The sequence below is a fragment of the Pseudomonas sp. HN8-3 genome, assembly GCF_020790195.1.
GTDB lineage: Bacteria > Pseudomonadota > Gammaproteobacteria > Pseudomonadales > Pseudomonadaceae > Aquipseudomonas > Aquipseudomonas synxantha_A.
In genome coordinates, this window is record NZ_CP086206.1 from 3,595,629 (window position 1) to 3,653,169 (window position 57,541).

Sequence of the window (57,541 nt, forward strand, 5' to 3'; positions counted from 1 at the left end):
CGCCTTCGCCCGCCTTGGCATCCAGCGCTTCTGGACCCCGGAAGAGCGCCCATCACCGCTGTTGCGACGCTACGAGTGCGTGCCGATCTTCGTGCTGCTGGGCTTGAGCATCGCCTTGACGTTCAAGGCCGAACCCTTGATGCGCTACACCCTGGCCACCGCCAAGAGCCTGAACAACCCGGAAAGCTATGTGATGGCGGTAATGGCCACACGTCCGGTGCCGAGCCCTGAAGCCAAGGCCGCCGCGCTGGAGGTGCAACCATGAAGCGCCTGTTTCCTGCACCCTGGTTGTCGCTGGCCCTGTGGGTGTTGTGGCTGCTGCTGAACCTGTCGATCAGCCCCGGCAACCTGCTGCTGGGCGCGCTGCTGGGCTTTCTCGCGCCTTTGCTGATGGCGCCGCTGCGCCCGCAGCCGATCAGCCTGCGTCGCCCTGGCGTGATCCTGCGCCTGTTCCTGTTGGTGGGCCGCGACGTGATCGTCTCCAACCTGCAAGTGGCGTGGGGTGTACTGACCTGCGGCACACGCCCGCCGCGCTCGCGCTTCATCAAGATCCCCCTGGACCTGCACAGCCCCAACGGCCTTGCCGCGCTGTCGATGATCACCACGGTGATCCCCGGCACCATTTGGTCGGAACTGGCGCTGGACCGTAGCATCTTGCTGCTGCACGTATTCGACCTTGACGATGAAGCCCTGTTTATCCAGCACTTCAAAGCCACCTACGAGCGGCCCCTGATGGAGATCTTCGAATGAGCGCCCTGCTCTCCAATGCGATCCTGGCCAGCCTGTTCCTGTTCTCGCTGGCGATGGTGCTGACCCTGATCCGCCTGTTCAAAGGCCCGTCCGCCCAGGACCGAGTCCTGGCGCTGGACTACCTGTACATCCTGGCCATGCTGATGATGCTGGTGCTCGGTATTCGCTATGCCAGTGATACCTACTTTGAAGCGGCGCTGTTGATTGCGCTGTTCGGCTTCGTCGGCTCGTTTGCCCTGGCGAAATTCCTGCTGCGTGGGGAGGTGATTGAATGATGCCGTTATGGGTTGAAGTGATAGTGGGGGTGCTGCTGGTGCTCAGCAGTGTGTTTGCGTTGATTGGCGCGATTGGCTTGCTGCGGATGAAGGAGTTTTTCCAACGCATGCACCCGCCGGCACTCGCCTCGACATTGGGCGCATGGTGCGTGGCATTGGCGTCGATTATCTATTTTTCGGTGCTCAAGTCCGGGCCGGTGTTGCATGGTTGGTTGATTCCGGTTTTGCTCGCGATCACCGTGCCGGTCACCACACTGCTGTTGGCGCGAACCGCCCTATTCCGCAAACGCATGGCCGGTGACGATGTGCCGGCTGAAGTCAGCAGCCGCCGCTGACCTCTCAGGCAGGCACATAAAAATGTGGGAGCTGGCTTGCCTGCGATGAGGTCGGATCAGTCACTGAAGAGGTTGGCTGGCCCACCGCTATCGCAGGCAAGCCAGCTCCCACAGTTGGATGGGTGCTAGGCGAAGGATCGGATTCTTGCCGCCAATTCCGCCAATTCGGCATCATCCGCCCGCACAAAATCGTGGGAAGAGATATAGCCGTCATAAGCCTCAAAAAACTTATCCACCTGCGAGCTCAACGGCTTGAACGTGCTGTCCTGCCCGGTCCCATGCATGGGAAACAACTTCGCATGCAGGTGGTCCACCCCATACCCTTCCAGAATCATCCCCGTACGCGCCACATCGGGAAATGCGCGGTCGATCTGTTGTGCGGTTTTCTTTGCTGCGACCGCGAGCGCTGCCAACACTTCATCCGACTGCGCAAACGCATAGCTGCCGTAATGCTGCTTTGGAATCACCACGCTGAAACCCGGTGTGTTAGGGAAGATCGACAGGAACGCCATATGCTGATCATCCTCCCACAGGATATGGGCCGGGGAGGTTTTGCGGACAATGCTGCAGAAAATACAATCCATTTGAATCACCGCCAGTTTCGTCTTGGGTTTGGTCGTGGCAACCATCTAAAGCTAGGATGGAATGAGCGTCAAACCCTACGGGCATTTTGGGAAATGTCCTAAGACCTGGGTATGCCCGCTGTGCTGAGACAGGAGTTCACCATGGATAAAAACATCATTGTCATCGGCGGCGAGTCCAGCGAAGACATGACGCGCATGACCCGCATCGACGAATATATCGTCGCTTCGTCGGGCAAAACCCAGCCCACGGTGCTCTATATCTCCACCGCCAATGGCGATGACCGTACGAAGATTGCCGACTTCACGCTCAAATACCAAAGCGCCGGCTGCACCGTTGTGCCATTGACGTTTTTCATTCCGCCTTTTCCAACCCCAGCTCATGTTGCCGCGCTGTTTGAACAGGCTGACATCATCTACGTGGCCGGCGGCAACACCCGAGCCTTACTGGCAATCTGGCGTGAATTTGACGTGACCACCCTTTTGAAGCAAGCCCAGGAACACGGCAAAGTGCTTTGCGGCGTCAGTGCCGGCGCCATCTGCTGGTTCGACCACGGGCATTCCGACTCAGGGGGCGTATATGCGCTGGTCGACGGACTGGGTTTTCTCCCTGGCGCGCTGTGCCCGCACTTCAGCTCAGAGGTGGGGAGAGAATCTTCGTTTGTTGAACTGGTTCGACTTAAAAACATACACCCCGCCTACGCGCTGGATGACGGAGTTGCCCTGCATTTCAAGAACGGTGAATACCATGCGACTGTTCATAACTACACGACTGGTAGTGCATATAAACTCAGCAGCACTTCGGAGCCCATTGCAAGGAAACGCCCTACAGCTCTTTAGGGTTGCCGCTCAGAAAATGGCCGCCTAATCTTTGGCGGTCGCTGCAAATTCAGCGACCGGGTTTCGCAGCTCGGTTAAACTCTAGACGCACAGTGTCCACCTCAGATAGCGGGCGCTTTTTAATGCCTGATGTTATGGCGGCTGTGCGCGGGATACCTTCGGGTATGCCGGGTGCTAGAGTCCCGGTCTGCGAACCTGCGTACAGCTGCCACCCAAATATCGTTTCGCAGCGATGGGTGGTGACTCCAATACTCTAGGAGCTACGCCATGATTAAAGACAGTCCGAATCCACCGTCAGATTCAACCGCATTTCACACTGCCGCTCATCGAGCGATAAATCACTACCTGAACCCGTCTGAAAAATCAGAGCCATCTGCTGAGGATCATGGTTTGTTTACCGTACGTGAAGGATTAGACGTCGAGACGCTGCTGGTCAACGCGTCGGAGGATCTTGCGTCGGTTCAAGCGCTGGCAAGCCATTTGGCTTTTGAGATCGAAGGCACCCCGCGTAGCGTAGCTCTGGGAATTTGCCGGATGCTGGAAGGGATTCAGCTGATGGTGGATAAAACGCTAAAACTCAAAGACAAACCAATTCACGGATAGATCTGATCCGAAGACCGAGCAAAGTGAGCACGGTCAAAAGTGGGAGGGGGCTTGCTCCCGATGGCAGTGGGCCAGTTGCAGACGAGCTGACTGACCTACCGCCATCGGGAGCAAGCCCCCTCCCACATCTGGATCAGGCCTGATCAGCCAACCGCCACGTCGTCCCACCCTTCCCGTCTTCCAACACCACACCCATCGCGGTCAGTTGGTCACGGATACGGTCGGATTCCGCCCAGTCCTTGTTAGCCCGAGCAGCCAGACGCGCCTGAATCAACGCATCCACCTGCGCCGCATCCACACGCCCTTCAGCGCCGGCCTGCAGGAAGTCATCGGCTTCCATCTGCAACACACCCAGTACGCTGGCCAGTTCTTTGAGGCGCGCCGCCAGGCCCGCTGCCGCGTCGAGATCAGTCTCACGCAAGCGGTTGATCTCACGCACCATCTCGAACAGCACCGCGCAGGCTTCCGGCGTGCCGAAGTCGTCGTTCATGACTTCGGTAAAGCGTGCCACGAACGTTTCGCCACCAGCAGGTGCCACCGCTGGCAAGCCTTTCAACGCGTGGTAGAAACGCTCAAGGGCGCCCTTGGCGTCCTTGAGGTTGTCTTCCGAGTAGTTGATGGCGCTGCGGTAGTGGCTGGACACCAGCAGGTAACGCACCACTTCCGGGTGGTACTTTTCCAGCACGTCGCGGATGGTGAAGAAGTTGTTCAAGGACTTGGACATCTTCTCGCCATTGATGCGGATCATGCCGCAGTGCATCCAGGCGTTGGCGTAGGTCTTGCCAGTGGCGGCTTCGCTCTGGGCGATTTCGTTTTCGTGGTGCGGGAACTCCAGGTCGCTGCCGCCGCCATGAATATCGAAGGTCTCGCCCAGGCAGCAGGTGGACATTACCGAGCATTCGATGTGCCAGCCCGGACGCCCAGGGCCCCACGGCGATTCCCAGCTTGGCTCGCCGGGCTTGGTACCTTTCCACAGTACGAAGTCGAGCGGGTCCTGCTTGGCTTCGTCGACTTCGATGCGCGCGCCGATGCGCAGGTCTTCGATCTTCTTGCGCGAGAGCTTGCCGTAGCCCATGAACTTGGCGACGCGGTAGTACACGTCACCATTGCCTGGGGCGTAGGCGTAACCCTTGTCGATCAGGGTCTGGATCATCGTGTGCATGCCAGGGATGTGGTCCGTGGCACGCGGTTCCATGTCCGGCTTGAGGATGTTGAGGCGCGCCTCGTCCTCGTGCATGGCAGCGATCATGCGCTCGGTCAGCGCGTCGAACGACTCGCCGTTTTCGTTGGCGCGGTTGATGATCTTGTCGTCGATGTCGGTGATGTTGCGCACATAGGTCAAGTCATAGCCGCTGAAACGCAGCCAGCGGGTCACCAGGTCGAAGGCAACCATGCTGCGACCGTGGCCGATGTGGCAGTAGTCGTACACGGTCATGCCGCACACGTACATGCGCACCTTGTTGCCATCCAGCGGCTTGAAGACTTCTTTGGTCTTGCTGAGTGTGTTGTAGATCGTTAGCACGACAGTTCCTTAAACAGAATCACTGGCCCCACGAATCTCGCAAGGTCACGGTACGGTTGAATACCGGAGCACCAGGTTTGGAGTCCTTGATATCTGCGCAGAAGTAACCTTCGCGCTCGAACTGGAAACGGTCTTCCGGCTGTGCGTCGCCAAGCGATGGCTCGGCACGACAACCAGTGAGCACTTGCAGGGAGTCAGGGTTGATGTTGTCGAGGAAACTCGCGCTGTCTTCGGCCTTCTCGGGGTTCGGCGAGCGGAACAGACGATCGTAAAGGCGCACTTCGCATTCGATGCTGGCAGCGGCCGGCACCCAGTGGACCACACCCTTGACCTTGCGGCCTTCAGGGTTCTTGCCCAGGGTGTCCGGATCGTACGAGCAGCGCAGCTCGACGATGTTGCCATCGGCGTCCTTGATCGCTTCGTCCGCACGGATCACGTAGCTGCCGCGCAGGCGCACTTCGCCGTTCGGCTCCAGGCGCTTGTAGCCCTTGGGCGGCTCTTCCATGAAGTCGTCGCGGTCGATGTAGATTTCGCGGGCGAATGGCAATTTGCGCACGCCCAGCTCTTCTTTCTGTGGGTGACGCGGCAGTTCGAGGTTCTCGACCTGGCCTTCCGGGTAGTTGGTGATCACCACCTTCAACGGCCGCAGCACGCACATGGCGCGGGGGGCGTTGGCGTCGAGGTCCTGGCGGATGCTGAATTCCAGCATCCCGAAGTCGACCACACCGTCGGAACGGTTGGTGCCGACCATGTCGCAGAAGTTGCGGATCGACGCCGGGGTGTAGCCACGGCGACGGAAGCCCGACAGCGTGGACATGCGCGGGTCATCCCAGCCATGTACGTGCTTTTCATCCACCAGTTGCTTGAGCTTGCGCTTGCTGGTGATAGTGTAGTTCAGGTTCAGGCGGCTGAATTCGTACTGACGCGGGTGCGCCGGTACCGGCAGGCTGTCCAGGAACCACTCGTACAGTGGGCGATGGCTTTCGAACTCCAGGGTGCAGATGGAGTGGGTGATGCCTTCGATGGCGTCCGACTGACCGTGGGTGAAGTCGTAGTTGGGGTAGATGCACCACTTGTCACCGGTCTGGTGGTGGTGGGCATGGCGGATGCGATACATGATCGGGTCGCGCAGGTTCATGTTCGGCGAGGCCATGTCGATCTTGGCACGCAGCACGCGGGCGCCGTCCGGGAACTCGCCGGCGCGCATACGGTTGAACCAGTCCAGGTTCTCTTCCACCGAACGGTCGCGGAACGGGCTGTTCTTGCCCGGCTCGGTCAGCGTGCCACGGTACTCCTTGGCCTGCTCCGGGGTCAGGTCGTCCACATAGGCCTTGCCGGCCTTGATCAGCTCGACAGCCCAGTCGAACAACTGGTCGAAATACTTGGAGGCATAGCGCACTTCACCGGACCATTCGAAGCCCAGCCATTTGATGTCGCTTTCAATGGCGTCGATGTATTCCTGGTCTTCCTTGGCCGGGTTGGTGTCGTCGAAACGCAGGTGCGTGACGCCACCGAACTCCTGGGCCAGGCCGAAGTTCACACAGATCGACTTGGCGTGACCGATGTGCAGGTAGCCGTTGGGCTCTGGCGGGAAGCGGGTGACGATCTGCGTATGCTTGCCCGAATCCAGGTCCGCCTGGATGATCGGGCGCAGGAAATTGACCGGGACGGCAGGTCCGGCCTTGGCATTCGAGGTAGGGTCGACAGTGGGCTTGCTCATAGGATCCTTGAACAGACAGGTTCGTGGCCGGGTCAGGCCAGATAAAACAAAGGGCTTATCATAGCCGAAGCTGTCAACCACCTGACAGAGCGCGGTCGAAAACTGCTGCTTTAATTGCTGCTTTAATGACAGGCGCGGTAAAAAACCACCTCGAAATTCCTGCAAGGCACGCTAAACTGCGCGTCTTGGCCCAAGCTTCGCCAAACCGGTCGTGGCGCCCAGGCGCCCAAACCCACGAATTCCCTGAAAAGAGTAGTGAACATGACTCAAGTCAAACTGACCACCAACCACGGTGACATCGTCATCGAGCTGAACGCCGACAAGGCGCCGATCACCGTCGCCAACTTCATCGAATACGTGAAAGCCGGCCACTACGAAAACACCGTTTTCCACCGTGTCATCGGCAACTTCATGATCCAGGGCGGCGGTTTCGAGCCTGGCATGAAAGAAAAGAAAGACAAGCGCCCAAGCATCCAGAACGAAGCGGACAACGGCCTTTCCAACGACAAGTACACCGTCGCCATGGCCCGTACCATGGAGCCGCATTCGGCCTCCGCGCAGTTCTTCATCAACGTCGCCGACAACGCCTTCCTCAACCACAGCGGCAAGAACGTGCAGGGTTGGGGCTACGCGGTGTTCGGTAAAGTCACCGAAGGCCAGGACGTTGTCGACAAGATCAAAGGCGTGTCCACCACCTCCAAGGCCGGTCACCAGGACGTTCCAGCCGAAGACGTGATCGTCGAGAAAGCCGAGATCGTTGGGTGATATTACTGATTTCAGATTTGCATCTGGAAGAGGAGCGCCCGGACATTACCCGGGCGTTTATGGATCTGCTCCACGGCCGCGCCCGTGGCGCCCAGGCGTTGTACATTCTGGGGGACTTCTTCGAAGCCTGGATTGGCGATGATGGCATGACTGCCTTCCAGCGTTCCATCTGTACGGCGTTGCGTGAACTGAGCGACAGCGGCACCCCGATTTTCATCATGCATGGCAACCGCGATTTCCTGATCGGCAAGGCGTTCTGCAAAGCGGCAGGCGCCACCTTGCTCAAGGACCCGAGTGTTGTGCAATTGTATGGCGAGCCTGTGCTGCTGATGCACGGCGACAGCCTCTGCACCCGCGACCTTGGCTATATGAAGCTGCGGCGCATCCTGCGTAACCCGATTGTGTTGTTTATCCTGCGCCATCTGCCCCTGGGCACGCGCCACAAACTGGCACGCAAACTACGTAGCGAAAGCTCTGCCCAAGTGCGCATGAAGGCCAACGATATTGTCGATGTCACGCCCGAAGAAGTGCCGCGGGTGATGCAGCAGTTCGGCGTGCACACCCTGGTCCACGGCCATACGCACCGCCCTGCGATCCATAAGTTGCAGATCGGCGACCAGGCGGCCAAGCGCATTGTGCTGGGGGACTGGGACAAGCAAGGGTGGGCATTGCAGGTGGATGAGCAAGGGTTTCAACTGGCGGCGTTTGACTTCGTCAACCCGCAGTTGGCACTGCCTGGCGCCTAAACCTCTGACACAACACCGATCAACCTGTGGGAGCTGGCTTGCCTGCGATAGCATCACCTCGGTGCATCTGATACACCGAGGTGTCGGCATCGCAGGCAAGCCAGCTCCCACAGGGACCGCGCTGACCTTATGATCAGTGCCCCGCAGCCGCCGGCCCTGCCTTCGCCGTAAACGGCGGCTTGGCCAGCCACACCAGCAACATCAAGCCCATGAACATCCACCCCAGCAACGTGAAGTAATCCACGGTGGACATCATGTACGCCTGGCTGGTGAGAATCTGGTCCAGCTGCGTGTACGCCTTCTGCCCTGCCCCGCCCAGCGCCTGCAAGGCATCACGGGTGGCCGAGTCGTAGGTGGTCATGTTCTCGCTCATGTAGGCATGGTGCTGGTCCGCCCGGCGAATCCAGATCCAGGTGGTCAGCGACGCCGCAAAACTGCCGCCCAAGGTGCGCAGGAACGTCGCCAGCCCTGCGCCGTCGGCAATCTGGTGCGGCGGCAGGTCGGACATCAGGATGCTCAAGGTCGGCATGAAGAACAGCGCCACGCCGATACCCATGAACAGCTGCACCATGGCGATATGGGTAAAGTCCACTTCGTTGGTGAAACCGGCGCGCATAAAGCAGCTCAGGCCAATCGCCAGGAACGCCAGGCCTGCCAGCAAGCGCAGGTCGAACTTGTGCGCGTACTTGCCTACGAACGGCGACATCAGCACCGGCAGGATACCGATCGGTGCCACCGCCAGCCCGGCCCAGGTGGCGGTGTAGCCCATCTGGGTCTGCAGCCACTGCGGCAGGATCAGGTTGATGCCGAAAAAGCCCGCATACCCCAGGATCAACACGATGGTGCCAATGCGAAAGTTACGGTGCGCGAACAACCGCAGGTTTACCACGGGGTGCTTGTCGGTCATTTCCCAGATGACGAACACCGCCAGGGCGATCACCGAAATGGCCGCACCAATGATGATGAAATTGGATTCGAACCAGTCCAGGTCATTGCCCTTGTCGAGGATGATCTGCAAGGCGCCGACCCCGACGATCAGGCTCAACAAACCAACGTAATCCATCGGCTGGTAGCTGGTAACCACCGGACGCTTCTTCAATTGCGAGCGCACCACCATCACCGCGAAGATACCGATGGGCACGTTGATGAAAAAGATCCACGGCCAGCTGTAGCTGTCAGTGATCCAGCCGCCAAGGATAGGGCCTGCAATCGGTGCCACCACCGTGACCATTGCCAGTAACGCCAGGGCCATCCCGCGCCTGGCGGGTGGGTAGACCGCGATCAACAGCGTCTGCGTCATCGGGTACAACGGCCCGGCGACCAAACCTTGCAGCACCCGAAAGCCGATCAACTCGGGCATCGAGGTGGAAATCCCGCACAGGAACGAAGCCAGCACAAACAGGATGGTCGCCCACAGAAACAGCTTCACCTCGCCAAAGCGCCGGCTCAACCAGCCGGTGAGCGGCAACGCGATGGCGTTGCTCACCGCAAACGAGGTGATCACCCAGGTGCCCTGCTCCGAACTCACGCCCAGGTTGCCGGAAATGGTCGGCAACGCCACGTTGGCGATGGTGGTGTCGAGCACCTGCATAAAGGTCGCCAGCGACAGGCCAATAGTGGCCATCAACAGGCTGGGTGGCGTGAACGAGGCGTTATTGCTCATCAGCGTTGCGCAGCCTTGGGAGCGGCGACGCTGTTGTCATGAATCAACTGATTGATCATGGCATCCGCTTCGGCCAATTGACGGTCATACACGCTGGTGGTGAACGAGGCCTTTTGCGGCGCCTGTTGCGCCAGCACCGGGCCGCTCTGGTCGTGCAGGTCTACGTTGACCACGGTACTCAAACCCACCCGCAGCGGGTGCTTGGCCAACTCTTCAGCGTTGATATGGATGCGCACCGGTACCCGCTGCACGATCTTGATCCAGTTGCCGGTGGCGTTCTGTGCGGGCAGCAAGGCGAACGCGCTGCCGGTGCCGGCGCCGAGGCTGTCGACGGTGCCGCTGTACTTCACGTCGCTGCCGTAGATGTCCGACTCGATATCCACCGGCTGGCCGATGCGCATATCCCGCAGTTGGGTTTCCTTGAAGTTGGCGTCAATCCACAGCTGGTCCAGCGGAATCACGGCCATCAGCGCGGTGCCCGGTTGAACACGCTGACCCAGTTGTACGGTGCGCTTGGCTACATAGCCGGTGACCGGCGCAATCAGGGTGCTGCGCGCATTGGTCAGGTAGGCCTGACGCAGTTGTGCAGCGGCGGCTTGCACGTCGGGGTGGGACGAAATCACCGTGTCATCCACCAGGGCATTGGTGGTTTTGAGTTGTTGCTCAAGGTTGGTCAAGGCGTTCTTGGCCGCGGTCAGGCTGTCGCGGGCGTGGGACAGTTCTTCCTGGGAGATCGCTCCGCCCTGGGCCAGGGTCTTACGGCGGTTGTAGTTGTCCTGGGCCGTTTGCACATCGGCCTTCTGCGCATTGACCTGGGCTTTCATGCCGTCGACATTGCTGTACAAGCCGCGCACCTGGCGCACAGTGCGCGCCAGGTTGGCCTGGGCACTTTGCAGGCCGACGGCAGCATCGTTGGGGTCGAAATTGATCAGCACCTGGCCTTCATGCACCAGGTCGCCATCGTCGGCGCCGATGCTGACCACGGTGCCGGTGACCAGTGGGGTGATTTCCACCACGTTGCCGTTCACGTAGGCATCATCGGTGCTCTCGTTGAAGCGCCCGTAGAACTGATACCAGGCCCACACGCCGACCACACCGAGGATGACGATCAGCGCCAGGCCGATGAGCATGACTTTGCGTTTGCGTGGGTTGTTGTCTTTGGGTTGTTCAGTTGCGTTGTTACTGTCGGCAGTGGCCATGACAAATACCTCAAATTATTCCGTGCGTGTGGCGGGGGTGGTCGCGGCCACGTTGCTGGCGTTGTATCCGCCGCCCAGGGCCTGCATCAGTTGAATCGACAGATCGATCTGCGCCGCCTTCAGGGTCGCCAGCTGACGCTGGGCCTGCAGCAGTTGCTGCTCGATGCTGAGCACATCCAGGTAGTTACCGATGCCCGAGCTGTAGCGTTGCACCCCGGTGTCGTAGGACTGCTGGGCGATGTCGGCGGCATGTTGCTGGGCCTGGATCTGGCGGCCGGTGTCGCGCAGCTGCGAAAGGCTGTTGCCGATATCACCCAGGGCTTGCACCAGGGTTTTGTTGTATTGGGCCACGGCTAGGTCGTAGTCGGCGTCGCGGGCGTCAAGGTCGGCGCGCAGGCGGCCGCCATCAAAAATCGGCAGCGAAATCGTCGGCGCAATATTGAAGAAACGGCTGGACGAACCGAACATCGCATCGCCCAGCAACGACTCGGCGCCTGCGCTCGCGCTCAGGTTGAGGTTGGGGTAGAAGCGGGTTTTGCTGGCGTCGATGTTCTTGCTCGCCGCCTCCACTCGCCAGCGTGCGGCGACCAGGTCCGGGCGACGACCGAGCAGCTCGGCAGGCAACACCGCGGGCACCGCGACGGCGCTGGGTTTGAGCACCGCCGGGCGGGCCAACTCGTCGCCACGGTCCGGGCCTTTGCCGAGCAATACGGCGAGGGCGATCTTGGCGCTTTGCAGTTGTTTTTCCGCGTCGATCAGTTGCGACTGGGAGCTGGCTTCCAGGCTCTCGGTCTGCTGGTACTGGTATTCGCTGTCTATGCCGGAACTCAGGCGGCGCTTGCTCAGGTCGAGCATCTGGCGGGTGCGCTTGAGGTCATCGACGGCCAGGTCACGCACGATATGCGCCTGGCCCAGGTCGCTGTAGGCCTTGGCCACGTTGGCCGCCAGGGTCAGGCGCGCGGCCTGCTGGTCGACTTCGGCGGCGCGGGCCTGGCCCAACGCGGCTTCCCAGGCTGCGCGCTGGCCGCCCCAGAGGTCGAAGTTGTAGTTGAAGCTGGCGCCGATGTTGCGCACCGTCGAATAGGCATCGCCCTGACCACGCGGGTCCTGGTCTTTGGCCAAGCGCGAGCGGCTTACACCGGCGCTGGCATCCACGGTCGGCATACGGGCGGCGTTGGCGGCATAGGCGGCGGCTTCGGCCTGGTGGGCACGGGCGTCGGCGACTTGCATGTCGGGGCTGCTTTGCAGGGCCTCCTGGATCAGGCCGTCAAGCTGTGGGTCGCCGAGGCTTTTCCACCAGTCGGCGGCCGGCCAGGCGGCGCTCGACAGCGTCACGCCGCTTAGGGATTTGCCGGTTTGCAGGGTGTTGGCGTCGAGGCGCTGACCCTGGGTGTCGAGGCCGCTGTAATTGGCGCAACCGGCCAACGTCATCGCCGCCAGCACCAGGCTGAGTGCGCGTGTGTTCATGATCTACCTACCCGCTGGATCGTGATGGGGTCACCCGCAGCGATCAGTATCTTCTTCAGGATCCGCTCCAGGGTTTCCAACTCGCCCGGTTCAAGCGCGCCGGCCAGTTGGTTGAGGGCCTGGGCGCCGATGTGCGGGAGCATGTCCGCCAGGCGCTGGCCCTCGGCAGTCAGCACCAACTGCACCTGGCGGCGATCCAGCTCGGAGCGCTTGCGGCTGAGCAGGTCTTTTTGCTCCAGCCGGTCGAGCATCCGCGTCATCGAACCGCTGTCCAGGGACAGGTTGCGGCACAGCTCGGCCGGGGTGTCGACGCCGAACTGGGCCATGATGATCAACACCTTGAACTGCGCGGCGGTGATGCCGTGGGGTTCCATATGGGTGTCGATGATGCGGTCCTTGAGAATCGCGGCGCGGCCCAGCAACAGGCCGAGGTGGCAGTTGTGGAAGTTATCGGGGGTGAAGTGAGGCATCGAAAGTCACCTTATTACTGCCTAGGCAGTGAATGTGTGACGAGATGTTACTGCTTAGGCAGCGAATGTCAAATGGAATAATTAGGTTGCTTGGTAGTTGACCGAAGGCTGGAGTGAAATGAAAACCAATGTGGGAGGAGCAAGTCGAATCGTCGCACCGCCCCTCCCACATTTTTTACCGCGTACCGATCAGAAATCGCGTTTGTAAAAGATATCCAGGGAACTGGCTACGCCCGTAGCGACTTCCAGGTACACCTTCTTGCTCAGCAGGTAGCGCAACGCAATGGTGTTAGCCGGTTCAAACACCCCGACCCCATAACGCAGGCTGAGCTTCTCGTTGATCTTGCCGCTGGCCACCACCGCGGTGCTGTTACCGGTGCCCTGGGTGTCGAGGTCGAAATCCTGGATACCCAGCTTATTGGCGATATCCGAGGTCACACCGGCGCTGCCCATCAAGCCCAGGCCCAGGGCGGCTTCGGCGAGCATGTTGTTGTCTTCGCCGGTGTTGGTGCGCGAACGGCCCAACACCAGGTACGACAGCGCATCCTCTTGAGCCATGGCCGGCTCGGAGAAAATCTGCGTGGCCGGCTGTTCGGCGCTGCCGCTCAGGCGAATACCGGCAGTCACGGTGCGGGACGATTCAACCACTACGCGCACCGCTTCGATATCCAGGAACGGCTGGTCCAGCGGCCCGGCGAACAACAGCCGCGCACGGCGCACATTGAGGCGCTGGCCGTAGGCACGGTAGCGGCCGTCGTTGAGCCACAGCTCGCCACGGGTGTCCATGTTGTCGCCGATATGCACATGGCCCTGGACCTTGGCGGTCAGGCCGAAGCCGGCGAAGTTGAGCTGGTCTTCACCCACCTCCACGTCGATATCCATGGCCATGGCCATTGGCGCTTTGCCCTCTTCGGTCTGGCTGCCGATGATTACCGTGTCGTCAGAGACCTTGACCGTCGAAGGCGGCAGCTCGCGCACGGTGATATCGCCACGGGGGATATGCACTTTGCCGGCAATCGCCAGTTTGTCGTCCTTGAGACTGATCTTCAGGTCGGGTGCCACTTCCAGCTTGGCATAGGGTTCTACGGTGACCGGCAGTTGCGAGCCCTTGAGGCTGAGGTCGACCACCAGGGCGCGGCCCCAGTCGATCTGGCCCGTGAGGCTACCCTGCCCGGCCTTGCCGCTACGCCAGCCACCGTTGAGCTGCACGCTTTCGCCGGCGATCTGCGCCTGCAGATTCAAGCCCTCAAGGCTGATGGGCAACTCGGGCCCGGAGACTTCACCGTCCACCAGGTTCAGGTTGCCGTTGACCAGCGGCGCGAGTAAACCGCCGGAGATGCGGCCACTGCCGTTGAGCTTGCCGGTGAGCTTTTCCACCATCGGCACAAACGGCCGCGCCACGGCGAGGTCCAGGCCGGTGAGGCTGAAATTGCCGGTGATCGGCTTATTGTTCGGCAGCGGATTTATCTGCGCCTGCAACAACAACTCGCCAAGCTTGCCGCCACGAAAATTCAGCTGGGTGTCGATACGCTTGGGGTTGAGGGTGGTTTCCAGCTTCAGGGTGTCGTAGGGGAAATCCAGCCACTGGCCCTTGTCACGCACGCGCAAGGTGCCGCCGCTGGCATCTACCGCCACTACGCCCTTGGGTCCGCTTTCGGGCAAATCGAGCTGTACGTCAGCATTGAGCTTGCCCTGCCAGGCGAAGTCTTTGGGCAAAAATGCCGCAAGGCTGTCGATGGGGAATTGCTTGAGGTGGTAACGCAGCTTCGGTTCGGGCATCAGGCGCTGGTCTTCGCCACACAGGCTGGCGGGCCCGGAGACCCAGCAGTGCGCACCGAAGGTCAGCTTGCCATCGGCCAGGCGCTCGATTTTCGCCGGGGCTTGCAGCCGCCAGTCCTGGCCGCCGGCTTGTACATCACCGCTGGCCAGGCGCCCGCGCCAGTTGTTTTTATCGAGGTTGCCATCCAATGCCAGGGCCAGCTTGACCAGGGGGCCGGCCAGGTCCAGTTGGACCTTTTGGTTCTTGATATCGCCCTGGGCGCTGGCGGTCAGGTTGCCGACCTGGGTTTCGCCGGCGTAGATGCCGCTGGCCTTGAGGTCGAGCTTGGCGCGTTGGGCGCTATCGAGGCTGGCGTCGAGGTTGAGGGCTTGCAGGCGATTGTCGGCAAATGCGAGTTGCTGGCCCTTGAGGTCGAGTTTGCCTTGCGGCGCCTTCAAGGTGCCGGCCACATCGACACGCCCATTGATTTGCCCGCGCAGTTGCGGCCAAAGCTGGGCCAGGCGCGTCAGCTTGATGTCGATCTGCCCGGCCAGGCGTTGTTGCAGGCTGCCACTGCCGTTGATGCGGTTGTCACCCAAGCGGATGTCCAGGTTGGCGAGGGTCCATTGTTCGCCTGCACCTTCGGCCTTGGCCGCCAGCACAGCGGTTTGCCCGCGCAGGCGGCCCTTGAGGTCGAGGTCGGCGTTGAGCTTGAGTTGTTCATTTTTGAACTCGCCTTTGCTGCGCAGCGGTCCGGCCAGGGTGCCAGGTAACTCGGCCACCCAGTACGCCGGGTTCAGTGCCGACAGGTCCAGCGCGGTGTCCCAGGCAATACCGTCGGCAAATTGCAGGTTCAGGTGGCCTTCGGCCTTGCCCTGACCGGCCGTCAGTTTCAACTCGGGCAGGAAGACTTGCTTGAGGTCGCCACTGAAGGGGGTGACCACATTGAACTTACCCGCCGGGCCGTCGAGGTCGGCCTTGAGGTTGCCCAGGTAATTGCCGTCCTTATAGGAGATTTCACCATTGAAGGTACGCAATGCCACTTGCGGCTCGTCGATGACGGGATAGAGGCGATGCCAGGGGAAGTCCAGCCAGTCGATTTTGGCGTCAGCACTGAAGCCTTGTTGCCAATCCAGGTTGGCACTGAGCTTGAGGCTTTGCTGGTCACCGGCATTCAGGTCCAGCCCGGCGATCTGCGCGCCCTTGGCGTCGACCTTGCCTTGCAGGAGTAAATCCACCGGGCCTTGTTCCGCTGGCAGCACGGCCTTGCCCAGCAACTGGTAGCCATCTTTCAGGTTGCCCTTGGCGCTCAAGTCCAACTGGTTGAGTTGCAAGGTGTCAGGCAGGTCGGCGCTGGGTTTGAACGCCTCGGAGGTGATGTGCAACTGCGCCGGCAGGTTTTCGGCCAGGGGTTGCAGCTCGCCTTTGAGCTTGGCCGGCAGGTAGCCGCTGCTGTCGGCGTCGAGCTTGAGGGTCTTGAGCAGGTCGCCGTCGAGCTTGAGCGCGACGCTCCAGAGTGCACCGCCTGGGGCGTAGGGCAGGCTCAGGTTGCCGGTGGCATTCAGCGGCCAATCGCCGGTAGGTTGCAGCAGGCCGGCAAGGTCGAGCACCAGGTCATCGCGCTGCAAATGTACCGAGTCAATCTGCATACCAGCGGTGGTCCAGTGCGCCGCCAGTTGCAGGCCCTTGAGTTCTTCGCTGCCGTTGAACAGCAGGCTACCGATGCGAACGTCGCCCAGTTGGATGGCAACCGGCAGTTTCAGGTCGGGGAGCTGAATCGGCCCGCTGCTGCTCTCTTCGGCACTGGGGGCAAATTCCAGGCTGACCTGTTCCACGTCCAGTCGGTTGATACACAGGGTCATGCGCAACAGACAGCCGGGCGACCAGTCAAACGTCGGCGCATTCAGCTCGACGCGGCTGCCGTCCTGCTGCCACAGCAGATGATCGGCACTCCACTGCCCGCCCAGGCGGCCCTGGAAATTCTCCACGCTCAACCCTGGCACCTGGCGCAAGGCCCAGCGACTGCCCGCCTGGGTACCAAGCACTGACCACAGCGCCAACAAAAGCAAAACGAGGATGGCGACCAGCACCAGCCCCGCTATTTTCAAACCACGCATCACAGCTCAGGCCCCATTGAAAAGTGCAAGCGAACGCCGCCCGGATCTTCGAGGGCATGGGCCAGGTCGAGGCGGATCGGCCCCACCGGCGACACCCAGCGCACGCCGACGCCGACGCCGGTTTTCAGGGTCGGCAGGTCCAGGTTGTTGAACGAGTTACCCTGGTCGATGAAGGTCGCGATCCGCCATTTATCGGTGATGGAGTATTGATACTCGGCACTCAAGGCCACCATGTAGCGGCCACCGATGCGGTCGCCGCGGTCGTTCTCCGGCGACAGGGTCTGGTACTCGTAGCCGCGCACGCTCTGGTCGCCACCGGCAAAGAAGCGCAACGACGGCGGCACGGATTTGTAGCCGTTGGTGGCACTGCCGCCAAATTGTGCGCGCCCCAGAAAACGGTGGTTGTCCCACAAGGTGGTCAGGCCCTTGATCGTGGCCGTGCCGTAAAGCAGGTTGGTGTCAGACCCCAGGCCCTCTTTGGCGACCTTGGTGTCGAACATCAGGCGATAGCCATGGTGCGGGTCGATACGGTTGTCGCTGCGCAGGTAGGAATAACTCACCCCCGGCATCAACAGGTTACTCAGCCCCGAGTCATTGCCCAGGCGGTATTCCTCACGCTGGTACTTGAGGGAAATCACCCGCGTCCAGCCGCTGGGCAACTTGCTGTGCCATTCGGGGCCAATGGTGAGCAGCTTGCTCAAGGTGTCGGTGTTGGCGATCTCTTCATTCTGATAGCCGCCGGCAAAACGCAATTTGTCGGTGAGCGGCGGGTCCAGCGGGATGTCATACCACAGGCCGACGTTCTGCCGCGGTGCCGACAATTCGGCTTCCCAACCGTAGCTGTGGCCCTGGGGGTTGACCCAATGCCGCGTCCAGTTGGCTTTGCCCCGTGGGCCGACGTCGGTGGAGTAACCCAGGCCGAGGCCCATGGTGCGGGGCTTGCGGGTTTCCAATTGTACAGCGACCGGGATCACGTCATCAGTCGCGGCGGTGGGGCTGGCGTCCACGCGCACGCCTTCGAAGAAGCCGCTGGCTTGCAGGTTCTGGTTGAGTTCGGCGACCAGCTCGGAGTCGTACGGCGTGCCACTGTCAAAGGGCACCATGCGTTGCAACAGTTCTTCATCAAACGGCGTGTCGCCGCTGAAGCTGACCTTGCCCATGCTGTAGCGCGGGCCGCTGTCGTAAATGAGTTCGATGTCGGCCACGCCCGCTTGAGGATCAACCGCGAGCTTCTGGCTAGTGAAGCGCCCGCTGAAAAAGCCGTAGCGTGACGCCTGGTTCTGGATCAGGCGCTTGGCGTCTTCGTAATGACCGTGATTGAGCACGGCACCGGGCTTGAGGTCGTCGCTGGCGGGTACGCGAAAGGCCTTGAGGCTCGCGGCCTGGCCATCGACCCGAATGGTCACGTCGCGCAAATGCACCGGTTCGCCGGGGTCGATGGTGAGGGTCAGGCGCGGATTCTTGCCGCCCTTCACCTCGCTGGCGATCTGTGGCTGATAGAAGCCCAGTGCCTGCGCGGCTTTGCGCGCCTGCTCCTCGGCGCCACGGCTGAACCGCAGCAAGGCTTCTTCGTCACGATCGCCAACCCCGCCGATATAGCCTTCGATGTTGGCTTTCAGCGCGTCGTTTGAGGGTTTGATCCGCACGTCCAGTTCACTTTGCGCCAATGCGCCGCAGCTTGTGAACAGCAGAATCAAGCCGCTGGTAAATCTTCCTGGATACTTCATAGGCGCGGATGCTACACGAGCTAGGGAGGGACTTTGAACTCGGATTTGTCTGAATAATTCTGTCCTAAGACGTTGCAGGATGTAACGCCTGGGGATTGGGATGGAAAAACACATGCTCCAGCACCGGCCCTACGGCGACTTCACCGATCTCCTCATAGCCTTGGCGCTTGTAGAAATCCAGGTAACGGGAGTTGCCGGTGTCGAGCACCACGCCTGAAGAGTGCGGATCGTCGGCGCACCAGTTGTGCACGGCTTCAAGCAGCTGCTCACCATGACGCTGGCCCTGGAACTGCGGGTGAATGCCCAGCAACGGCAGCACATGCACGGCCTCGCTGGGCAGGCACGCCAGGACTGCCTGATGGTATTCCAGGTAACGCCGGGTACCGCGCACGCCGGTACTCAGCCACATGCGGATCTGCCAGGCCCAGCTCTCGGTGATGCCCAGGCGTCGTTGCGGCGGCGCAATCAGGGCGATACCGATCAGCCGGTCGTTGACGAACAGGCCGATGGCGGGAAGCTTCTGAAAAAAGTGCTGTTTGACCAATTCGCGCACGGTGGCGCGCACCCGTTGTTCATAACCCGGCCGTTCGGCTTCGAAGATATAGGCGAAGGTCGGTTCATGGCGATACGCCTGGTAAAGCAGGGATCGCGCTTCACGGGAATAACCGCTATTGAGCAGGCGGATTTCGGCAGTGGCCGTCGAAGTGTCTGGCATAACAGTCAATCTCCCTGGGCGCCACTCAAACATGGCGTTCTTATGGGTACGAACCTGTGCAGCTCCAGTCGTTCCCAGACATTAGCAGCGCATTCACCCTGCCGCCACGCTGGCCCCCGTCCGACTTGTCGGCTAGCATCGCCCTTTTGCCAGACTGGACTGCCGACCATGAAAATCGTCTCCTTCAATATCAACGGGCTGCGTGCTCGCCCTCATCAGCTGGCGGCGCTGATTGAAAAGCATCAACCTGACGTGATCGGCCTGCAGGAAACCAAGGTTCACGATGATCAGTTCCCGCTGGCCGAAGTGCAGGCTTTGGGTTATCACGTGTACTACCACGGGCAGAAAGGCCATTACGGCGTGGCCCTGCTCTCGCGCCAGCCGGCCTTGAGCCTGCACAAAGGTTTTGCCAGCGATGAAGAAGACGCCCAGCGTCGTTTTATCTGGGGCACCTTCGCCGATGAAAACGGCCACCCGGTGACCATCATGAACGGCTACTTCCCCCAGGGCGAAAGCCGCGACCACCCCACCAAGTTCCCGGCCAAGCAGCGCTTCTATGAAGACTTGCAGCACCTGCTGGAAAGCCAGTTCAGCAATGACCAGGCGCTGGTGGTGATGGGCGACGTGAACATTTCCCCGCAAGACTGCGACATCGGTATCGGCGCCGATAACGCCAAGCGCTGGCTGAAAACCGGCAAGTGCAGCTTCCTGCCGGAGGAGCGCGAGTGGATGGAGCGCCTGAAGAACTGGGGCCTGGTGGACAGCTTCCGCCACCTCAACCCGGACGTGACCGACCGTTTCAGCTGGTTCGACTATCGCAGCCGTGGGTTTGAGGATGAGCCCAAGCGCGGGCTGCGCATTGACGTGATCATGGCGTCCACCGGGCTGGTGCCACGGGTCAAGGATGCCGGGGTGGATTACGATTTGCGTGGCTTGGAGAAGCCGTCGGACCATGCACCGATCTGGTTGGAACTGAGCTGATAGCAAGCCTGGTGAAGATCTAAATGTGGGAGGGGCGGTGCGACGATTCGACTTGCCCCCTCCCACATTTAGCCTTGCGATGCATCAGTCACATTGCTGCAACCCAACTGACTTAATCTCGCGGCACTTCCTTTGGCTTGAGAAGGTGCCGGCATGATGCTGCGCGTTCTGTTCCTGTGTATTGCGATCGCCCTCCCCGCCGTGGCAGCCCCTCTTCCCGTCCCCGGCCAAGGTCCCGCCCTGCGCATCCAGGGCTCCAACACCATTGGCGCGGCACTCGGCCCAGCGTTGGTCATGGGTTTGATGGAGCATCAAGGCTTACGGGATGTGCGCAGCGAACCGGGCGCCGGGGCAAATGAACAGAGCGTGGTCGGCACGACGCACCAAGGCAAGACGGTGACCATCGAAGTCGCGGCCCACGGCTCCAGCACCGGCTTTGCCGCGCTGAAAAATACCCGCGCGGACCTCGCCGCCGCGTCCCGCCCGATCAAGGACGGCGAACTGGTGGACCTTGAACCTCTGGGCGACCTGAAAAGCCCCGATGCCGAACAGGTCATCGCCATTGATGGCCTGGCGATCATTGTTAACCCACGCAACCCACTCAATACTCTTGACACCGAGCAGCTGGCCCAGATCTTCAACGGCGAAGTCAGCACCTGGGAGGCGTTGGGCGGGAGTGGCGGTGCCATTCATTTATATGCCCGTGATGATCAGTCCGGCACCTACGACACCTTCAGGGAACTGGTGTTGAGCCGACGTCAGCAGCCGCTCGCGCCGTCAGCCAAGCGTTTCGAATCCAGCGAACAACTGTCCGACGCAGTCAGCCAGGACCCCCAGGGTATCGGCTTTATCGGCCTGCCCTATGTGCGTCAGGCTAAAGCAGTGGCGATTGCCGATGGCGCCTCGCAACCGATGTTGCCGCTGACCAGCCTCATCGCCACCGAAGATTACCCGCTGTCGCGACGGCTGTTCTTTTATCTGCCGCCCTCCTCCCGCAATCCGTGGGCCAAGGCGTTGGTGGACTTTACCCAATCCAATAAAGGCCAAGCGATTGTGGCGGCCAATGGGTTTATCGCCCAGCAGGTACAGGCGATCGGCGTGACACCTCGCCCGTCAATGCCTGACGACTACCAGGCCATCGCCCGCGACGCTCAGCGCCTGACGGTAAATTTTCGCTTCGAAGAGGGTAGCGCCAGCCTCGACAACAAGGCACGCCAGGATTTGCAGCGGGTGGTGGCCTATATCAAAAGCCACGGCAAGCTGAACAAGCAGGTCACGCTGGTGGGCTTTGGCGATACCAAGAACGATCCGCAACGTGCGGCGTTGCTGTCGAAGTTACGGGCGATGGCGGTGCGCCGCGAGCTGGCAAAGAGCGGCGTGGTGCTCAAGGATATTCGCGGGTTTGGCGCCCAGATGCCGGTGGCGGCGAATACCGCGGACGAAGGTAGGATCAAGAATCGGCGGGTGGAGGTTTGGGTGTACTGAGCCTTGGAGTTTGAGGTGCTTGGACTGGCCTCATCGGGGGCAAGCCCCCTCCCACACTTGGATTTGTGAATACCGTCAAAATGTGGGAGGGGGCTTGCTCCCGATAGAGGTGACGCGGTGTTACTGCCCGCCGCGCATCATCTCCCGCGGCACATACTTGCCAATCTCGAACTTGCCGATCGCCGCGCGGTGCACTTCGTCCGGGCCATCCGCCAGGCGCAGGGTACGTTGCATGGCGTACATATAGGCCAGCGGGAAATCATTGGAAACCCCGGCGCCGCCATGGATCTGGATCGCACGGTCGATCACCTTCAAGGCCACATTCGGCGCCACCACCTTGATCTGGGCGATTTCGCTTTTCGCCACTTTATTGCCCACGGTGTCCATCATGTACGCCGCTTTCAGGGTCAGCAGGCGCGCCATGTCGATTTCCATGCGTGAGTCGGCAATCTTGTCGATATTGCCGCCCAGACGGGCCAGCGGCTTGCCGAACGCGGTGCGGCTCACCGAGCGTTTGCACATCAATTCCAGGGCACGCTCAGCCATGCCGATGGAGCGCATGCAGTGGTGGATACGGCCCGGGCCAAGGCGGCCCTGGGCGATTTCGAAGCCACGACCTTCCCCCAGCAAGACGTTCTCATACGGCACGCGCACGTTGTCGAACAGCACCTCGGCGTGGCCATGGGGGGCATCGTCGTATCCGAACACCGGCAACGGGCGCACGATTTTCACGCCGGGGGTGTCTACCGGCACCAGAATCATCGAGTGCTGCTGATGGCGCGGCGCATCCGGGTTGCTCAAGCCCATGAAGATCAGGATTTTGCAACGCGGGTCACAGGCGCCGGAGGTCCACCATTTCTTGCCGTTGATCACCCACTCATCGCCCTGGCGTTCGGCGCGGGCGGCCATGTTGGTGGCATCCGAGGAGGCAACATCGGGCTCGGTCATGGCGAAGGCCGAGCGGATTTCGCCACGCAACAGTGGTTCAAGCCAGCGTTGTTTCTGCTCTTCGTTGGCGTAGCGCACCAGCACTTCCATATTGCCGGTGTCGGGAGCGGAGCAGTTGAACGGCTCCGGGCCCAATAACGAACGCCCCATGATTTCCGCGAGCGGCGCGTACTCAAGGTTAGTCAAGCCAGCGCCCAGCTCGGATTCCGGCAGGAACAGGTTCCACAAGCCCTCCGCTTTTGCCTTGGCCTTGAGTTCTTCCATGATGGCCGTGGGCTGCCAGCGATCACCTTCGCTGACCTGGCGCTCAAACACCGGCTCGGCCGGATAGACGTATGCGTCCATGAACGCAGTGACGCGCTCACGCAGTTCCTGAACCTTGGGCGAATAGGCGAAATCCATGAGCAGCTCCCTTCTTTGAGAGGTTGTTTAGGTCATGTATTCGATGCTAGAACAGCGCTGATAATTTACCTAACCTATTCTCGGCGTGTATTAACATTCATCACCGATATATGATCGGCGCATGGACACTCACAATAAGAGCGCAACGAAATGAATTTGAGCAAGGTCGACCTCAACCTCTTCATCGTCTTTGATGCGATCTATACCGAAGCCAACCTGACCCGCGCCGGGCAGATCGTCGGCATCACCCAGCCGGCAGTGTCCAACGCCTTGGCACGTCTGCGCGAAACCTTCAACGACCCGCTGTTTGTGCGCACCGCCCAAGGCATGGTGCCCACACCGATGGCGCAGAACATCATCGGCCCGGTGCGCAATGCGCTGTCGTTGCTGCGCGTGTCGGTGCAGGAAAGCCGGATTTTCAATCCCCAGCAGGCCGCCAAGACCTACCGCATCAGCATGACCGACCTCACTGAAGCGGTGATTCTGCCGTTATTGTTCCAGCGCCTGCGCCGCCTGGCGCCGACCGTGGTGATCGAGAGTTTCCTGTCCAAGCGCCGTGAGACCACCAAGGAACTGGCCGCCGGGCGCCTGGATTTTGCCGTGGATGCGCCGCTCAACACCGACCCGCAGGTGCGCCATGTCAAATTGATGGAAGACCGCTACGTGTGCGCCATGCGCAAGGGTCACCCCATGGCAGGCAAGGACAAATTCAGCCTGGATGACTACCTGTCATTAACCCACATCCATATCTCCAGCCGTCGCAATGGCTTGGGCCATGTGGACCTGGCGCTGGGCAAAATGGGCATCCAACGCAAGATCGCCCTGCGCTCGCAGCACTACCTGATGGCTTCGCAAGTGTTGCAGCAGACCGACATGGTCATGACCGTGCCCGAACGCTTCGCTCGTCGCCATGAACTGCACTGGTTCAACCTGCCGGTCAACGACGTGCCCCCGGTGGAAACCCACCTGTACTGGCATGAAAGCACCGACCAGGACCCGGCAAACCGCTGGATGCGTGAGCAGATGATCGAGTTGTGCCAGCAAGTCACCGCCCACGAAAAGAAGCTCGACAAACAGCAATCCTAAGGTTCAAGAATACCCATTGTGGTAGGGGGCTTGCCCCCGATGGCACGCGCAGCGCCCCTTGACGTTCACGTCAACCTGCAATTAGCTTAGCGCCAAGCCTTTCTTGAGCACTGCCATGAGCACCACCTACAGCATCTCCGACCTCGCCCGCGAGCTCGACATCACCACCCGCGCCATTCGCTTCTATGAAGAACAAGGCCTGCTGGCCCCGGAACGCCGGGGCCAGGAGCGTATCTACTCGGCGCGGGACAAAGTCAGCCTCAAGCTGATCCTGCGGGGCAAGCGCATCGGCTTTTCCCTGGCCGAATGCCGCGAACTGATCGAACTCTACGACCCCAGCGGCGGCAACCAGATCCAGCTCAACAGCATGTTGGCGAAGATCGCCGAACGCCGCGAACAGTTGGAACAGCAACTGCTGGATATCGAACAAATGAAGCTGGAACTGGACACCGCCGAAGAGCGTTGCACCCAGGCCCTTGCGCACACCATGAGCCAAGCCGGCCATTAACCAGAAGGTAACTGCCATGTCCCTCCCCTCTTACGTGCGCCTGGTGGAAGTCGGCCCACGCGACGGTTTGCAGAACGAAGCCCAGCCCATCAGCGTGGCGGACAAAGTCCAGTTGGTAGACGCGTTGAGCGAAGCCGGCTTGAGCTATATCGAAGTCGGCAGTTTTGTCTCGCCAAAATGGGTGCCGCAGATGGCCGGTTCGGCTGAAGTATTCGCGCAGATCCAGCGCAAGCCCGGCGTGACCTACGGTGCACTGGCGCCGAACCTGCGCGGGTTTGAAGATGCGCTGGCGGCCGGGGTCAAGGAAGTTGCGGTGTTTGCCGCGGCGTCCGAGGCTTTTTCCCAGCGCAATATCAACTGCTCCATCAGCGAAAGCCTGGAGCGATTCGCGCCGATCATGGCCGCGGCCAAACAGCACGGCATCAGCGTGCGCGGGTATGTGTCGTGTGTGTTGGGCTGCCCTTACGAAGGCGATATCGCCCCGGAGCAAGTGGCCGCGGTCGCCCGTGAGCTGTACGCCATGGGCTGCTATGAAGTGTCCCTGGGTGACACCATCGGCACGGGCACCGCGGGCGCAACTCGGCGCCTGTTCGAAGTGGTCGGGGCGCAAGTGCCAAGGGACAAGCTGGCCGGGCATTTCCATGACACCTACGGCCAGGCCATCGCCAATATCTATGCCAGCCTGCTGGAAGGCATAAATGTATTCGACAGCTCTATCGCGGGCCTCGGCGGCTGCCCTTACGCCAAGGGCGCCAGCGGTAACGTGGCCACCGAAGACGTGTTGTACCTGCTCAACGGTTTGGGGATCGAAACGGGGATCGACCTGGAACGCTTGATTGGCGCAGGCCGGCAGATCAGCCACGTCCTTGGTCGACCTAGCGGGTCCCGTGTTGCGAAGGTGCGTAACGCCAGTTGAGTAGCACAGCTGTGACAATGTGTTACCGCACACCTGCACAACGGGTAACGCGGGAACAGAATTCGTCATGCCTAGGCAAAACTATTTGCCAGAAAAATACTAAATACATGATTTTAAACGAATTTAAAAAGTTGGCACGGCTCCTGCTATCTCTATGGCATAACAAGAATAAAAAGCGCCAAACCTAATAAAAACAAGACGAAACGACTCTGACATAACAAAAACAACACGGCAGAGACGCAGCTAACAGATTTTTTTGGAGAAGATGTGCTTCGCAGGGTACGGCATGCCGCAACCCGCAACCGGATAGAGAAAAATAAAACTACCTCAGGTAGCTACCACTGGTTGGATCGTTTACGAAGAAGCAGGTCAGCGCTCAAAAAAATACGTTTGCTCTTGACCCCGGATGGGGGTCGCCAAAAATAGCGGTACGGGCCACGGCTACCAAAAACAACAACAGGCCGCCCCTCAATAATAAGAAAAGAGCACGCAACGACAAATTAAAGGGGACCTTCGGGTCCCCTTTGTGCTGCTTGCACTTATGTGACTTAGGCGGACGCCACCTTCTTCGTCGAAAATTGGTTAAGCACAGTAACCGTCAAAGCCCGCAGCGCAGCTGTTTCCTTGGCTTGTCGCTGCGCTCTCAGTTGTTTCATTTCCTGGTTATAGAAACCACTGGTCATTGCCCCATCGGCCAGAATTTGATCCCGGCTCTTACCCAGCAGGCTGGCAACTCTGTTAACCGCTGTCTCGTACTCTAGCTGCCAAGCCTTCTTTGCATCCTGCTCTACAAGGTCATCCTGTGTGTTCTGCAGATCTACCACCTTTTCCAACGCCTCTTGCTTCTCGGTTATTACCTCAAAATCGGCCATCGTCAGGGTGCTGAGGTCCTGTGGATATTGGGCGCGAAGTTGGTTTCTCCAAAATTCCATGTCCACAAAAAAATGACTTTTTTCACTGATGTTTTTTTCGCCCTCAAGCACTTGTACATAGGCAGCATCAAGAGTCTCCGGGGCCACACCCGCGATAGGGCGATGGAGCATTTCAAGGGATTTGATCGGCAAATCCAGTCGCTGCGCCAAGCCGGAGCGATAAGCAAAGATGACTTCGGCCTGCTCGGTGAAGGCCGGCCCGCGCGACTCGACGTCACGCTCAGCGATGATATCTACCAACTTCAGGCGAAATAGTCGCTCTGCGGTGCCAATCAAGGTCGCCTCAACTTCATACTCTCCAACCCTCTCAAGCGATTTTTCCACCAGCAGATCAGTTTCCATGTTCATGAACTCCAGCACACTCCCGTCACCACAGGTAACGCGATCATCAGCTGATTTAAACAATACATCGCGAGTGTGTTGATTCTCATGGACGGCCCCAATCATGTCCCAAACGCGCTCCGCCAGTTGCGGCCGGGTAACCCCGGATTTGTACTCTGCACAACGGGTTGTGTCCGCCACCACGGTAAAAAATGCCGCCGCCTCAGGGCTGGAACTGAGCTGGTCCCACATTTCGCCGCGACCGGCCTGCATGGCTGGGGGGGAATCGTGCAGCCACAACCTGCGCGCCTCAGCCAGGGTGACGTGGTCATCGGTAAGGACTACTTGCGACACAGGATTTTCATGCACGTTGATTCGGTCCGGATTCTCAACGGCGTACTCGGGCAGCTGAGTAATCGCGTTTGTGTGCAGATCGATCCGGTTCAGGTTATGCAGGCGTTCGGCGCCTCTGGGGAACGTTGTCGTTCCGGTATTCGCCAGATTCAGCCTGTTCAAGTCACGCATGTTGCTCAGATCGGCGGCCCATCCCAACTGACGGTTATGGGAGAGGTTAAGTACGGTCAAACGCTGCATGCCTTCGAGATGCGCCTGGCTATGCCTCGTCAACCGAATGTCGTTACTGCTCATATCGAGCCAGGTCAAACCGGCTCCACCGTTGGCAAACTCCGGCAGCTGCGTGAAGTTGCTAGAGCTGATATCCAACCAGCGCAAACCGCCGAATGCGCGCAAGAAGGGCAAGGACGCATCCGAAAGGTACATTCTGGATAAATCCAAACAGTCCACATGGTCCATGTTCGCCGTAATCGCCGGTAACTCACCGGGTTGCTCATCAGCCAAGCGCAGGATGTACGCCATGTGCTCTTGCTCGGCGGCCATGGCCTGTTGCGGCGACCGACGCTGCCATGCATCTTTGATGGCAACGACGACCCGGCCACGGGTCCTGCGTTGCTGGCTATCACCGTCGGCCCGCCAGGCGTCCAAGTCTGTATTGAGTTGCTTGAACTCGTCTTTGAGCAAATCCATTTTTGCCATAAATTCAATATCGTTGACGCCCTCTAGCCCCAGTATCTGATCCACCTGCGCGATGGACATTGACGGATAAAGGTCTAACGCTGCCCTTTCACATGCATAAGGTCGACGACCCGCACCGCCTACCGGGCTCAATGGATAACCAAAGCGTCCATCGGCAAGGCGCATTGGCGGTTTGTAGCGTGGTTTGGCAGGCTGCATGCGCAGCAACGCACGCAGTTCATCGCGAGGCATCAGCGGCATTTGCTCCAGTGCCTGTTTCAGACTCGCGCCGCGATCAGAGGCCGTCAGGTTCATCGCCCTCCAATCCTCAGGCGAAACTGCTGACTGTACAGCCCCATAGATGTCCGCCTGATGGTTCAATACCGCGATTTTTTCGTCCTGTACCTCATAAAGGTTCTTGGGACCGAACTTGATGAAACGACGCTTGACCGCCGCATTCTCTGGCCCCACCGAATCCAGTAGGCGCTCTCCACCCGGCAGCCGTTCGACAACATCAATGCGCAGGTCTGATGGCCAACCAGGAAGTTTATCCAGACTGTGCAGCACCATGCGTTGCGTGTCGTCATTGGCCAGGGTTTTTCGGTATAACCCTTCATACGTTCGCGCCAAACGCACCTGCTGCTGATAATGACGGGCCTCTTCAGCCAAGTTCTGCGGCATACGTTGGCGCTCGGTGAGCGCTTGCATTTCGGAGGAGTTGGCACCGTTCAACAGTTCCTCGACAACCGCCGAGGGTAGAGAAGGGAATAAGCGTTTGATAAACCTTACTGTCGCGCTTTCTCCACCCTCGGCGGCGGCGTAGCGCTGGCTGAAAAGGTCAGATTGATACGCCGCTCTCTGTGAGGCCCTGACAGTGGAAACTTCCTCTGCCACGACATTATCCATTTCAAGTCGCTTCAAGGTATCGGTCAGTAGCGCGGGCAGTGCTGCCTGGTCTGTATGTATCTTACGTAGAGTGTCCACTTCCGTTGCAGTCATTTGCACTATGCGTTCGAGCTTAAGAGGCTCATTGGCAAAACGCTCTGCCATCGGGCCCAACCGCTGCATCAACTGCGGCCCGGTCAATGTCATCGGGTTCTCGTGCTCATGTGCCCACGCCCCGGCGCCCGTACGGCTTACCTTTGGGGTATAAGCCGCCGGGTTGTCCGGATGCAGGATTTTAAAGTCATTGCTGGCACCCATCCGCTCCACCAAGTAATGCGTGTTATTTTTTTCCCGCAGGTATAACCCCCCTTCATGTTCAAACAATCCGTCTTCATTGGCCGTGAGACCATCAGGCATTGTGACCTGGCGCTGATAAGGCCTCAGGTCAGGAGAATACAGACGGATATTGCCATCGGGGCAACGAACGTGGGCCAGGCTTTCAACAAATGCCGTCTTGACCAGCGGAAACAACTTGGCCCCCACCGCCGCCGTAGTTACATTAAAGGCAATGGCCGAAACGTGGGCCCATGCCGCTTTTGTATCCCCTTCGTCCCACGCCGCTATTCCCGATGCGACTTCCCATAACATTTGCGCTGCCCCAATTGCGAGCATCACGGGAGCCAGTTCGGGGAAAATAAAAACTGCAACATTCAATACATTCAAAGCCATGCTGCCCATTTTCACCAACCAGGCATTACGTGCCCGCTGATCCGCCGCATCATTGGAAACGGCCATCGCTTGCGCATTCCTCAGTATTAGATTGGCTTTTTGCCAAGCGTGTTCGCGCCACAACACCGAAAAACGCCCCCCATAAGAAGCGGTGACGCCCCTGAGATCCTTTTTGTCAGAATCATAATCTTCACGTTCAGAAAATTTACCGGAGGGATCAAGATGCCGCTTGAGCTTTGTAAAAAATACACCTTGTTGCTCGTAGGGTATGAACTGACTAAAAAACCTTCGATAACTTACCAGGCACAATCGCTCAACCAAATCAAGTTTGAAGCTTGTCAAACTCGAGTATTCCTTCAACATACAAACAGGATCTCCTGGAATGAACACCACACAAGGCTCATTCATGAACACCAGGCTGCGATGAGCAACTTGCACATTGACATTACCTATAACAACAATTTGCGCCAGCGGCTGCCCAAGCAACTTAAGTCCCGAATAAGTGAGTGTTTTCTCTCGCCACTTTAATTCCTGATGGTTATCCGCTGTTTTCCGCATCACCTGGTAGGTGTCTTCTTGAATATCCCCGCACCCAAGCGCTACCTCGGCGGCGAACAGGAACTGATACCTGGCCGAATTCAACATGCGATTACGCATGGTCTTGGTGGCGGTGCCCGCTGCAAAGTTGGGTGTGTCTTCGGGACAGATAAACGACTCGACATGCCTCAAGTATTGCGTACCCAAATCCAATTCTCGGCACAGGCTGGCAAACAAGTGAGGTTGTATCGAGACTCTACCGCCGAGCGTTTGTGTATGATTGAACGTATAAGAGGGCGATTGTCGATGAAAATCATACTGAGTGATAAGCCTGGCGTTCTGATCGGCCACCTCAAGGGTATCTTCTATCGCAAAGTTCTTTAATGCCGCCTCAAGCAGACTAACACCTTCGTAATAGCAATAACATGATGCCTCTCGCCCAAAGACTTTAGAGCGATCAGCCGGCATCAACTTTTCAGTGGCAAAAAATAGCTGCCTTACATTGTGACGCCCACCGAATTTTTCTTTCATGGCCGCCACTAAAAGTGGTTCGGCAAAATCCACAACCCCTTTAAGCCCATTAAAACTGTCATCCAGTCTATTCAGCGAATTAAAGCTGCGGATGTAAGCATCACTCAGCTTCAACTTTTTCCCCGACGACAAGTTTTTATACCATTCGGGCATCGCGAACTGCGTTTCAGAAAACTCCTTTTTGCGCTTAAGGTCGGCGGCGCCGTACCAGGACGGCAACCGGTCCTGTATCACCCGTGCATGAACGCTCTGCACCGCCGTTGATTGACTGCTGCCAGGTTGATCAAGCTCACTCATTTACCAAACTCCATTTGAAGGAACAAACGATCAATGTGCGATCGTTCGCGCTTCAAACGGTGGTATTCAGCTAGCCCGCGCTACAAAGCGCCCCACGGCTCATTCTCGGGCAGACGCCAACTCCTCAATGCTGATCTCGCGCATGCGAAATTTCTGGATCTTGCCCGTCACCGTCATCGGAAACTCGTCCACAAACTTGAAGTACCTGGGCGTCTTGAAGTGGGCGATGCGGTCCTTGCACCAGCTCGACAGTTCCAGCTCGTTGGCCACATGGCCGGGATGAAACTTGATCCAGGCGACGATTTCTTCACCGTAACGCTCATCCGGAATACCGATGATCTGCACATCGGCCACTGCCGGGTGGGTGAAGAAAAACTCTTCCAGCTCACGCGGGTACACGTTCTCGCCCCCGCGAATAATCATGTCCTTGTTACGCCCGGCAATGCAGACGTAGCCGTGCTCGTCCATGGTTGCCAGGTCGCCGGTGTGCATCCAGCCGGCCTCATCGATTGCCTCGCGGGTGCCGTCGGGGTTGTTCCAGTAACCGAGCATCACGCTGTAGCCGCGCGTACATAGTTCACCGATCACGCCGCGCACCACGGTGTTGCCGGCATCATCGACAATCTTGGTCTCCAGTTGCGGTTGGGTGCGGCCCACCGTGGTGACGCGCCGTTCTATATCGTCATCCGCCCCGGTTTGCAGCGACACGGGGCTGGTTTCGGTCATGCCGTAGGCAATTTGCACTTCGCGCATGTGCAGTTCGTTGATGACCCGACGCATGACTTCGATCGGGCATGTCGCCCCGGCCATGATACCGGTGCGCAGGCTGGCCAAGTCGAACCCGGCCCGGCCTGGGTGATCAAGCATGGCGATAAACATGGTCGGCACGCCATACAGGCCGGTGGCTCGTTCTTCGGCGACGGCAGTCAATGTCAGCAGCGGGTCGAAACCGTCATTGGGATAGATCATGGTGGTGCCGTGGGTGATGCAACCGAGGTTACCCATCACCATGCCGAAGCAGTGATACAGCGGCACCGGGATGACCAGGCGGTCCTGCGCGGTCAAGCCCAGGCTTTCGCCGACCATGTAACCGTTATTGAGGATATTGTGGTGACTGAGGGTGGCACCCTTGGGGAAACCGGTGGTGCCGGAGGTGTATTGGATATTCACGGGTTGGTCGAAGTGCAGGCTGGTCTGCCGGCTTTGCAGTTGCTCGGGGCTAACTCCGGCGCCCAGGGCCGACAGTTGCGACCAAGGCATGAATTCAGGCGGCGGGCTGGGATCGAGACTGATGAGGCCGCGCAGCTCAGGCTTCAATGCCTGGAGCATGGCGTGGTAATCGGAGCTCTTGAACGAACCGGCGCACACCAGCCATTGGCAGCCGGATTGCTTGAGCACGTAATCCAGCTCACTGCTGCGATAGGCCGGGTTGATATTGACGAGGATCACACCGAGCTTAGCGCTTGCCACTTGGCAGATCAGCCATTCGGCGCAATTGGGTGCCCAGATACCCAGGCGGTCACCGATCTGCATACCCAAGGCGAGGAACGCCCGTGCATGCAGATCAACCGTCTCGGCCAGTTGCCGCCAGGTGTAGCGCCGCTGCTGATGGCGAACCACCAAGGCTTCGCCACCGGGATACTGCGCGACGGTTTGATCGAATGCCTGGCCTATGGTCATGGCCAGCAAGCGCTTGTCCTGAGAGCCACGGCTGTAGCTCTGATTCGGTTGATCCATAACGACCCCTTGTTGTCTTTTTTGTAGGTTGACGTAAACGTAAACTACGATTGACAGCACCGCAACGCAAGCTTACGTTAACGTAAAGGTGAGCGCCCTCCTCCTGCGCCCAATCCACACAACAACAAAGCTGACATTAAGGTGCCTGCCCATGAGTTACCCGTCCCTGAACTTCGCCCTCGGCGAAACCATCGACATGCTGCGCGACCAGGTGCAGTCCTTTGTGGCCAAGGAAGTCGCACCGCGTGCGGCGCAGATCGACATCGATAACCTGTTCCCCGCCGACCTGTGGCGCAAGTTCGGGGACATGGGCCTGCTGGGCATCACCGTGCCGGAAGAATACGGCGGTGCCGGCCTGGGTTACCTGGCCCATGTAGTGAGCATGGAAGAAATCAGCCGCGGCTCGGCCTCGGTGGCGCTGTCGTACGGTGCGCACTCCAACCTGTGCGTCAACCAGATCAATCGCAACGGCAACCACGAACAGAAACTCAAGTACCTGCCCAAGCTGATCAGCGGCGAGCACATCGGCGCCCTGGCCATGAGCGAGCCGAATGCCGGCTCCGATGTGGTCTCGATGAAACTGCGCGCCGACAAACGCGGCGACCACTACGTACTCAACGGTAGCAAGACCTGGATCACCAACGGCCCCGACGCCAATACCTATGTGATCTACGCCAAGACCGACCTGGAAAAAGGCCCCCACGGCATCACGGCCTTCATCGTCGAGCGCGACTGGAAAGGCTTCAGTCGCAGCAACAAGTTCGACAAGCTGGGCATGCGCGGCTCCAATACCTGCGAGCTGTTTTTTGATGACGTGCAAGTACCGGAGGAAAACATCCTCGGCGTGCTCAATGGCGGCGTGAAAGTACTGATGAGCGGCCTGGATTACGAGCGCGTGGTGCTCTCCGGCGGCCCTACCGGGATCATGCAGGCGTGCATGGATTTGATCGTGCCCTACATCCACGACCGCAAGCAGTTCGGCCAGAGCATTGGCGAATTCCAGCTGATCCAGGGCAAGGTTGCCGACATGTACACCCAGCTCAACGCCAGCCGCGCCTACCTCTACGCCGTGGCCCAAGCCTGCGAGCGCGGCGAGACTACGCGCAAGGACGCCGCCGGTGTGATCCTGTACAGCGCCGAGCGCGCCACGCAGATGGCCCTGGATGCGATCCAGATCCTGGGCGGCAACGGCTATATCAACGAATTCCCCGCCGGGCGCCTGTTGCGTGACGCCAAGCTGTATGAAATCGGCGCCGGCACCAGTGAGATTCGGCGGATGTTGATCGGTCGCGAACTGTTCAACGAAACCCGCTGAAGGAGCGCGTCATGGCCACCCTGCATACCCAACTCAACCCGCGCTCGGCGGAATTTGCCGCCAATAGCGCGGCGATGCTTGCACAGGTCGACGCCCTGCATACCCTGCTTGCCCACGTGCAACAGGGTGGCGGTGCCAAGGCCCAGGAACGCCACACCTCGCGCGGCAAGCTGCTGCCCCGGGAGCGCATCAATCGCTTGCTCGACCCGGGTTCGCCGTTTCTTGAACTCAGCCAACTGGCGGCTCATCAGGTGTATGGCGAAGACGTACCGGCGGCTGGCGTGATTGCCGGAATCGGCCGTGTGGAAGGCGTCGAGTGCATGATCGTCGCCAACGATGCCACGGTCAAAGGCGGTTCCTACTACCCACTGACAGTGAAAAAGCACCTGCGCGCCCAGACCATCGCCGAGCAGAATCGTCTGCCGTGCATCTACCTGGTGGATTCCGGCGGCGCCAACCTGCCGCGCCAGGACGAAGTATTCCCCGACCGCGAACACTTCGGGCGGATCTTCTTCAACCAGGCCAACATGAGCGCCCAGGGCATCCCGCAGATCGCCGTGGTGATGGGTTCATGTACCGCCGGCGGCGCCTATGTGCCGGCGATGGCCGATGAAGCAATCATGGTGCGCCAGCAAGCCACCATTTTCCTTGCGGGCCCGCCGCTGGTGAAGGCGGCCACCGGTGAGGTGGTCAGCGCCGAAGACCTCGGCGGCGCCGATGTGCACTGCAAGATCTCCGGCGTGGCCGACCACTACGCCGACAGCGACGAACACGCCCTGGCGCTGGCCCGGCGCAGCGTGGCCAACCTCAATTGGCGCAAACAAGGTGAGTTGCTGCAGCGCACGCCCGTGGCACCGCTGTACAGCAGCGAAGAGCTGTACGGCGTGATTCCGGCGGATGCCAAGCAGCCGTTCGATGTGCGCGAAGTCATCGCGCGATTGGTGGACGCTTCGGTGTTCGACGAGTTCAAGGCGTTGTTCGGGACAACGTTGGTCTGCGGCTTTGCGCACTTGCATGGCTACCCGATTGCGATCCTGGCCAACAACGGCATCCTGTTCGCCGAGGCCGCGCAGAAAGGCGCGCACTTTATCGAACTGGCCTGCCAGCGTGGGATCCCCCTGCTGTTCCTGCAAAACATCACAGGCTTTATGGTCGGCCAGAAATACGAAGCCGGCGGCATCGCCAAACATGGTGCCAAGCTGGTTACGGCGGTGGCGTGCGCCAGGGTGCCGAAGTTCACCGTGATCATCGGTGGCAGTTTTGGCGCCGGTAACTATGGGATGTGCGGCCGCGCCTATGACCCGCGCTTCTTGTGGATGTGGCCCAACGCACGCATTGGCGTGATGGGCGCCGAACAGGCCGCCGGGGTGCTGGTACAAGTCAAGCGCGAGCAGGCTGAGCGCGCAGGCAACGGTTTCAGTGCGCAGGAGGAAGCCGCCATCAAGCAGCCGATCCTCGACCAGTATGAAACCCAGGGCCACCCCTACTACTCCAGCGCGCGCTTGTGGGATGACGGTGTCATCGACCCGTTGCAGACCCGCGACGTGCTGGCCCTGGCCTTGTCCGCCGCACTGAACGCCCGCATCGAGCCGAGCCGCTTCGGCGTGTTCCGCATGTAAATGGAGCTGCACCCCATGAACGATTTCAACACCCTCGAACTGATCACCGACAGCCGTGGCTTTGCCACGCTGTGGCTCAGTCGTGAAGCCAAGAACAACGCGTTCAATGCCGAAATGATCCGCGAACTGATCATCGCCCTGGATCGGGTGCAAGCCGACCCGTCCCTGCGATTTCTGATACTGCGCGGGCGCGGCAAGCATTTCAGTGCCGGCGCCGACCTGGCCTGGATGCAGCAGTCGGCCGAGCTGGACTACCACACCAATCTGGACGACGCTCGCGAACTGGCGGAGCTGATGTACAACCTGTCCAAGCTGAAAATCCCCACGCTGGCCGTGGTGCAAGGTGCGGCCTATGGTGGCGCGCTGGGGTTGATCAGTTGCTGCGACATGGCCATCGGCGCCGATGACGCGCAATTCTGCCTGTCGGAAGTGCGCATCGGCCTGGCGCCCGCAGTGATCAGCCCATTCGTGGTGCAGGCCATCGGCCAACGCGCGGCCCGCCGCTATGCTCTGACGGCTGAGCGATTTGGCGGCCAGCGGGCGCAGGAGATCGGCTTGCTGGCAGAGAGTTATCCGGCCGAGAGCCTGGATCACCAGGTGGACCAGTGGGTGGCCAACCTGCTGCAAAACAGTCCGGCGGCGATGCGCGCCAGTAAGGATTTACTGCGTGAAGTGGGCAACGGTGCCCTCACCCCGGCGCTGCGACGTTATTGCGAAAACGCCATTGCGCGCATTCGCGTAAGCGCCGAGGGCCAGGAAGGGTTGCGGGCCTTCCTGCAAAAACGTGCGCCGAGCTGGCAAGCCCAGGAGCCGCGCTCATGAGCACACTGACCACCGTACTGGTAGCCAACCGTGGCGAGATTGCCTGCCGTGTCATGCGCACCGCCAAGGCCATGGGGCTGACGACCGTGGCCGTGCACAGCGCCATCGACCGTGATGCGCGCCATAGCCGCGAGGCGGATATTCGTGTCGATCTGGGAGGCAGCAAAGCCACCGACAGTTACTTGCAAATCGACAAACTGATTGCCGCCGCCCACGCCACTGGCGCCCAGGCGATTCACCCCGGCTACGGCTTCCTCTCGGAAAACGCTGGCTTTGCCCGGGCCATCGAGGCAGCAGGCTTGATCTTCCTCGGCCCGCCCGCTGCCGCCATCGACGCCATGGGCAGCAAATCGGCGGCCAAGGCATTGATGGAAACCGCCGGTGTGCCCCTGGTGCCGGGCTATCACGGCGAGGCCCAGGACCTGGAGACCTTCCGCGCCGCCTGTGAGCGTATTGGCTACCCGGTATTGCTTAAGGCTACGGCCGGTGGCGGCGGCAAGGGCATGAAGGTGGTCGAGGATGTCAGCCAATTGGCCGATGCCCTGGCCTCCGCCCAGCGCGAGGCGCTGTCGTCCTTCGGCAATGGGCAGATGCTGGTGGAGAAGTACCTGCTCAAGCCGCGCCATGTCGAGATTCAAGTGTTTGCCGACCAGCATGGCCATTGCCTGTACCTCAATGAGCGCGACTGCTCGATCCAGCGGCGCCATCAAAAGGTTGTCGAAGAAGCGCCGGCGCCAGGGCTCAGCGTTGAGCAACGCAAGGCCATGGGCGAAGCGGCCGTGCGGGCGGCCCAGGCCATCGGCTACGTTGGTGCCGGTACGGTGGAGTTTCTGCTGGATGCCCGTGGCGAGTTTTTCTTTATGGAGATGAACACGCGACTGCAGGTGGAGCATCCGGTCACCGAAGCGATTACCGGTCTGGACCTGGTGGCGTGGCAGATCCGGGTCGCCCAGGGCGAGGCGCTGCCGATCACACAGGAGCAGGTACCCTTGATCGGTCATGCGATTGAAGTGCGGCTGTATGCCGAAGATCCGGCCAACGAGTTCCTGCCGGCCACCGGTCACCTGGCGCTGTACCGCGAATCCAGCCCAGGCCCGGGCCGTCGGGTAGACAGCGGTGTCGAGCAAGGGGACAGCGTGTCGCCCTTCTACGACCCGATGCTCGGCAAACTGATTGCCTGGGGTGAAGACCGCGAACAGGCACGCCTGCGACTTTTAAGTATGCTCGATGAGTTCGCGGTGGGTGGGCTCAAGACCAACCTGGGTTTTCTGCGGCGCATCATCGGCCATCCCGCGTTCGCGGCGGCCGAATTGGACACCGGGTTTATCCCGCGTTATCAGGATGAACTGTTACCGGCGCCCGGTGAGTTGAGCGATGCATTCTGGCAGGCAGCAGGTTCGGCGTTTATGCAGAGCCTGCCGGTAGGTGATGGGCCTTGGGCCAATAACCAGGGCTTTCGTGCGGGCCTGCCCGCCGAAGTGTCGCTGCATCTGAGCTGCAACGGGCAGGATCGGCTGGTGACATTGGCCGGGCACACGTCGCAGTTGTGCGGCGAGCAGCTGCTGATCGAACACCAGGGTGTACGCCGTGCCCATCTGGCGGTCCGCAACGAAGGCAGCCTGTACCTGCGCTGGAATGGCGAGATGCATGCCGTCAGGCTGTTCGACCCGATTGCGGCGGTCGAGGCCGGCCAATCTCATCAGGGCGGTCTCAGCGCACCGATGAACGGCAGCATCGTTCGCGTGCTGGTAGAGGTAGGCCAAACCGTTGAGGCTGGCACACAGCTGGTGGTACTCGAAGCCATGAAGATGGAACACAGCATCCGTGCGCCCCATGCCGGGGTGGTCAAGGCGCTGTTCTGCCAGGAAGGTGAAATGGTTGCCGAAGGCAGCGCGCTGGTGGAGCTTGAAACCGCCGCCTAGAACTTCGCGGTGGCTTGCACCACGACGCCAAGGATGTGGCAGTCGTCGGTGAGCAGCGCCTTGGGGTACGTCGGATTGAGCGGCACCAGATAGCGCTGGCCGCTCTCTTCCTGCAATTGGCGAAAAGTGGCCTGGGAACTGCCAGACCATTGGGCGACAACCAGTTTGCCGGGTACAGGATCGATGGCCGGGTCCACCAGGATCATCGTCCCGGCACCGATGCTCATGCCCGTGGGCGCGGTCATGGCGTCGCCCATTACAGGCAGCCAGAACGCCTCGCCACGCGCGTGGTAATCGGTCAATTCGTAGCGGCCAGGCCCATAGAGTGCACGCTCTTCGCGCAGCTCGCACGCCTGCTGCCAGTCGCTGACCGGATAGCGAAAATACGGGTTGTAGTGCTGTTGCAACGCAGGCTCTTGCGCGGCCCGTTCGCGAATCTCCAGCGCCACCTCCAGGTAGCCCAGCCCGAGCTCGGCCAGCACCCGGTTCATGTCCGCAAGGCTCGGCACTCGGCGCTTGTTGAGCCAATGGCCGACGCCGCCCTGGGACATACCCAGGCGCTCTGCCAGTTGCTCCTGCGTGACCTTGCGGTCTTTCATGTTGGCTTTGACCAACGCTATCCAGTTATCCATGGCGCCTGACAATACGGTGCGTATTTTTCGGGGCAATAAACAGTTTGTAGTAATCCATAAAACGACATAAATACGATACGTACTATCATCAAGCCTAAGGATTTCGACACCCACCGGAGTACTGCCGCTTATGACGAATAGCCCGCTTTCATTGCCCGAAATACCCGAACAGGTTGAATTACAGAACATGTGCCACAGCGGCGCGGCCCAGCGCGCGCTGGACTATTACTTGAAAGAAGATATGTCGGCACCAGCCGTGGAGGGTGCCTTGTTCGCGATCAAGCCGGGCGTCAGCCAAGAGGAGGCTCTGGTTCACGCGTCTGACCTGCTGCGCAGTGCTGCGGCAACCGCCTACGAATCAGCGTGCAGCCATCAAGGCAATCAGCGCGACCTGGCGTTTTCCGTGGTGTATTTGATCGATATGGCGAAGGCGATGGTGGAGCGCTCGTTGCAAGCGCCGGGGGCCCAGGCAAACGCGTAACAGACACGAAAGAAAAATATTTCTATCCAAGGGATAAAAACATTTGACTTGCAAATGATAATGATTATTATTGGACCCAGCTGATCGCGAGATCAGTCGATAGACCAAGGGACCTTAGGTCGGACTCTTGGAATATCTCCTCATCAGGCTAATCACGGTTTTTGACCCGGCTCTTTGGCCGGGTCTTTTTTTTGCCAGTTTCCCTGGCATGGCTTCAGGCTAATGAAGACTGTGTGTTGCTCGATGGCGCGCATGGTAGCAAAAGACCATCGTCGAAAGAAAGCCACACGACAGCTCTAGCCCGGATCTTTGCGAAATAGCGCTTGAGAATCAATCTCATAGCCCCTAAGCTGCCGCGGCGTCAGGGATGACGCCCCCTCCCCGTGCAACAATTTTGCATCCAGGTTTTACCTGACCTCTGTGTAATATAGCCGCCACATCACTCATATTCAGGCAACCAGACTATGACCGTGGCCTTGACCTCCATCAAGATCAGCACCGACTTCGACAGCGGCAATATCCAGGTCCTGGATGCCAGCGATGCCTATCAGTTGTTACTGGCAATCAAACCCGACACCCGCAGCAAACATTTTCAATGGTTCCACTTCAAGGCCGAAGGCATGCATGTGGGGCACACCCACACTTTTCGATTGAGCAACGCCGGTGGCTCATCCTATAAACACGCCTGGAGCGGCTACAACGCCGTGGCATCCTATGACCATATCAACTGGTTCCGGGTGCCAACGCGCTTTGATGGCGAGATCCTGCATATCACGCTCCAGACCCGCGAAAAGCACGTATGGTTCGCCTACTTCGAACCCTACAGCCGTGAACGTCACGACTGGCTGATCGAACAAGCCCTGAAGTACGCCGGCGTCAAGCTGCTGGCCACCGGCAAGAGTGTCGAGGGCCGCGATATACAACTGTTGCGCCGTGGCTAAGGGGCTGAAGGTCGCCGTAAGGTGTGGATCATTGCCCAACAGCACCCCGGCGAACACATGGCCGAATGGTTTATGGAGGGCGTGATTGAACGCCTGCAAAAGGATGGTGACGCGGAGTTGAAAAAACTCTTGAAAGTGGCCGACCTGTACCTGGTGCCCAACATGAACCCCGATGGCGCTTTTCACGGTCACCTGCGTACCAACGCCATGGGCCAGGATCTGAACCGCGCCTGGCAGAGCGCCAATCAGGAAACCAGCCCGGAAGTACTGTTTGTGCAGCAGCAAATGGAAAAGTACGGCGTGGACCTGTTCCTCGATATCCATGGCGACGAAGAAATCCCCTACATCTTCACCGCCGGCTGCGAAGGCAATCCAGGCTACACCCCACGCATCGAAGCCCTGGAAAAACACTTTCGCAACCACCTGAGCCATCTGACCCGGGACTTCCAAACCACCTACGGCTACACCCGCGACCTGCCGGGCGAAGCTAACATGACCCTGGCCTGCAACGCAGTCGGTGAGAAGTACGACTGCCTGTCCCTGACCCTGGAGATGCCCTTCAAGGACAACGACGATGCGCCCAACCCGCGTACCGGCTGGTCGGGCGATCGATCGAAACAGCTGGGCAAGGACGTATTGAGCAGCGTCGCCGATATCGTCGGGCTTTTGCGTTAACCCTTGTGGCAAGCTTTTTGTGGCGAGCGAGCTTGCTCGCCACAGAAGCGATCAATCCCGGGTGCCGGTCATGCTCTGCAATACCCCATCGCGGCGGATCAACCCGTGGAACAGCGCCGCCGCCAAGTGCACCAGCACTGTCAGGAACAACAGATAGGCAAGGTAGCCGTGAGCCTTACGCAACAGCGCAAACAACGGCGCATTCGCCCCTACCAGCGCTGGCAGTTGCACAGAACTGCTGAGCATCACCGGGTCACCGGCGGCCGAAATCATCGCCCAGCCCAGCAGCGGCAACACCAGCATCAACGCATACAGCAGCACATGGGAAGCCTTGGCCGCCAGCACTTGCCACATCGGCAAATCGGCTGGCAACGGCGGTTGCCGGGTGGTAAAGCGCACGGCCAAACGCACGAGCACCAGGGCCAGGATCGCAATACCCAGCGGTTTGTGCAGGTGGATCAGCCATTCATGGCGTTCCGACACCGACGCCGCCAATCCCGCACCGATAAACAGCATGGCAATGATCATCAGCGCCATCAGCCAGTGCAACAGACGCGCCAGCGGTGCAAAAAAACGCGGTTGAGCATTCATGGCTTCGACTCCTGAGGGGTGCTGTGCAACGGGCTGACTTCACCCGCACGGCGCAGATACGAACTGGCATACGCGGCGGAGCGTGCGGCCAGCAACGGGTCGTTGGAGGCCTCGATACCGCTGGGCAAAATCAGCGGGTCAAAGTTGATATCACGGCAATCACCGTCTGCCTGCGGCTGGCTGCTTTGCAGTACCAGAGTGCCGGCGTTGAGCTGCGTATGCGGGCCGGTCCAGGTCTTGCTCGCGTCATCCAAGGGGTCGCCGGGGTTGGCCAGGGTCATGTTCAACTGCCAACGCAAAGGCCCGGCGGCCAGGCGCTGCACCAAATCCTGTTCCAGGAAGTCACTGCCCGACGGCGCAGCATCACCCGCCGCGTCCTGGCTTTGCGGCACCACGCTCCACCGCACGGCCTGACGCTTGCCACCTTCGCCCACCAGGTAAAACGCATTGATGCCGTTGTAGGTTTGCGTCGCATAACTGGCCGATGGCTTGGCAGTCTTGACCCAGGCCAGGAACGGCGCCGTCTCCGGGTGTGCGGCAAAAAACGCCGGCATGTTCGCAGGGTTCGGCTTGCCGGTGGCCGGGTCTGGCGCACCCGCCTTGAGCAGCTGGTAGAACGCCTCGGGCGTGCCCACCGGAAACACCGGCATACTGTTCATTCCCGTTCGCCACTGCTGGCCGTTTGCCTGGCTGAATTGCACGGCAAAACTGCGAATCGGCACACTGCTGTCCGGTGCATAGGGATTGCCGCTGGGCAAGGCAAACCGGCCAATCACCGGGGTCTTGGCCTCGCTGAACACCTGGGCGCTGGAGTAAGCACGCGCCTCTGTGCTCGCCTCGAAGTAACCCGCCACACACACACCTTTGGCATGATTGCGGCGAAAGCCCGGGTGTACGCCGTTATTGGTTTCCAGGGCATTGACCAAGGTCTTTGGCCGCAGACGCTGTGGGTCGAGGGTGCCGTTGACGTAGGCAAATGCAACCACCAACACTGCCACCACGCCCCCTATACACGCCAGCCTTACGAGCAGACTTGTAGTACCAAGAGGCGGACGCGGCGGTAAAGAGTGATCAACCATAGAAGCTCCAGGGCCCGAGGCCGCAGGGGGAAAGTGTTATGAGACGAATCCCACGTAGGCTTATTCCCCCTTCACTGTAGTTTCTTTGTAGTCAACACGTGGCCAGATCGAGTGCCGGCTAGGGCTGATTAAACAAGGCCTGCCGCTTGTGAAGAAATGCCTGCATTCCTTCTTGCTGATCAGGCGTGGCAAACAGTCCATGAAACAACCTTCGCTCTTGACGCACACCTTCGTGCAACCCGACCTCCAGAGAATGCTCCACCGCCTGCCGCGCTGCACGGGTGGCCGTTCGCGAGAAGGAGGCAATTTGTGCCGCCACCGCCATCACCTCGTCCAGCAAGTTCGCAGCCGGGTAAACCCGCGACACCAACCCCGCCTGCTCTGCTTCCGTGGCGGTCATTGACCGGCCAGTCAACACCAGGTCCATGGTCTTGGCCTTGCCGATCAGCCCGGTCAACCGCTGGGTCGCGCCCATGCCCGGGATGACGCCTAGCTTAATTTCCGGCTGTGCAAAGGTGGCGGTATCAGCAGCGAAAATCATGTCGCACATCATCGCCAGCTCACAGCCTCCGCCAAACGCATAGCCCGCCACTGCGGCAATCGTCGGGGTGCGCAAACGGGTGAAGCCCTCCCAACCGACGAAGTAGTCTTCGTTGAGCACGTCCAGATAGGACTTGCCGCTCATCTCTTTGATATCGGCCCCTGCCGCGAAGAACTCTGCGGTGCCGGTAATGACAAAACACCCAATCCGAGGGTCTCGATCCATTGCTTCCAGATGACTGATCAACTCAGTCATCAGCGCCGAACTCAGCGCATTCTTGACTTCAGGACGGTTGAGCTTGACCAGGACCACTCGGTCATGACGTTCCACAAACACGTTCATAGGCATCTCCACTGATTGATGTTGTTCACACTTGGGGCTGTCTCAGGAATCCCAGATCGCGCCATGGGCGGGTATTCCCCGAGCTTCCAACTCTTGCACCAGACGCTGGGTCACCGTTTGGTTGGCAATACAGATCACGGCTTCTGCACCAAAGGCTTGCACTGCACCGTAAGCCAACTTCACCAGGTCTGGCTTGCCGCGCTCATCGGTGTCCCAGATCAATGCGCAAGGCTGGGCGCGCAGAATTTCCTCCACCAGTTCATCGCCATAGGTCGTCCTCGGGCTACGGGCAGACCAGATCAACTGAATCGGTACCTGAGCCGCCAGCAGATGCGGCATGACAGGCCCGATGCCGCTGCCAGTGGCGATGTACACCACCGACTTGAACAGGGTTTCTACATTGGCAACACCCGCTGTGGTGATGCCCTTAACCCACACATGTCGCGGCAAGTCCTCGATAAATCGCCCGGTCCAATCCCCTGCGCGGGAAATTATCAGGCGGAAACCCGCCTCGTGTGGCGTGGGAATATTGGCAAAGGAATGCCACTCCAGCAGTGGGTTGCGGCTGATCGCGGTGGATGAACCGGCGAACGGTGTGGTGTGGCTCAAACGCGTAATCACCGCATGCCCGGAAGGCCGTGCGTGTTCAACAGCCACCTTGCGCAGCCGCAGCCAGGGCAGCAGGACGCTCAGGGTCAGCACTGCCAGCATCCAAAACGTAACGCTGTGCAGCAGGCTCGACGTGGTCAGTAACGTTTGCCACCAGAACAACAGCAACGCACTCCAACCGCCAAACCGATGAACGCGTTCGAACCCATTGTGGAACCGGCCTCGAATACGTGGTTGAGCCATGACCACCATGAGCAGCAATAAGCTGAGCAGCATAACGCTGACCCCTAACTCGGCCACCGAAACACTGTCAGGTTGTTGCAGGTAACGCGTAACCTGCACGACAACCAGGGCGGCAAACCACCCAGTGGCCGCAAAGGCTGCGCCGCTGTGCAGCCCACCGAAGTGGTACACCTTGGCCGCGCTACGCCGCACCTGTAAGGGCCATGTAGGCGGTACTCGCGTTGCCAGCCAGAACAGCCCATTGATCACGTATTGCTGGCGAACGAGAATGGCAACCGACAGGTTGATCAGCACCATGTCCGACAGCGTCTGAACCGTGATGGCGTGCAGGTCCACAGCCAACAGCAAAAACACCAGGTTGCCCATCAGCGCGGCGGCTGCCAGGCGGTTGTAACAGGAAAACATCGGCAGTGACGTCCAGCGACGCCAGAGCGCCGGCTTGGGCGGTACAACGGTACGGATCAGCGTATCAATCATGGCCGGGCTCCCCGGTCGCGAACGCCAGCACCGCCAACTGGTTCTCCCGGGCCGTTTGCAGTAACAATGCCTTATCGATCTTGCCCCTCGCTGTCAGTGGAAAATGCTCCACTGCGTAGATCGACTGAGGCACGCAGTAATAGGCCAGGCGTTGTTGGCACGCGGTTTGGCAAGCCTCGATGTCAGTGCTGGCAGGCGAAACAAAGGCCACCAACGTGCGGCTGTCCAGCTTCAAAGTGACGGCGCGCATGCATCCAGCGCCGGCCTCCAGAGCCGCCGACACCGCATCCAGTTCCACGCGAAAGCCGCGGACTTTCACTTGGTCATCCACGCGCCCTAAGTGTTCGAGCTGGCCGTCTCCCACCCAGCGCCCCAAATCTCGTGTGCGGAACATCATGGCGTCGCCACCGAGAAAGGGATCCGGACGGTATCGCTGCTGGGTCAATGCCGTATTGTTCAGGTAGCCTGCTGTCACACCCGCACCACCGGCCCACATCTCACCCGTTTCACCCAAGGCACAGGCACGCCCCTGCTCATCGAGCACATAGACAGTGTTATTGGGTGTTGGCCGGCCAATAGTCAGTGGCGTGCCTGGTACATGCCGGTGCAGCGTGTTGACGATGGTCGTCTCGGTAGGACCGCAGCCGTTGTAGAACGTACAGTGCTCGGCCCACCGATCCGCCAGGGCCTGGGAGCAGGCTTCTCCAGCCACCGCAACGACGTTGAGGTGGGGACACTGTCGAGGCTCAAGGGTGGCCAGTATCGAAGGCGTTGCGATCAACACATTGCACTGTGCGGCCGTCTGTGCGATGTCTTTGCCGCGAATCAGCAAGGTCGCACCATGAGCCAGGCAACCGAGTATTTCCCAAGCCGCCATGTCAAAGCCGATATTGAGAATCTGCCCTACGGTACGACCCGGTGCCATCCCCATCCGCCCAGGTTCAGTGAGCAGAATGTTGCATACGTTACGGTGGCTGACACACACGCCGTTAGGGCGCCCTGTGGTTCCAGATGTAAACAGTACAAAGCACAGATCATCCGGGCCAGCACCGACACGCACGCAATCATTGTCTTCAGCCAGCCATGGCGTTTGAGCAATGAACGTATCCAAATTGAGGCAGCGGTGGGACGCGTCTGCCGGAATGCGCTCCACCAGGCTCGATAAGGTCAGAATCACCGGGCTGGTCAATGATTCGAGGACCATGCCCAATTGCAGGGTGGGTACGATTCTGGCGTCCTGAGGGACATACGCGGCGCCAATCTTTAACACCGCCAGGAGACCGACCAGCATGGGAATCGAGCGCTCGACGAACAATCCCACCGTGTCCCCACGCTTAACACCCTGCCCAAGCAGGTGCTCAGCCAATCGATTGGCTTGTCGGTTGAGTTGTTCATAGCTGATACGTTGGCCCGCGCATACCGCAGCGGTCGCCTGGGGTGCCAGCCTCGCTTGCGCTTCGAAGGCGTGGTGCACGTTGGCGTAGGTGGCTCGGGTTGAGAGACCACAACCCCATTGCTCAAATAAAACCCGCTGCGCGGCAGGCAAATGAGCCAGCGAGATGCAGGAAGAAAACTGTTTATCACTCGGCAAACACGTCATAAGCACCCTCTCACTATTCAACTGCCGGCTGAATGCCGACAGATGCAAGGGTGGATAGAGGGCTGCGCACGAGATTACAGACTCTCAAGGTATACAGACGCTTCCCACGTATTAGCCGGGAAGTTTCTTTGCGCGAAGCGTGGAATAACCTACAGGGACCAACGTCTACTTCAACACACGTGAGTAGACTCATCCCCATGCATGAACTCGACGAACAGTTACACGAACTCATCCCCAGGTTGCGGCGTTTTGCCGTGTCGCTGACGCGCAACAGCAGCAGTGCCGATGACCTGGTGCAGGCGACCCTGGAGCGGGCGATCATCGCCTGGGCTGATAAGCGTGTCGAAGGCGACCTGCGCGCCTGGCTGTTCGCGATCCTCTATCGGCAGTTCCTCGACGCCCATCGCCGCAGCCGACGCTATGCACGTATGCTCGAATTCTTCACCGGGCGCGATGATGCGCAACCGTCGGTGGAGCGCACAGTGATGGCCCAATCCACCCTGCAAGCCTTCGACCAACTCAGCACCGAACAACGCGCGCTTTTGCTGTGGGTGTCCGTGGAGGGTTTGAGCTACAAGGAAGTCGCCGAGATCCTTCAGGTACCCATCGGCACCGTGATGTCGCGCCTGTCCCGTGCGCGCCAAGCGTTGCGTCAGCTCAGCGATGGCGAAATTACCGGCCCTGCCCTGCGGAGACTCAAATGATCAGCCTGCCCCCCAGCGAACGCGATTTGCATGCCTACGTCGATCACCAACTGCCGGACAGTGACCGCCGCGTGCTTGAAACCTGGCTGGCCAACCACCCCGAAGCGGCCGCCCAGGTCCACGCCTGGCAACAGGACGCGCAATTATTGCGGGCATCCTTGAGCGGTACCCTGCAGCAGCCGAGTAATCCGGCACTGGACCCGGCGTTGATCCGTCAGCGTATCAAGCGTCAGTCCCGCCGCCACTTCGCCAGCGCGGCGGTGTTGCTGATTGCCGTGAGCCTTGGCGGGCTTGGCGGCTGGCACGCCCGCGAAGCCACCCAACCCCAGCCGCTGCCGATGACCGATGCCATGCAGGCTTACCGTCTGTTTGCCCAGGACGGCGTCATGCCCGCCGACTACAACGACGACGGCAGCGGCACTATGCAAGCCTGGCTCGACCGCTATTTCGATCAAGCCCATCGCCTGCCCGACCTGAGCCAGGCAGGCTTCAAGCCGGTCAGCGGGCGCCTGCTCACTACCGATCAGGGGGCAGCCGCCATGGTGCTGTACCAAGACCCCCAAGGCCGACGCATCAGCTTTTATATCCGCCCGCCGGGACCGAACAACGGCTTCCTGCCCCGTGGCAGCCGCAGCGCCGATGGTTTGCAGGCCGAGTACTGGTCGGGCGGCGGCTATAACTACGCAATGGTCAGCCCGGCAGACCAGCCCACCCCGGCGCTGATGAAGTTCTAGAAACCCACGTCCAGCACCACGTTGTCCAGGTAGGTGCCGCCGGGGGGTGTGGGCTGGTCGGTGTAGATGCGAGCGTTGTAGTTAAATACCTGGCTGCCTGTGCCCAACCCATTGCCGGGGTTGACCTCCGCTGTGGAACTGGCCCGCCGCGCCGCGCCGACGCTGCCCCAACGCGTGGTGCCGGCGCTTTTGAAGAGGTCATAGGCCAGGTAGTTGCTGCCGGAAACCATGCGTCGGCGCCCGCCGACACTGATCGGGTTCTGGCCGTCGCTCAAGCCCACGGTGTAGGCACTGCCCTTGGTGCAGGCGATATTGATGGTCTGGCCGGTCACTGCGGTAAACCCACTGACCACCGGCGCGCTGCCAAAGCTGATATCCGGCGCGGTGATCTGGCAGTCATTGGTTACGGTCATGCTGACGGTCAGGCTTGCCGTGCCGCTGCCCGTGTCACGCCCCAGGCAAATGCCGCCAACGCCGATTCCCGAGCAATAATTCCACACCCAGGCGATGTTCAATGTCTCGGTGTACAGCCCCGCTGCGATATTGCTGCCGGTAATGCTGCTCAGGTACAACGGCACGGTTTTCGCCCCGGGCCCGGCGATCAGACCAATGCTCTGGGCAATGCCGCCCGCGCCCCCAAAATCGAATTGAGTGCCGCGGGTGATGGGATAACTGGTGCTGTTGTTGCCATAAATCGTGTAGCCAATCACATCACCGGTCGGCCCGACCATGCCGGCGGTGGACGAGGTGATCGTGGCGTAGAAGTGGTCGGTGGACACCAGCAGCGAAATCAACGCCTGGGTGCAACTCAATCCGGAGTTGGTGGTAGAGCTGGTTTGCGCGGCAGTGCGCACCGTCATCGAGCTGATCGAACCGAAACTGGCCGGCACCGTGGAAACCACCGAACACACCGCCATAACCTGCCCGGAAAATAACAGCCCTGCCCCATACATCCATGCCTTGCCCCTCACCCGCAGTCTCCTTGCTCAAGCACTCACTGGCACACCAACGGCCCGATCAGGGGCACGTCCTGTTGCTGCTCATCGATAGCGAATGTCGCCTGGCAGGTGCGCCCCTCACTGAGGGTGACCTGCAAAGTATTGTGGGCGCTGAGGTTTTCCAGATAGACCAGCCCATCCCACCCCACCACCGCCTGGGTGTTGCTTTGCTCGTGCACCACCAGGCTGCCCAGCGGTAGCTCCTGATGCTGGCGATCCACCAGGGTGATACTGGCGGCGAGCACCCGGCGCAGCGGGAACTCCAACAGATAGCCGCTGCCCCGGCGTACCGACACGCGCTGCTCCACATTGGGGCTCTGCACGTTCGCCGGCAGGTTCAACGGGTCAATTTCATATTTGCCGCGGTAATACGCGCTGCTCCATGGCACCAGCAAATGACCGTTGCGGTCGGTCTGGCCCACCAGCTGGTTTTCGTAGCGAACTGGAATCCCGGCGAACCCCTGGGTACTCACCACCACAAACGCGTCATTGATACGGTTGGCAGCAAAGGTTTCGCCGCCCATCCACACCAGCGAGCCGCTGGCATCCGCCCAGCGCGTTTGGGCGTCACTGCTGCCGTACACGCCGGCCTGCAACTGCACTGACTGCAAGCGCCAGGTCAGGTCGGCCTGCCGATAGCTTGGCGCATCGCCCTGGGCATAGCCGAGGTTGTAGCCCACGCCGCCTTCGCTGGGCACCGCGCGGCTGTAGTTGATGCGCTGGCGACTGGCGCCGTCCTTGCTGCGCTCGGTGCTCAAGGCCAGGCTGCCGTTGAGGTCGAACGGGATCACCAGTTGCGCCTGCATGGCCCAGTTGCTGTCGCCGATTTCGCGGTTGGCCGACAGGTAGAAGCTGGTGTTGCGCCACAGCGGTTTGCTCCAGCTGAGGTTGAGCAGGCGCGTGCGCGAATCGTCTGCCGCCTGCACGTCGAAATACCCCAGGCCCAGGCTGCCGAAACGTTGAAGGTTGAGGCTCAGCGTCACCTGCTCGCTGCGCTTGCTGAGGCTGGCGTAAGGGGTGTCGACCAGGGTCAGGTCGGCGTAGTCATCGCGCCGTTCAACGCGCTGGTACATCAGGCTGTAGCGCGTGCTGTTGTACTGGTAGCCAAGGCTGAGTTGCTGGCCGCTGCGGCTGTCGAACTGGCTCTGGCTGAGGGCGGTATTGAGCACGCCGAAGTTGCCCAGGCGCAGGTTGGCGCCAAGCCCGCCGAGGGTCAGGTCGCTGGATGCTTCGGCATGGCTTTCCAGGGTCAGGCTGTCGCAATAGCCATAGCGAAAGGTGCCACTGGTTATGCCCGGCCCGTAACCGAAATCGCGCAGGGTGTAGTCACGGCGCAAGGTACCGGCAGCCACGGAAAAATCCGTCAAGCCTTGTTGCAGCAAGGTGCTGGTAACGTAGAACGGCACCGTGGTCGACACCTGGCGCCCGAGAGCGTCGGTGGTCACCACGACAGCCTCCCCGGCGCCGTTGATAAATGGCACGTTGGTCAGGGTATAAGGCCCGGGTTGCAGCTGCGCGGTGTCGGATTTATAGCCGTTGATAAACAGGTCCACCGACGAGGGCACCGCCGCCTCACCGGCGAACTGCGGCAAAGGGTAAGTGACCAGGTCCGGGCGCACGGCAAAGTCCCGGGACACTTGCACCCCGCCCAGACGCACCGAGCTGCTCCAGGGCAGCGAACCGCTGATCACGTCGCCCGCCTCGTAGGTGAGCAGGCGCTCATCATCGGAAAATCGCCAGGTGGTGTCGTAGCGCCGGTAACCGTTGCCGAGGGTACTGTCGGTGATGCCATCAGCCAGGGTCTGGCGCACCTGCCCGGTGTTGGACAAGGTGCCCCAGGTGTCGAACAGCCGCACTTCGTTCCAGGCGGCGAGGTAGCTGCCGCCGTCATCGGTGTCGTTGAAATACACGTCATAGTTGAGCAAGGCGCCGAAGCTGCTCATGGCCTGGGTGCGCGGATAGGTATTGCGATTGCCGATAAACTGCGCCTGCAACCAGGATGGCGGTACATCCAGCAATAGGCGCTGGCCATTGCTGTCGTAGTCGCTGTGCAGCCCAGGCACCTGGTCCAGGGCCACGCTGCCGACAGGCTCGCCGGGCAATTTCATACCCACGTCCTGCAACGCGCTGGCGGGCACAAACAGCTGGCCGGCGCGCTGGTCGACCGCAATGACGCGGCCGGTGTCCATCTGGTTGACCACCAGTTCCAGAAACAGCTGTGCATCGGCGACTGCCTCCATGCTGCCCGGCGGCGGCGGCAAGTCGCCTGCCATCGCAGCGCCCCACAACCCGCTTGCCACTGCCACCGATGGCCATAAACCCCGAGCCCAACCACGACTCACCATGGCGTTGTGTCCTTCAATGGACATCTCCATCCTGTTAAAACCCGGGCGTATGCCCGTAGCGCTACCTGACGGTTATCGCTTGGGCGCCAGGCTTTCCAATTGCGGCGCACCGTTGACCCTGACCTGCAACGGCTGGTCGGCCGATACGGCATCCGGCACCGGCCAGCGCATACTCGCGCCCGGCAGCACATAGCCGAGCAAACCTTCTACCAGCGGCCGGGCCTGCCCGCCTTGTTTGAACGACGCATCGGTGAGCCGCGCATGCACGGCGCCCTGGTTGCGCACCTCGATGTAACTGCGCCCGCCTACGTTGACCTTTTGCCAGCTCAAGTCCGGCTTGCCGGCACCCTTGGGGTCGCGTTGACGTGTGGCGTCGTCCTTGCTCCACAACCCGGCGCCGTAGGCAAACAAGGGCACCGAATAGCGCATCTGGAAGCGAATCGCTGCCGCTGTGTTCTTGCCTTCCGGCGGCGCCGGCACCTGCAGCGCCGAGGGGATTTCATCGATGATGATGCGATAGGCCAGCTCCTGTCCCGGCGGTACTTCGCGGGTTCGGGTCAGGCGCACCAGTTGCTTCTGGCCGGGCTCGATTTTGGCCACCGGCGGGCTGCCGATCACGTCGCGCTGGTTTTGGTACTGCTCGTCGAAACCGTTCTGGCTCCAGGCAAATACGCGGATCTGCAGGTTGGCCGTTTCCGTGCCACGGTTCTCCAACCACAGCGCGCTGGCCTGTTGATCGGCCTCCAGCACCGGGTCGATGGGCCAGATCAGCACCGAACTGGCCGCCTGCACCAGCCCTGCGCCACACAAAAGCCCCAAGGCAATACCCGCGGCCCACCACCGCCGGGAAGTTGAATGCATAAATCCACTCCTCAATACCGTTAGCCCTACCACGACAGCTGCACCTGCAGCGTGTCGCTGTACGTCCCCCCAGGCTGATTGCCGGGTAATACCACCCGCCCGTAAATCGGCAGGCTGATGTTGTTGGCATCGCTGTAAGTCACGCTGACGCTCTGGCTGACGCCCAGGCTCTGGCTGAACGCCGCGTCGCGAAACAGTTGATAGGCCACCCGCGCGCTGCCGCTGTTGAGCTGCAAATTGCGCCCGGCGCTGTTGTAAAGGCCGCCATCCACACTCATGGTCAGCGCCACCCCCGGAGTGCATTGCAAGGTCACACCGCCAGTAAGGGCTGCCGTGACCGTACCGGTGGCCAATGCCGAATAGCTGCCATAGGCCAACGCGCCGTAGTTGGAGCCGCCGCCCACGATCAGGCAACCGGGAGTAATGGTCGCGCTGACCTGGAAGCTCTGGCTGGTCGCTGCCGACAACGGCAACGGCAGCGCCAGTCCACAGGCCACCCCCAGCCTGAGCCACAGGGTCAGAACGTCAGCTCCACGGCCACGGTATCGGTGTAAGTACCTGCCGGCAGGCCCGCCTTGCCCACCGCGCGACCGTAGAGGTTGACGGTTTGTGCCACGCCGGTACTGGTGGCGAGCGTCACCACGCCATCGATCGCCAACAGCGCGGAACGCCCGCTGTCAGTGTAGAAATCGTAAGGCACGAAGTTACCCGCCCCATCGGCCAGCGCACGGGTGCCCCCCGGCGAGGCGCCATCATGGGCGCCGGCACGCACCGTCACCGTTGGCGTGGTACCGGCTGAACACAGAATCGACAGCGCCCCGCCGGTGCCGGTGCCGCCCAGCAACTGGGCGTCGGCATTGGTAAACAGGCTGTTGGTGGTGCCGAAGTTCAAGCTACCGAAATTCAGCCCGGTAGCCGCCCCGGAGCCGTTGACCTGGCAACTGGCGATCAAGGTCAGGCTCGAACTGATCTGCCCGGTAACCGTGGTCGCCGCATTCAGGCTGGAGGCCAGCGCCAGGCCCAGGGCACACACGCCCATTCGCGATACGAGTACATGCATGATATCCATCCTCATGGTTTACCAATCCAGAGTCACCGTCAGGGTGTCTGTGTAGATGCCGGCCGGTAGGGCCCTGGTATTCGCCACCACGGAGCCGAATACCGGAATGGGTACCTGCGCGCCCTGGGTCACGACGAAATTGCGTTGCTGGCCGATGCGGTAGGCACTCTGGCCCAACGCATCGGCCGATAGCCGATAGGGAATGGTCTGGCGCCCGTTGCTCAAGCGGCGCGTGGTGCCGTCGCCATGGGCGCCACCGTCGATGGTCACGGTAAAACTGCTGACCAACGACGGGTTGCAGGACACCGACAGCGGCGCTTTATCGCCATCGGAAATGGTCGCGCCCAAGGTGTCGTTCCAGGTCGGTCCCTGGCTGCCGAAATCCAACAGCGCAGTGCCACCGTCCGGCGTCACTGGCGCGCGTTCCACGCCTTTGCTGACTTCGCAACTGGCGGTAATCACCAACCGCGCGTGAATCTGCCCGTTGACCACAGCCGCCTGCGCGTCCTCGGCCAGCAACAGCAGGCTGCCCAAGGCCGCGATGGCCAGATAGCGGCTTACCATGTGACCGTGACCTTGAGCAGGTCGGAATAACGCCCCACCGCAGGGATGTCTTTGAGCGGTTCAATGCGGCCATACAACGGCAAATCAACCGAGCCGGTGTCCGGTACGCGGCCGCTGACCGGCACGTCCACCGGCAAGGGGATCAACCGGGCTGCGTCGGCATAAATGCGATAAGGAATGGGCTTGCTTGAGGGCATCGCATTACTGAGGTAACGCACTTCGCCCACGCCACCGTGCAGGCCGCCGTCAACGCGCATTTGGTAAGGCGTGTCGGGGTTGCACTCCAGGCGCGGCTGGCGCTGGCTGATCAGGGCCGCACTCAGGGGGCCGGCCGGGTCATCCAGACGCGGGCCGCTGCCGAAATCCAATACGCCAAGTTGCTCGATGCCCGCATTGCGAGTGGTGCCCACCAACTGGCAACCCCGCTGCACGTCGAGGCGCACCTCCACCTGGAGTTGCGCAGCAGAAGCCGTGTTGCAGAGCATCGCGCCCATGACAGCCAATACCGCCGATCCCTTCACTGCCCCAATTCCTTATACAGGGGTAACAACCTTGTATGAGGTTAGCCAGTTAACGCGAAAGTGCCAGTTTGCAAGGGTCGGCGCCCTTCACTGTTGGTCAAATGGCATCGAGCGTCCTACAGTGAGCGACCACCGCAATACAGAGTGATTATTCTTGGCCGTGCTTGCCCTGTTCCAGCGCCTGCTGGGTAAAAAAACTGACGTCTGGGGTGCCTCGCCCATTCCTGCCTATTTTCAGAAAAAGGCCGAACAACAGGGCTACACCCTCAGTGACGGCCAAATCCGGGCGATTACCGCCCTGAATCGGGAGGCCCAGCACCTGCTTTATGGCCAGGCCACGCGCAGCCTGTACCTGCACGGCCCGGTAGGTCGCGGCAAGAGCTGGCTGCTGGACGGTTTTTTCCAGGCGCTACCCATCGCCGAGAAGCAACGCGTGCATTTCCACGACTTCTTTGCCCGGCTGCACCAGGGCATGTTTGTGCACCGCGAGCATGAGGATGCCTTGGGCGTCACTCTGGATCAGTTGCTCGCTGATTGCCGTGTGCTGTGTTTTGACGAGTTCCATGTGCACGATATCGGCGATGCAATGCTCATCAGCCGCTTGTTCAAGGCCCTGTTCCAACGCGGCGTGCTGGTATTGGTAACGTCCAACTACCCGCCCGAAGGGTTGCTGCCCAACCCGCTGTATCACGAACGATTCAAACCGGTGATCGACCTGATCGCCGCACGCATGGACGTGCTGGAAGTCAGCGCGCCCCAGGACTTTCGCAGCCTGCCCCAGGCCCACGCCCAACAACGTTTCACCCGCGGCCACTATGTGTGGCCGGGTACACCGGCGCAGCGGGAAAGCCTGGGTGTGCCTGCCACCAATGGCCCGGCGCAAACCCTGACGGTTGGCAATCGGCAGTTGCTGTGCCGAGACCATCAGGCGCGGACCATCCTGTTCACCTTCAACGACCTGTGTGAACAGCTCACCGCCGTGATGGATTACCTGCTGCTGTGCCAGGACTTCGACCACTGGATCATCGACGGCCTGCCGCAGTTGGCCGAATGCCCTATCGCCGTGCAACAGCGTTTTATCAACCTGGTGGACGTGCTCTACGATCAGGACAAACACCTGACCCTCATGGGTCACCAGCCGCTGGATAAAGCCCTGGAAGGCCAGGCCATCGACCTCGCCCGCACCGCCAGCCGCTTGCAGCAGTTGCACATGCTCTGCCCGCAAACCGCACCCGAGCCGCTATCATGAGCGCCTTTTACGCCCCCTTCCGAGTGCCGCGCTGTTCATGAATACCCTCGCCCAACTCAAGGCCGGCCAATTGGCCGGCGCCAAGCGCCTGGACCTGGCCTGCGGGCTGACCGAGTTCCCCCGGGAAATCTTCGACCTGGCCGACTCCCTGGAAATCCTCAATCTCACCGGCAATGCCTTGAGTAGCCTGCCCGAGGACCTGCACCGCCTGACGCACCTGCGTGTGCTGTTTTGTTCGGACAACGCGTTTACCGAGCTGCCGGCGTGCCTGGGGCAGTGCGCGAAGTTGAGCATGATCGGCTTCAAGGCCAACCAGATCGGCCATGTGCCCGCCGCCGCCCTGCCGCCGCAGTTGCGCTGGCTGATCCTCACCGACAACTGCATCAGCCAATTGCCCGATGAACTGGGTCAGCGCCCGTTGCTGCAAAAGTTGATGCTGGCCGGTAACCAACTGACGCAATTGCCGCAAAGCCTGGCCCACTGCCAAAACCTGGAACTGATCCGCATCGCCTCCAACCGCTTGACCCACCTGCCGCAGTGGCTGCTGACCTTGCCAAGCCTGACCTGGCTGGCCTACGCCGGCAACCCGGTGGAAATGGCCATGACAGTGACGGGCGAAGATGGAACGCCGAACATTCCCTGGTCTGAACTGGAACTGGGAGAAGTATTGGGCGAAGGCGCTTCCGGGATCATTCACAAAGCAATCTGGAAACCCCAGGCGCTGCCGGTCGCGGTCAAGCTATACAAAGGCACCATCACCAGCGACGGGTCACCGCTGCATGAAATGCAAGCCTGCATTGCCGCCGGGCTGCATCCCAACCTGATCAAGGTGCAAGGCCGTGTCATCGGGCACCCGCAACATCAGGCAGCATTGGTCATGAGCCTGATCGACCCGAGCTACCGCAACCTCGCGGCGCTGCCTAGCCTGGCGTCCTGCACCCGGGACATCTACGAAGCCGATACCCGTTTCAGCCTCGACGTGGCGCTGCGCATGGCACGAGGCATCGCTTCGGTGGCGGCGCACTTGCACCGTCAGGGGATTACCCACGGTGACCTGTATGGCCACAACATCCTGTGGAATGTGACGGGAGATTGTTTGCTCGGAGACTTCGGCGCGGCGTCATTCCATGCCACGGCCGACACCTTGGAAACCAGGGCGTTGCAGCGTATTGAAGTGCGCGCGTTCGGGGTGTTGCTGGGGGAGTTGTTGGATCGGGGTGAAGGGGCAGTAAATGAGGATCTGGTTGAACTGCAAAAAAGCTGTTGCCAGCCCGATGTGTTGGCGCGGCCAAGCTTTGAAGAAATCGACGGCGTACTGAGCGCTATCTAACACCGCTGGAACAATGTGGGAGCAAGCCCCCTCCCACATTTTGATCCCATGCATCCGGATAAGAATCAGCCAGCCAGGCCGACAAACATATCCTGCACATCATCATGGTTATCCAGGCCTTCCAGGAATGCCTCGACTTCGGCCATCTGCTCATCGGTCAAACCACTGACCGGGTTCTTCGACAGGTAACCCAGCTTGGCCGACAGCACGGTGAAACCCTGCTCTGGCAAAGCTTTCTGCACGGCATCCAGGTCGGTGGTTTCGGTGATGAACAGGGTGGTGCCCTCTTCTTCACCGTCTTCAAAATCCTGGGCGCCAGCTTCGATGGCGGCCATTTCCGGATCAGCATCAGGGGTGTCCGGCGATGCTTCAATCAGGCCGACGTGGTTGAAATCCCACGCCACCGAACCGGAAGCGCCCAATTGGCCCTTGCGGAACGCCACGCGGATTTCCGCCACGGTGCGGTTGATGTTGTCGGTTACGCATTCGACGATCAGGGGCACCTGGTGCGGGGCAAACCCTTCGTAGGTCACGCGGTGGTACTGCACGGTTTCACCGAGCAGACCGGCGCCCTTCTTGATCGCACGATCCAGGGTTTCCTTGGGCATCGAGGCTTTCTTGGCCTGCTCGACCACCAGGCGCAGGTGCGCGTTGGTCGCGGTATCGGCGCCGTTGCGGGCGGCGATGGTGATCTCTTTCACCAGC

General features: G+C 60.3%; 49 protein-coding genes and 1 pseudogene (2 of these 50 only partly in view). 23 read left to right on the forward strand and 27 right to left on the reverse strand.

Annotated features, from left to right (window positions below; translation table 11 throughout):
- The 4 genes in view from LJX92_RS15830 to LJX92_RS15845 are tightly spaced (each overlapping or abutting the next) and all read left to right on the forward strand, a layout consistent with a single transcriptional unit that may run on beyond the window.
- Positions 1–265 carry the 3' end of a monovalent cation/H+ antiporter subunit D gene (locus LJX92_RS15830; protein ID WP_032880595.1) on the forward strand. The gene continues 1,418 nt to the left of window position 1, outside the view, so 265 of the gene's 1,683 nt are visible here — the last part of the coding sequence; its start codon lies beyond the left edge, outside the window; it ends in the stop codon at positions 263–265.
- Positions 262–750 carry a Na+/H+ antiporter subunit E gene (locus LJX92_RS15835; protein WP_194438605.1) on the forward strand — a complete coding sequence of 163 codons (489 nt, stop codon included), beginning with the start codon at positions 262–264 and terminating at the stop codon, positions 748–750. Before LJX92_RS15830 ends, LJX92_RS15835 begins: the two co-directional genes overlap by 4 nt.
- Entirely contained in the window at positions 747–1,025 is a 279-nt protein-coding gene (locus tag LJX92_RS15840) for a K+/H+ antiporter subunit F (RefSeq protein ID WP_032880591.1), read from the forward strand. Before LJX92_RS15835 ends, LJX92_RS15840 begins: the two co-directional genes overlap by 4 nt.
- Positions 1,022–1,360 (forward strand): Na+/H+ antiporter subunit G, encoded by a 339-nt coding sequence (locus LJX92_RS15845; RefSeq protein ID WP_122733446.1) that lies wholly within the window; start codon positions 1,022–1,024, stop codon positions 1,358–1,360. The genes LJX92_RS15840 and LJX92_RS15845 overlap by 4 nt, the downstream gene beginning before the upstream one ends.
- A gap of 125 nt (positions 1,361–1,485) precedes the next feature.
- Here LJX92_RS15845 and LJX92_RS15850 read toward each other — a convergent pair whose 3' ends face one another.
- Complete coding sequence (locus tag LJX92_RS15850; protein WP_228309914.1) at positions 1,486–1,944, reverse strand: HIT family protein; 459 nt, start codon at positions 1,942–1,944, stop codon at positions 1,486–1,488.
- A gap of 141 nt (positions 1,945–2,085) precedes the next feature.
- Here LJX92_RS15850 and LJX92_RS15855 point away from each other — a divergent pair, with 141 nt between their 5' ends.
- Positions 2,086–2,781 (forward strand): peptidase E, encoded by a 696-nt coding sequence (locus tag LJX92_RS15855; protein ID WP_103734480.1) that lies wholly within the window; start codon positions 2,086–2,088, stop codon positions 2,779–2,781.
- Between the two features lie 267 nt (positions 2,782–3,048).
- Positions 3,049–3,384, forward strand: coding sequence for a DUF6124 family protein (locus LJX92_RS15860; RefSeq protein WP_228308588.1), 336 nt, complete (start codon positions 3,049–3,051; stop codon positions 3,382–3,384).
- A 133-nt stretch (positions 3,385–3,517) separates the two neighbouring features.
- Here LJX92_RS15860 and cysS read toward each other — a convergent pair whose 3' ends face one another.
- On the reverse strand, positions 3,518–4,906 hold the full coding sequence (gene cysS / locus LJX92_RS15865; protein ID WP_228308589.1) for a cysteine--tRNA ligase: 1,389 nt from the start codon (positions 4,904–4,906) through the stop codon (positions 3,518–3,520).
- Between the two features lie 19 nt (positions 4,907–4,925).
- The gene (locus tag LJX92_RS15870; protein WP_005789177.1) at positions 4,926–6,626 is read right to left on the reverse strand and encodes a glutamine--tRNA ligase/YqeY domain fusion protein; all 1,701 of its coding nucleotides are present in this window, start codon (positions 6,624–6,626) and stop codon (positions 4,926–4,928) included.
- Positions 6,627–6,887: 261 nt separating this feature from the next.
- Here LJX92_RS15870 and LJX92_RS15875 point away from each other — a divergent pair, with 261 nt between their 5' ends.
- The gene (locus LJX92_RS15875) at positions 6,888–7,391 is read left to right on the forward strand and encodes a peptidylprolyl isomerase (RefSeq protein WP_005789179.1); all 504 of its coding nucleotides are present in this window, start codon (positions 6,888–6,890) and stop codon (positions 7,389–7,391) included.
- Complete coding sequence (gene lpxH, locus LJX92_RS15880) at positions 7,388–8,137, forward strand: UDP-2,3-diacylglucosamine diphosphatase (RefSeq protein ID WP_228308590.1); 750 nt, start codon at positions 7,388–7,390, stop codon at positions 8,135–8,137. Before LJX92_RS15875 ends, lpxH begins: the two co-directional genes overlap by 4 nt.
- A 133-nt stretch (positions 8,138–8,270) precedes the next feature.
- Here lpxH and LJX92_RS15885 read toward each other — a convergent pair whose 3' ends face one another.
- From LJX92_RS15885 to LJX92_RS15915, 7 genes are all read right to left on the reverse strand, one after another.
- Positions 8,271–9,800: a DHA2 family efflux MFS transporter permease subunit gene (locus LJX92_RS15885; protein ID WP_032880582.1), complete on the reverse strand. Its 1,530-nt coding sequence runs from the start codon at positions 9,798–9,800 to the stop codon at positions 8,271–8,273.
- Positions 9,800–10,999, reverse strand: coding sequence for an efflux RND transporter periplasmic adaptor subunit (locus LJX92_RS15890; protein ID WP_078821684.1), 1,200 nt, complete (start codon positions 10,997–10,999; stop codon positions 9,800–9,802). The genes LJX92_RS15885 and LJX92_RS15890 overlap by 1 nt, the downstream gene beginning before the upstream one ends.
- Before the next feature lie 15 nt (positions 11,000–11,014).
- Positions 11,015–12,466, reverse strand: a complete 1,452-nt coding sequence (locus tag LJX92_RS15895) for an efflux transporter outer membrane subunit (protein WP_228308591.1) — start codon at positions 12,464–12,466, stop codon at positions 11,015–11,017.
- Positions 12,463–12,936 (reverse strand): MarR family winged helix-turn-helix transcriptional regulator, encoded by a 474-nt coding sequence (locus LJX92_RS15900; protein WP_005789189.1) that lies wholly within the window; start codon positions 12,934–12,936, stop codon positions 12,463–12,465. Before LJX92_RS15900 ends, LJX92_RS15895 begins: the two co-directional genes overlap by 4 nt.
- Before the next feature lie 189 nt (positions 12,937–13,125).
- On the reverse strand, positions 13,126–16,812 hold the full coding sequence (locus LJX92_RS15905; protein WP_228308592.1) for a translocation/assembly module TamB domain-containing protein: 3,687 nt from the start codon (positions 16,810–16,812) through the stop codon (positions 13,126–13,128).
- A complete protein-coding gene (locus tag LJX92_RS15910; protein WP_228308593.1) occupies positions 16,812–18,539 on the reverse strand; it encodes an autotransporter assembly complex protein TamA in 1,728 nt (575 codons plus the stop codon). The genes LJX92_RS15905 and LJX92_RS15910 overlap by 1 nt, the downstream gene beginning before the upstream one ends.
- Before the next feature lie 64 nt (positions 18,540–18,603).
- Positions 18,604–19,254: a GNAT family N-acetyltransferase gene (locus LJX92_RS15915; protein ID WP_103734474.1), complete on the reverse strand. Its 651-nt coding sequence runs from the start codon at positions 19,252–19,254 to the stop codon at positions 18,604–18,606.
- A gap of 168 nt (positions 19,255–19,422) precedes the next feature.
- On the opposite strand from LJX92_RS15915, the gene xthA reads away from it, so the two are divergent.
- Positions 19,423–20,235: an exodeoxyribonuclease III gene (gene xthA, locus LJX92_RS15920; RefSeq protein ID WP_032880573.1), complete on the forward strand. Its 813-nt coding sequence runs from the start codon at positions 19,423–19,425 to the stop codon at positions 20,233–20,235.
- A 153-nt stretch (positions 20,236–20,388) separates the two neighbouring features.
- On the forward strand, positions 20,389–21,720 hold the full coding sequence (locus LJX92_RS15925) for a substrate-binding domain-containing protein (protein ID WP_228308594.1): 1,332 nt from the start codon (positions 20,389–20,391) through the stop codon (positions 21,718–21,720).
- Between the two features lie 120 nt (positions 21,721–21,840).
- Here LJX92_RS15925 and LJX92_RS15930 read toward each other — a convergent pair whose 3' ends face one another.
- A complete protein-coding gene (locus LJX92_RS15930; RefSeq protein ID WP_005789200.1) occupies positions 21,841–23,070 on the reverse strand; it encodes an acyl-CoA dehydrogenase in 1,230 nt (409 codons plus the stop codon).
- Between the two features lie 150 nt (positions 23,071–23,220).
- Between LJX92_RS15930 and LJX92_RS15935 the strand changes: the two genes are divergently transcribed.
- From LJX92_RS15935 to LJX92_RS15945, 3 genes are all read left to right on the forward strand, one after another.
- Complete coding sequence (locus LJX92_RS15935) at positions 23,221–24,156, forward strand: LysR family transcriptional regulator (RefSeq protein WP_032880570.1); 936 nt, start codon at positions 23,221–23,223, stop codon at positions 24,154–24,156.
- A gap of 115 nt (positions 24,157–24,271) precedes the next feature.
- The gene (locus tag LJX92_RS15940; protein ID WP_005789203.1) at positions 24,272–24,664 is read left to right on the forward strand and encodes a MerR family transcriptional regulator; all 393 of its coding nucleotides are present in this window, start codon (positions 24,272–24,274) and stop codon (positions 24,662–24,664) included.
- Positions 24,665–24,680: 16 nt separating this feature from the next.
- A complete protein-coding gene (locus LJX92_RS15945) occupies positions 24,681–25,580 on the forward strand; it encodes a hydroxymethylglutaryl-CoA lyase (RefSeq protein ID WP_005789205.1) in 900 nt (299 codons plus the stop codon).
- A 548-nt stretch (positions 25,581–26,128) separates the two neighbouring features.
- On the opposite strand, the gene LJX92_RS15950 is transcribed toward LJX92_RS15945, so the two are convergent.
- Both LJX92_RS15950 and LJX92_RS15955 read right to left on the reverse strand, forming a co-directional pair.
- On the reverse strand, positions 26,129–30,844 hold the full coding sequence (locus tag LJX92_RS15950) for an NEL-type E3 ubiquitin ligase domain-containing protein (RefSeq protein ID WP_228308595.1): 4,716 nt from the start codon (positions 30,842–30,844) through the stop codon (positions 26,129–26,131).
- A 99-nt stretch (positions 30,845–30,943) separates the two neighbouring features.
- The gene (locus LJX92_RS15955) at positions 30,944–32,581 is read right to left on the reverse strand and encodes an AMP-binding protein (protein ID WP_223018485.1); all 1,638 of its coding nucleotides are present in this window, start codon (positions 32,579–32,581) and stop codon (positions 30,944–30,946) included.
- 151 nt (positions 32,582–32,732) lie between these two features.
- Between LJX92_RS15955 and LJX92_RS15960 the strand changes: the two genes are divergently transcribed.
- From LJX92_RS15960 to LJX92_RS15975, 4 genes are read left to right on the forward strand one after another with little or no spacing between them, the layout of a single operon-like run.
- Positions 32,733–33,896: an isovaleryl-CoA dehydrogenase gene (locus LJX92_RS15960; RefSeq protein ID WP_005789212.1), complete on the forward strand. Its 1,164-nt coding sequence runs from the start codon at positions 32,733–32,735 to the stop codon at positions 33,894–33,896.
- Between the two features lie 11 nt (positions 33,897–33,907).
- Positions 33,908–35,515, forward strand: a complete 1,608-nt coding sequence (locus LJX92_RS15965) for a carboxyl transferase domain-containing protein (protein ID WP_228308596.1) — start codon at positions 33,908–33,910, stop codon at positions 35,513–35,515.
- 15 nt (positions 35,516–35,530) lie between these two features.
- Entirely contained in the window at positions 35,531–36,337 is an 807-nt protein-coding gene (locus tag LJX92_RS15970) for a gamma-carboxygeranoyl-CoA hydratase (RefSeq protein ID WP_032880565.1), read from the forward strand.
- Positions 36,334–38,259 carry an acetyl/propionyl/methylcrotonyl-CoA carboxylase subunit alpha gene (locus LJX92_RS15975; RefSeq protein WP_228308597.1) on the forward strand — a complete coding sequence of 642 codons (1,926 nt, stop codon included), beginning with the start codon at positions 36,334–36,336 and terminating at the stop codon, positions 38,257–38,259. The genes LJX92_RS15970 and LJX92_RS15975 overlap by 4 nt, the downstream gene beginning before the upstream one ends.
- Here the strand turns inward: LJX92_RS15975 and LJX92_RS15980 are convergent.
- Positions 38,256–38,891, reverse strand: a complete 636-nt coding sequence (locus LJX92_RS15980) for a LexA family protein (RefSeq protein ID WP_032880563.1) — start codon at positions 38,889–38,891, stop codon at positions 38,256–38,258. The genes LJX92_RS15975 and LJX92_RS15980 overlap by 4 nt on opposite strands.
- A 130-nt stretch (positions 38,892–39,021) precedes the next feature.
- Here LJX92_RS15980 and LJX92_RS15985 point away from each other — a divergent pair, with 130 nt between their 5' ends.
- A complete protein-coding gene (locus LJX92_RS15985; RefSeq protein ID WP_177464476.1) occupies positions 39,022–39,372 on the forward strand; it encodes a DUF6124 family protein in 351 nt (116 codons plus the stop codon).
- Between the two features lie 464 nt (positions 39,373–39,836).
- Positions 39,837–40,988 (forward strand): annotated as a pseudogene (locus LJX92_RS15990) (M14-type cytosolic carboxypeptidase).
- Between the two features lie 51 nt (positions 40,989–41,039).
- On the opposite strand, the gene LJX92_RS15995 reads toward LJX92_RS15990, so the two are convergent.
- The 5 genes from LJX92_RS15995 to LJX92_RS16015 all read right to left on the reverse strand — a co-directional run bounded on the left by LJX92_RS15995 (position 41,040) and on the right by LJX92_RS16015 (position 46,470).
- Positions 41,040–41,579 (reverse strand): cytochrome b, encoded by a 540-nt coding sequence (locus LJX92_RS15995; RefSeq protein ID WP_078821698.1) that lies wholly within the window; start codon positions 41,577–41,579, stop codon positions 41,040–41,042.
- Complete coding sequence (locus LJX92_RS16000) at positions 41,576–42,658, reverse strand: catalase family peroxidase (protein WP_216091731.1); 1,083 nt, start codon at positions 42,656–42,658, stop codon at positions 41,576–41,578. Before LJX92_RS16000 ends, LJX92_RS15995 begins: the two co-directional genes overlap by 4 nt.
- Positions 42,659–42,776: 118 nt before the next feature.
- On the reverse strand, positions 42,777–43,541 hold the full coding sequence (locus LJX92_RS16005) for an enoyl-CoA hydratase-related protein (protein WP_032880559.1): 765 nt from the start codon (positions 43,539–43,541) through the stop codon (positions 42,777–42,779).
- 42 nt (positions 43,542–43,583) lie between these two features.
- On the reverse strand, positions 43,584–44,870 hold the full coding sequence (locus tag LJX92_RS16010) for a hypothetical protein (RefSeq protein WP_228308598.1): 1,287 nt from the start codon (positions 44,868–44,870) through the stop codon (positions 43,584–43,586).
- On the reverse strand, positions 44,863–46,470 hold the full coding sequence (locus LJX92_RS16015; protein ID WP_228308599.1) for an amino acid adenylation domain-containing protein: 1,608 nt from the start codon (positions 46,468–46,470) through the stop codon (positions 44,863–44,865). The genes LJX92_RS16010 and LJX92_RS16015 overlap by 8 nt, the downstream gene beginning before the upstream one ends.
- Before the next feature lie 197 nt (positions 46,471–46,667).
- On the opposite strand from LJX92_RS16015, the gene LJX92_RS16020 reads away from it, so the two are divergent.
- Positions 46,668–47,174 (forward strand): sigma-70 family RNA polymerase sigma factor, encoded by a 507-nt coding sequence (locus LJX92_RS16020; protein ID WP_032880556.1) that lies wholly within the window; start codon positions 46,668–46,670, stop codon positions 47,172–47,174.
- The gene (locus tag LJX92_RS16025; RefSeq protein WP_032880555.1) at positions 47,171–47,908 is read left to right on the forward strand and encodes an anti-sigma factor family protein; all 738 of its coding nucleotides are present in this window, start codon (positions 47,171–47,173) and stop codon (positions 47,906–47,908) included. Before LJX92_RS16020 ends, LJX92_RS16025 begins: the two co-directional genes overlap by 4 nt.
- On the opposite strand, the gene LJX92_RS16030 is transcribed toward LJX92_RS16025, so the two are convergent.
- The 7 genes from LJX92_RS16030 to LJX92_RS16060 all read right to left on the reverse strand — a co-directional run bounded on the left by LJX92_RS16030 (position 47,905) and on the right by LJX92_RS16060 (position 54,221).
- Complete coding sequence (locus LJX92_RS16030; protein ID WP_177327438.1) at positions 47,905–48,861, reverse strand: spore coat U domain-containing protein; 957 nt, start codon at positions 48,859–48,861, stop codon at positions 47,905–47,907. The two genes, LJX92_RS16025 and LJX92_RS16030, sit on opposite strands and share 4 nt — an antisense overlap.
- A gap of 41 nt (positions 48,862–48,902) precedes the next feature.
- Positions 48,903–51,251 (reverse strand): fimbria/pilus outer membrane usher protein, encoded by a 2,349-nt coding sequence (locus LJX92_RS16035; RefSeq protein WP_228309915.1) that lies wholly within the window; start codon positions 51,249–51,251, stop codon positions 48,903–48,905.
- Positions 51,252–51,323: 72 nt separating this feature from the next.
- A complete protein-coding gene (locus LJX92_RS16040) occupies positions 51,324–52,112 on the reverse strand; it encodes a molecular chaperone (protein WP_032880553.1) in 789 nt (262 codons plus the stop codon).
- A 26-nt stretch (positions 52,113–52,138) separates the two neighbouring features.
- The gene (locus LJX92_RS16045) at positions 52,139–52,627 is read right to left on the reverse strand and encodes a spore coat U domain-containing protein (RefSeq protein ID WP_032880552.1); all 489 of its coding nucleotides are present in this window, start codon (positions 52,625–52,627) and stop codon (positions 52,139–52,141) included.
- Positions 52,628–52,629: 2 nt separating this feature from the next.
- On the reverse strand, positions 52,630–53,172 hold the full coding sequence (locus tag LJX92_RS16050; RefSeq protein WP_032881297.1) for a spore coat U domain-containing protein: 543 nt from the start codon (positions 53,170–53,172) through the stop codon (positions 52,630–52,632).
- Positions 53,173–53,190: 18 nt separating this feature from the next.
- Positions 53,191–53,736, reverse strand: coding sequence for a spore coat U domain-containing protein (locus LJX92_RS16055; RefSeq protein ID WP_228308600.1), 546 nt, complete (start codon positions 53,734–53,736; stop codon positions 53,191–53,193).
- A complete protein-coding gene (locus tag LJX92_RS16060) occupies positions 53,730–54,221 on the reverse strand; it encodes a spore coat U domain-containing protein (protein WP_223018515.1) in 492 nt (163 codons plus the stop codon). Before LJX92_RS16060 ends, LJX92_RS16055 begins: the two co-directional genes overlap by 7 nt.
- A gap of 190 nt (positions 54,222–54,411) precedes the next feature.
- Between LJX92_RS16060 and zapE the strand changes: the two genes are divergently transcribed.
- Both zapE and LJX92_RS16070 read left to right on the forward strand, forming a co-directional pair.
- The gene (gene zapE / locus LJX92_RS16065; RefSeq protein WP_223018478.1) at positions 54,412–55,506 is read left to right on the forward strand and encodes a cell division protein ZapE; all 1,095 of its coding nucleotides are present in this window, start codon (positions 54,412–54,414) and stop codon (positions 55,504–55,506) included.
- A 37-nt stretch (positions 55,507–55,543) separates the two neighbouring features.
- On the forward strand, positions 55,544–56,836 hold the full coding sequence (locus tag LJX92_RS16070; protein WP_228308601.1) for a protein kinase: 1,293 nt from the start codon (positions 55,544–55,546) through the stop codon (positions 56,834–56,836).
- 65 nt (positions 56,837–56,901) lie between these two features.
- On the opposite strand, the gene LJX92_RS16075 is transcribed toward LJX92_RS16070, so the two are convergent.
- A protein-coding gene (locus LJX92_RS16075) for a YebC/PmpR family DNA-binding transcriptional regulator (RefSeq protein WP_005789254.1) crosses the window boundary here: on the reverse strand, positions 56,902–57,541 show its 3' portion. 68 nt of this gene lie beyond the right edge of the window; only the last 640 of its 708 coding nucleotides appear in the window; its start codon lies beyond the right edge, outside the window; it ends in the stop codon at positions 56,902–56,904.

Excerpts from the sequence above, each read along its gene's own strand:
- LJX92_RS15835 (WP_194438605.1), top strand. The coding sequence starts at position 262 with ATGAAGCGCCTGTTTCCTGCACCCTGGTTGTCGCTGGCCCTGTGGGTG.
- LJX92_RS15840 (WP_032880591.1), top strand. The coding sequence starts at position 747 with ATGAGCGCCCTGCTCTCCAATGCGATCCTGGCCAGCCTGTTCCTGTTC.
- LJX92_RS15845 (WP_122733446.1), top strand. The coding sequence starts at position 1,022 with ATGATGCCGTTATGGGTTGAAGTGATAGTGGGGGTGCTGCTGGTGCTC.
- LJX92_RS15850 (WP_228309914.1), bottom strand. The coding sequence starts at position 1,944 with ATGGATTGTATTTTCTGCAGCATTGTCCGCAAAACCTCCCCGGCCCAT.
- LJX92_RS15855 (WP_103734480.1), top strand. The coding sequence starts at position 2,086 with ATGGATAAAAACATCATTGTCATCGGCGGCGAGTCCAGCGAAGACATG.
- LJX92_RS15860 (WP_228308588.1), top strand. The coding sequence starts at position 3,049 with ATGATTAAAGACAGTCCGAATCCACCGTCAGATTCAACCGCATTTCAC.
- LJX92_RS15870 (WP_005789177.1), bottom strand. The coding sequence starts at position 6,626 with ATGAGCAAGCCCACTGTCGACCCTACCTCGAATGCCAAGGCCGGACCT.
- LJX92_RS15875 (WP_005789179.1), top strand. The coding sequence starts at position 6,888 with ATGACTCAAGTCAAACTGACCACCAACCACGGTGACATCGTCATCGAG.
- LJX92_RS15885 (WP_032880582.1), bottom strand. The coding sequence starts at position 9,800 with ATGAGCAATAACGCCTCGTTCACGCCACCCAGCCTGTTGATGGCCACT.
- LJX92_RS15890 (WP_078821684.1), bottom strand. The coding sequence starts at position 10,999 with ATGGCCACTGCCGACAGTAACAACGCAACTGAACAACCCAAAGACAAC.
- LJX92_RS15895 (WP_228308591.1), bottom strand. The coding sequence starts at position 12,466 with ATGAACACACGCGCACTCAGCCTGGTGCTGGCGGCGATGACGTTGGCC.
- LJX92_RS15900 (WP_005789189.1), bottom strand. The coding sequence starts at position 12,936 with ATGCCTCACTTCACCCCCGATAACTTCCACAACTGCCACCTCGGCCTG.
- LJX92_RS15905 (WP_228308592.1), bottom strand. The coding sequence starts at position 16,812 with ATGCGTGGTTTGAAAATAGCGGGGCTGGTGCTGGTCGCCATCCTCGTT.
- LJX92_RS15910 (WP_228308593.1), bottom strand. The coding sequence starts at position 18,539 with ATGAAGTATCCAGGAAGATTTACCAGCGGCTTGATTCTGCTGTTCACA.
- LJX92_RS15915 (WP_103734474.1), bottom strand. The coding sequence starts at position 19,254 with ATGCCAGACACTTCGACGGCCACTGCCGAAATCCGCCTGCTCAATAGC.
- xthA (WP_032880573.1), top strand. The coding sequence starts at position 19,423 with ATGAAAATCGTCTCCTTCAATATCAACGGGCTGCGTGCTCGCCCTCAT.
- LJX92_RS15925 (WP_228308594.1), top strand. The coding sequence starts at position 20,389 with ATGATGCTGCGCGTTCTGTTCCTGTGTATTGCGATCGCCCTCCCCGCC.
- LJX92_RS15930 (WP_005789200.1), bottom strand. The coding sequence starts at position 23,070 with ATGGATTTCGCCTATTCGCCCAAGGTTCAGGAACTGCGTGAGCGCGTC.
- LJX92_RS15935 (WP_032880570.1), top strand. The coding sequence starts at position 23,221 with ATGAATTTGAGCAAGGTCGACCTCAACCTCTTCATCGTCTTTGATGCG.
- LJX92_RS15940 (WP_005789203.1), top strand. The coding sequence starts at position 24,272 with ATGAGCACCACCTACAGCATCTCCGACCTCGCCCGCGAGCTCGACATC.
- LJX92_RS15945 (WP_005789205.1), top strand. The coding sequence starts at position 24,681 with ATGTCCCTCCCCTCTTACGTGCGCCTGGTGGAAGTCGGCCCACGCGAC.
- LJX92_RS15950 (WP_228308595.1), bottom strand. The coding sequence starts at position 30,844 with ATGAGTGAGCTTGATCAACCTGGCAGCAGTCAATCAACGGCGGTGCAG.
- LJX92_RS15955 (WP_223018485.1), bottom strand. The coding sequence starts at position 32,581 with ATGGATCAACCGAATCAGAGCTACAGCCGTGGCTCTCAGGACAAGCGC.
- LJX92_RS15960 (WP_005789212.1), top strand. The coding sequence starts at position 32,733 with ATGAGTTACCCGTCCCTGAACTTCGCCCTCGGCGAAACCATCGACATG.
- LJX92_RS15965 (WP_228308596.1), top strand. The coding sequence starts at position 33,908 with ATGGCCACCCTGCATACCCAACTCAACCCGCGCTCGGCGGAATTTGCC.
- LJX92_RS15970 (WP_032880565.1), top strand. The coding sequence starts at position 35,531 with ATGAACGATTTCAACACCCTCGAACTGATCACCGACAGCCGTGGCTTT.
- LJX92_RS15975 (WP_228308597.1), top strand. The coding sequence starts at position 36,334 with ATGAGCACACTGACCACCGTACTGGTAGCCAACCGTGGCGAGATTGCC.
- LJX92_RS15980 (WP_032880563.1), bottom strand. The coding sequence starts at position 38,891 with ATGGATAACTGGATAGCGTTGGTCAAAGCCAACATGAAAGACCGCAAG.
- LJX92_RS15985 (WP_177464476.1), top strand. The coding sequence starts at position 39,022 with ATGACGAATAGCCCGCTTTCATTGCCCGAAATACCCGAACAGGTTGAA.
- LJX92_RS15995 (WP_078821698.1), bottom strand. The coding sequence starts at position 41,579 with ATGAATGCTCAACCGCGTTTTTTTGCACCGCTGGCGCGTCTGTTGCAC.
- LJX92_RS16000 (WP_216091731.1), bottom strand. The coding sequence starts at position 42,658 with ATGGTTGATCACTCTTTACCGCCGCGTCCGCCTCTTGGTACTACAAGT.
- LJX92_RS16005 (WP_032880559.1), bottom strand. The coding sequence starts at position 43,541 with ATGAACGTGTTTGTGGAACGTCATGACCGAGTGGTCCTGGTCAAGCTC.
- LJX92_RS16010 (WP_228308598.1), bottom strand. The coding sequence starts at position 44,870 with ATGATTGATACGCTGATCCGTACCGTTGTACCGCCCAAGCCGGCGCTC.
- LJX92_RS16015 (WP_228308599.1), bottom strand. The coding sequence starts at position 46,470 with ATGACGTGTTTGCCGAGTGATAAACAGTTTTCTTCCTGCATCTCGCTG.
- LJX92_RS16020 (WP_032880556.1), top strand. The coding sequence starts at position 46,668 with ATGCATGAACTCGACGAACAGTTACACGAACTCATCCCCAGGTTGCGG.
- LJX92_RS16025 (WP_032880555.1), top strand. The coding sequence starts at position 47,171 with ATGATCAGCCTGCCCCCCAGCGAACGCGATTTGCATGCCTACGTCGAT.
- LJX92_RS16030 (WP_177327438.1), bottom strand. The coding sequence starts at position 48,861 with ATGTATGGGGCAGGGCTGTTATTTTCCGGGCAGGTTATGGCGGTGTGT.
- LJX92_RS16035 (WP_228309915.1), bottom strand. The coding sequence starts at position 51,251 with ATGGTGAGTCGTGGTTGGGCTCGGGGTTTATGGCCATCGGTGGCAGTG.
- LJX92_RS16040 (WP_032880553.1), bottom strand. The coding sequence starts at position 52,112 with ATGCATTCAACTTCCCGGCGGTGGTGGGCCGCGGGTATTGCCTTGGGG.
- LJX92_RS16050 (WP_032881297.1), bottom strand. The coding sequence starts at position 53,172 with ATGCATGTACTCGTATCGCGAATGGGCGTGTGTGCCCTGGGCCTGGCG.
- LJX92_RS16055 (WP_228308600.1), bottom strand. The coding sequence starts at position 53,736 with ATGGTAAGCCGCTATCTGGCCATCGCGGCCTTGGGCAGCCTGCTGTTG.
- LJX92_RS16060 (WP_223018515.1), bottom strand. The coding sequence starts at position 54,221 with ATGCTCTGCAACACGGCTTCTGCTGCGCAACTCCAGGTGGAGGTGCGC.
- LJX92_RS16070 (WP_228308601.1), top strand. The coding sequence starts at position 55,544 with ATGAATACCCTCGCCCAACTCAAGGCCGGCCAATTGGCCGGCGCCAAG.